Consider the following 57,671-nt stretch of genomic DNA (forward strand, 5'->3'; position numbering starts at 1 on the left):
ACTTCCACATTAGGAGAATTTTTTTTACTTGGGAAGACCAAATCCTGGAAAGTGCTTGAACTTTTTCGTTCCCTTTAATTCCTAACGTTTCATGTTAGATTTTACGCATGGCTAGTGACAGAGGAGACCTTATTTACCTCAAATCGGCGTGGATGAACGGGTTTAGAGCGAAATAGGGTCATGTGTGTCCGTTAGGCTGGGAAATACCCGGGAAATGGGCGGATAAGGTCGCTGGTGTCCGTTAGAGAAACGTCCACTGGGTAGACTACAGATTGGAAAGGGCCCCCTCAAACCGTTTTGAATTTGTTTCCCCCGGTTTACATTTTTTACATGTTATAATGCATTCAAAAGCCCGTTATCTCACATAAAGTGAGGGGAAAGATTGAAGGGGACCAACAGGATGGCCAAAATTCTTGTCGCGGACGACGACGCGCATATTCGCAAGCATCCAAATCCCCCTAAATGAAGAAACGTTCAAAGAAAGCGTGATGGACGGACAAGACGTCGAGTTGAAGTATGCGATCAACGCGCTGGAGAAATAAGCAGAAGCCCTCTGCTCATTTTATTCCTCGACGGCGATGCCGGCCGCTTTCCAATGCCCGTAGGCGACGATTCTGCTAAACTGGGATGAAACTTCACCCGCAGGAAGAGGCTGATCGTTTTTTAGCCACCAAATGACGATCCCCATGAAAGACGATACGAGGAATTCGAGCAGCAATTCCTTGGATATCGCTAAAGGCGAATTTCCCTCCGCGGGATTCCATCCCTCATTTAGTTTATCTTTAATGATCTTTTCCATTTTATCTCGAAACTGATAAATTCTATTCTCATCAACCAACATGGCATAGTAAAAAGAAGTGTTGCACGAAATATGTTCCAACACAGCTTGCATGACTGTCTCGAGTTTGGAAGTGCTGAAGGGACTCGCGCTGATTGGACAATGAACGGCTACATCTTTTAATTCGCTCAGGAGCTCATTCATACATGTATCCAATAAATCAGGTTTATTTTGATAGTGGAGATAAAAAGTGTTTCGATTGATCATAGCCCGATCGGCAATATCCTGGATCGTTATCGCTTCATACCCTTTTTCCTGAATAAGCTCATAAAACGCCTTTCGAATCGATTTGTTCGTGCGCAGTATTCTCAGATCGGTTTTTTTGTTCACTTTTTCGTTCCCCCAGCCTTAAATTTTAACCGTTAAGCGACAAAGGTTTAATGAATTGTCTGTTATCCTTCAAAATTAAAAATATTAAATATTGAGCGCTGTATTAACCTTCATTATAATGAGCAACAGATAAATAAACAACGTTGTGTTCATTATTTATCTAAATGACTATAGACTCAAGGAGGATATTCTAATGACATTCAACCATCAAAATGAGCTTGTCCGTAAGGCCATCGCTGTGCTGGAAAGTTTTGAGAGCGGCAATCCCGAGGCGATTACGGCTTACGTAAATCCCGATAAATATATTCAGCACAACCAGGCCTTGCCCGATGGCCGCGGGGCTATGCTTGGCGCGCTTGATCATTTGAAGGAAATAGGTACAAAGGTAACCGTTAAACGCGCTTTAGCCGACGGAGATTATGTGGTTCTTCATTCTGTATATGATTTTCACGGCCCTAAAATCGCCTTTGATATTTTCCGTTTTGAGAATGGACTAATCGTCGAGCATTGGGACAATTTGCAAGAGATGGAGGACAAGACGCCAAGCCATCATACGATGATTGACGGGCCGGTCGCGATAAGCGATATCGACAAGACCGATGCGAACAAAGGATTTGTCAAAAGCTATATCGAGAACATCTTGCTTGGGAAGAACCCCGGCCTGCTTGCCTCTTACTTTGCTGGCGATAACTACATTCAGCATAGTCCGCATATTGCGGACGGCCTTTCCGGTCTTCATGCTGCATTGCAGGCTCTTAAGGAGAGAAATATTGAATTTCAATATACTCATGTCCATCAGGTCATCGGACAAGGCAATTTTGTGCTTGGGGTGAGTGAAGGGCTCTTCGACGGACAGCCTACCGCTTTCTACGATTTGTTCCGCGTGGAGGATGGGAAGATTGCCGAACATTGGGACGTTATCGAGGCTATACTGCCGGCGGAAAAACGAAAAAATTCGAACAGTAGATTTTGAGGCTGGTGCAGCTGAATCGCAAGGAAAGACAGAGGAAAACGTATGGGCTTATTTAAAAATAGATTAATTGTGGCCTTACCCCTTATCGTCATTGCTGTCATCTTCATCTTTAGCCTTGCCATGATTCCCAGCATCAATCCTGCTCCCCATAACTTGCCCATTGCCATTGTGATTAAGGATCAAGGCTTGACGGCCTCAAACGTCAAGATGGGCGAGACGATTGTGTCTGAGATTCAGTCGGCAACCTTCGCGAATTCGGATGGAGAGCCGGCGATGAAATGGATCGAAGTTGATAGTGAAGAGGAAGTAAAAGCAGGGCTTGATAACCAAGAATACTATGCTGCATTGGTGATTCCCCAGGATTTTAGCGAGAAGCAGGCATCGCTGATGACGCCGGATCCGTCTGCACCCCGGGTGCGAATTTATGTTAACCAAGGCATGAATGCATCGGCATCGAGTATGGCTGGGGAAATGCTAAATCAAGCGATTAGTGGGGTAAATGAGGAGATGCGTACTGAGCTATTAACGGCTTTCGAGCGGCAAGGCGCTGGGATCTCAACGAAACAGGCCGCCGCATTGGCTTCGCCAATCGTTAGCGAAGTCACCCATGTGAATGCAATCGGCACGCATAGTGCGAACGGGAATTCACCGGTTTTGATGTTCCAGCCTTTGTGGATGGCTAGTCTGATCGGAAACGTGGTTTTCTTGCTAGTAAGAAACAAAACAAATTACGCGAACCGCAATGAACGGTTTCGGGCGAATATAGTCCAAGTCTTATGGGGAGCGGTCATGGCTTTGGCGAGCGGATTCAGCCTCGCCTGGTTCGCCGGGCGTTGGGGCTTGCACATTCCACATTTCACGGATACGGCTTTATTCTTGGCTATTGTTTATTTGGCTTTTTTTCTCATGATAGCTGCGGTCTTCTCGTGGATTGGTTTTAAAGGCATGATTATTTTTGTATTGTTCTTATTTATCGGTGCGCCGCTTCTTAGTTTTGCTCCCGAGTTATTATCTCCGTTTTATCGTGAATGGGTACTATCATGGCTACCGATGCGTTTCATGGTTGATGGGTTGCGCGAGTTGTTTTTCTTTGGGCAAGGCCTGCGCATGAATCATCCTACATTCGCCTTGATTTGGATCGGCGTCTGCGGCCTTTTGGTCTTGCTTGCATCTGCCTTTAAACGTTCCCGTAAACCAGAACGAAAAAAAGAGGTTGAACTTGCGCATAACCCCTAATAAAATCATCTCATTGGGCACCCTAACGGGTGCCTTTACTTATCTGGTATATTGAAAGTAAAGAACTAGGAGGGATTAACATTCACTATCAAGCTATTGATCTAAAAGAGAAGTTATCCAAGTTCAATGATCATTGGTCCCCTAAAGTTATTGGTGAAATGAATGACTATCAGTTTAAATTGGTCAAGATTGCAGGAGATTTTGTATGGCACAGTCATCAGGATACCGACGAGGAGTTTATCGTACTCGAAGGAGAGATGTTTATCGATTTCCGAGATGGTCAGGTGAAAATCTCCCGGGGCGAGATGTTTATTGTGCCAAAAGGGCTCGAACACAAACCTTTCGCCAACAAGGAGTGCTGTATCATGTTGGTGGAACCTAGTGGGGTAGTAAACACAGGCGAAGCTGAGTCGGAATTAACAGCAGCTAATGATGTTTGGATCTAGTAGCCAAAGGGGGGTCCAGGGTGGCGAAATGGGATAATATGCTGTCCATACTTTGGATGCTGCGATCCGGAAGGAAGCTCACCGCCGCGCAGATCGCGGACAGTTTGGAGATCAGCGTCCGCACCGTATACCGGTATCGGGAGGCGCGGTTTCTGCTCGACGTCCCGACGATGGACATGTACCTTCCGAAGTATCTGATCACGTTCGGCACGGCCATTCGCGTTCGGGAGCCGCTGGAGCTGAAGCGCCGGATCCGGGAAATGGCCTACGGAATCGCCAAACATTACGAAGGCGATCCCGATTGAACTTCGCTGACAGCAGTTGTCAGCGAACCCGGTATACGATAGAGACAAGGCTGTGGCAGCCAAACAACGACGAATAAAGGAAAGGTGAATCCATCCATGTCTATGCGTGAGCACTCGCATCATTTGTACGAATATCATGTTTGGGCGAACGAGCGGCTGTTCGCCCACCTGGAGCAGCTTCCGAAGGAAGTGTTCCATGCGGAAGTGACCAGCGTGTTCCCGTCCGTAGCGCAAACTCTTGGACACATGTACTTGTTTGAACAGCTTTATATGTCCGTACTCGCAGAAATTCCGAACGGGGAGATTTTTCCGAAGATGCCGGGCTGGACGGAGGAAGCGCAGGGCAAAACCGTGGACGAGATGCGGCGGCTGTTCGCCGGCGCTGCTGAACAGTTCCGCGATTTGCTGCGGCGTACGCCTGACCCGGACAAAGCGATGACGATCGAGCATCCAAAGTACGGCCGTCTCGATACGCATTTCGCCGAAATCCTCCAGCATGTGGTCAACCATGGGACGTATCACCGGGGCAATGTGACCGCGATGCTGAGGCAGCAAGGGTATGCCGGGGTTCCGACGGATTATATGTTTTATTTGTTGGAACGGGCAGACGAAGAATAGAAGCCGCTCGGAGAGAAAGGTTTTTTTAACTTCGAACCAAATCAAATGGCACCCCAAATGGTGCCATTTGATTTAGCTTCATGCTGGTTACGGTGAACCGTGTTACAAGCAACGGCATAAGGTGTGGTTATTCAATAAACTTTTTCGATGCTTGATACAATTTTTCTGCGTATACGTCTATTTCGTCTCAGGGCACGCGCAAGCGGGCGACAGAAGAACCATACCCGATCTTCCTTTTTACCCTCCGCCAAATCGTTGGAGACTCCATCCGTGAAGGCATTTAGCACAAATAAATCTGCAGCCCGGGGGGACTTGCGGTGTCCGGGTTGCGTTTATTCTAAAATGTTGTACCTAAGCCGCCGATCGCGCTAAAATGGCTTTAAATGAAACGCTTCAAAAAACGGAGGTTTCGCCGTGACGATTAAATGGATCGACTTGTCCAGGAATGCGATAGACTTATACGAGCAGAAGCATACGGGCGGCCATCTCGTGTCCGAGCACTATCATCAGACGTACCAACTGCTGTTTGTGCTGGAGGGCGAAGGCACGATCCGGCTGGACGGGGAAGTACGGAATCTGGCGGTCGACGATACGGCGCTGGTCGTGCCGTATTCCGTCCACTCGGTCATGTCCGACTCCAGGCTGACCTTGCTAGTGTTGGCGTTTGACGAGGAAGTGCTCGATCCGGATATGAGGGCGCAGCTGCTCCACGCCTACTTTCCGGCCTCCTGCCTGATGAAGCCGGGATTGTTTGCCGCGAGCGAACTGCGTCAGCTGCTGAGGAAAATGCTGTTCGAGCAGTCCAGGGAGCTGTCGCCGCTCGTCCGGCTTTCGCTCAAGGTCCAGCTGTCTCAGCTGCTGCTCTTGCTGGTTCGATCGGCCGGAACGGAGGGAGCCGGAGCGGGCTCCAGCTCCAACAGGCTGCGCGCCGAGAAAATTCGCAGCTACATCGATTCGAAGTATTTCGATCCGCTGACCGCGGGGAACATCGCCTCCAAGCTGGGCATCAGCACGCGGCACGTAAACAACATCTTCAAGGAACGGTACGACATGACGCCGATGCAATATTTGACCGAGGTACGCATCCGCGTTGCTCAGAAGCTGCTGGCGGAAACGGGCAAGGACATTATTTCGATCTGCTTCGAGGTCGGTTACGACTCCGTATCCACGTTTTACCGGTCGTTCAAAGCCGTCGCCAAGCTGTCGCCGAAAACGTACCGGGAGCTGAACACGCCCGTGCAAGCCGAATAGGCAGGGAGTCTTGCGTCAAACGGACAAGCGAGCGCACAAACGTACGATCAAACGAACAAGAATGTGATCAACGGCCGACCGGCCGACTAATTGAAACGCGATTCCCCCTTCATCCCCCATCGGCTGAGCGCCGGCGGGGGATATTGCTTCGCTCGGACAATTCGCTTCCGAAATTGAGAATCGTGTTCCCGGAATTGTAAGAAAAGCGGTTTCGCATCGACTACAATACGGATATACGAAGCGAAGGGAGCAATGAACGATGGCAGTTCGCAAAATCGGCATTATTATGAACGGCGTTACCGGACGAATGGGGACCAACCAGCATTTGGTCCGTTCGATTCTTGCGATTCGCAAGCAGGGGGGCGTCGCGCTTCCGGGCGGAGACGTCGTAATGCCCGACCCGATTCTGGTCGGCCGGCAGGAGAACAAGCTGCAGGCGCTGGCCGCCGCCCACGGCGTCGAACGTTGGAGTACCGATCTTGAAGTTTGCCTCGCCGATCCGTACAATGAAATTTATTTCGACAGCCAGACGACGGTACGCCGCGCCGAAAGCATCAAGCAGGCGATCGCCGCGGGCAAGCATATTTATTGCGAGAAGCCGACGGCCGTCGATCTGGAAGGGTCGCTCGAACTGGCGCGCGTCGCCGCCAAGGCCGGGGTGAGAAACGGCGTCGTGCAAGACAAATTGTTTTTGCCCGGATTGCTCAAGCTGAAGCGCTTGATCGACTCCGGCTTCTTCGGGCGCATCCTGTCCGTGCGGATGGAGTTCGGCTATTGGGTGTTCGAGGGCGACTGGCAGCCGGGTCAGCGGCCATCGTGGAACTACCGCAAGGAAGACGGCGGCGGTATTATCGTCGACATGTTTGCACACTGGCGCTATGTTCTCGAGAATTTGTTCGGGGAAGTGAAGGCTGTTTCCTGTCTTGCCGCTACACATATTCCGAAACGTCTGGATGAGCAGGGCGTTCCGTACGAATGCACGGCGGACGATGCGGCGTACGCCATATTTGAGCTGGAAGGCGGCATTATCGTGCAGGCCAATTCGTCTTGGGCGGTGCGCGTAGACCGCGACGATCTGCTCACGGTTACGGTCGACGGCACCGAAGGCAGCGCCGTGGCGGGTTTGCGGGACTGCAAGACGCAGCATCGGGTCAATACGCCGAAGCCGGTATGGAATCCGGACATTCCGAACCCATTCCGGTTCCGTGACCAATGGGTGGAGGTGCCGGACAACGCGTCATATGACAACGCGTTCAAGGTGCAATGGGAACTCTTCTTGAAGCATGTCGTCATCGGCACGCCGTTTCCGTGGGATTTGCTCGAAGGCGCGAAGGGCACCCAGCTTGCCGATCTCAGCTTGCAGTCGTGGCAGGAACGCCGCTGGATCGAAGTGCCGAAGCTGAGCCTGTAAAAATAAATACTAAAAAAATCGGCTTTTCAGCACCGAGAAGGTTGGATGAAGCTAGGGACTGAGCAACGCAGCGTAGGTGAGCCTACGTGAGTAGCGGAAGGCCCGGCTGAATTCAAGATTCGACGTCGAGTAAGCTTCATAGCTATACTTCGTGATCAAAAGCCGATTTTTTAATTACCTCTTAAGGAGGGGAATACAGATGGCCAAATCGTTGCTCCTCCCCCGCGCAGGGGGAGCGTTGTATGAATATACTCCGGGCAAAGCAGGCTCGTTCTCCGTGCCGGCCAAGCCGTTTACGGGCCGCATCGCCTTCTCGGCCGCCCATGTCGTCTGCGATCCGTTTGCGGACGCAGATCCGCTGCATCATTCGCAGATTGACTGGAACTCGACGCTCGCCTACCGGCACCATTTGTGGTCGCTCGGTCTGGCCGTAGCGGAAGCGATGGATACCGCGCAGCGCGGCATGGGCCTCGACTGGAACCGCTCGAAGGAGCTTATCCGCGCTTCGATCACGGAAGCGCGCTCAGTCGGCGGCAAAATCGCCTGCGGCGCGGGAACCGACCATCTGTTTCCGGGACCGTCGGTCACGATCGCCGACGTGGAAGCCGCCTATGAAGAGCAAGTCGGCTTCATCGAAGGTGAGGGCGGTCAAGTCATTCTGATGGCGAGCCGTGCGCTTGCCGCTTGCGCGAAAGGGCCCGAGGATTACGAGCGGGTGTATGGGCGCATTTTGGGACAGGTGAAACAGCCGGTCATTCTGCATTGGCTTGGCGATATGTTCGATCCCGCTCTGGCCGGCTATTGGGGATGCAAGGACGATCTGGACGAGGCGATGGACGTTTGTTTGCGCGTCATTCGGGCAAACGCGGACAAGGTCGACGGAATTAAAATCTCGCTGCTCGATGCCGGTAAAGAAATCAAGATGCGCCGGCTGCTGCCGGAAGGCGTCAAGATGTACACCGGGGACGACTTCAACTACCCGGAACTGATCAAAGGTGATGAGCAGGGCTACAGCCATGCGCTGCTCGGCATATTCGACGCGATCGCGCCGGCCGCCGCCCAGGCGCTTCATGCGCTAAATGCAGGCGATCTGGTCAGTTATGAGGCGATTATGGAGCCTACCGTTGCCTTGTCGCGCCATATTTTCCAGAAGCCGACATACGCCTACAAGACGGGAATTGTGTTCATGGCCTACTTGAACGGCCACCAACCGCATTTCCGCATGATCGGGGGAGCGGAGGGATCGCGCTCGATCGTCCATTTGGCCGAGCTGTTCGTGCTTGCCGACAGGGCCGGGCTATTGGCCGATCCGGAGCTTGCCGCCGAACGGATGAAGCCTGTCTTGGCGCTGGCGGGTATTCGGCCGTAATCATTGATAGAGATGTTTGAAATCAAGGAGGGATCAGTATGGAACCGCTTCGTTCCATAGACAGACTCAGCTTGAACCAGATTACGACCGATCGGCTGAATATGCGTGAGGCCGTGGAAGCATGCGTTCGCGCCGAAGTGCCTTGGATCGCGCTGTGGCGGCATAAAGTGGCCGAGACCGGCCTGGCCGAGAGCAAGCGGCTTGTGCGGGACGCGGGCCTGCGTGTCTCCAGCCTGTGCCGTGGGGGTTATTTTCCGGCGGCCACCGCGCCTGCGCGCAAAGAGCGGTTGGACGACAATCGCCGCGCTGTCGAGGAAGCGGCCGAGCTCGGCACCGATGTGCTTGTGCTCGTTTGCGGACCGGCGCCAGACCGGGATATCGATTTCGCCCGCAAGACGGTCGAAGAAGCGATCGCGGAACTTGTGCCGTTCGCCCGCTCGCACGGAGTCAAGCTCGGCATCGAGCCTTTGCACCCGATGTACGCCGCTGAACGCTCCGTCATCAACACGCTGGCGCAAGCCAACACGCTTGCGGAGCAGCATGACCCGCAAGACGTCGGCGTCGTCGTCGATGCGTTCCACGTCTGGTGGGACCCCGAGCTGTACGCGCAAATTGAGCGGGCCAGGGGGCGTATACTCGGCTTCCACGTCTCCGATTGGATCGTGCCGGTACCCGACCTGCTGATGGGCAGAGGGATGATGGGGGACGGCTTTATCGAGTTGCGCCGGATGCGTCATGCCGTTGAAGCGGCCGGTTACGCGGGGGCGATCGAGGTAGAAATCTTCAACCGTCAGGTATGGGATATGCCGGGAGACGAGGCGCTCAGGCTCATCAAGGAACGTTATTTGCAGCATGTATGAATTATAAATTTGCAGCTTTGGCGGGCCGGGAGAATCGCCGGCTCGTCAAGGCATAGCTTTGGAGGGAAGGAATGTGAAGATTTGTCGCACCGCGCTGATCGGGATCGGGGGATTCGGCGCTGAACATGTGAAAGTCATGCAGAAGCTGGTCGAAGAGGGTAGCCTGCAGGTTGCTGCTTTTGCGGAGCCGAATGTCGGCGCTCATCAGGAGTCTTACGACAAGCTGACCGCGCTTGGGGCCGTCCATTATATGGATTACGTGCAGATGCTCACGCTGCATCCGGATATCGATTTCGTCGTCATCGTCACACCGATCTCCTCCCACAAGCCGATGTGCATCCAGGTGATGCGGATGGGCTTTCACGTGCTGGTGGAGAAGCCCCCGGCGGTAACGATTCAGGACTTGGATGAGATGATCGCGGTGCAGATGGAGACCGGGCGCTTGTGCCAGGTGAACTTCCAGAATACGTCGGGCCAGGCGTTCCGAACGCTGCTGGAAAGGATCGGCTCCGGTGTGCTTGGGCAGGTGGAGCATGTGGTCGGCATTGGCATGTGGAAACGGCTTCGCTCTTACTACGATCGAACCCGCTGGGCCGGCAGACTGATCAGCGACGGCCAGTATGTGCTGGACGGGACGTTCAACAATCCGTTCGCCCACTTGCTGCACCATAGCTTGCTGGCGGCCGGAGGAGGCGCCGCAGGCTTGTACCCGGAATCGGTGCAGGCCGAGCTTTACCACGTCAATGACATCGAGGGGGACGATGTCTCCTGTATTCGCGCCGTTATGGCTAACGGTGTGAGCGTTCATTTTTACGCCATGCTTTGTCACGAAGTCAGCGAAGTGCCTTCGATTGCCGTGTACGGAACGCGAGGGGAAGCGCATTGGAATTACCAGAACAAGCTGACCATTCGCGCACGGGACGCCAAAGAGGATTTGGCGTTTGGTCCGACCGATTTGATGTGCAGCATGTATCTGAACCTGATGGAAGCGATTGAAACCCCAGGGAAACCACTCTTCTCGCCGCTCAAGGCAAGCCGAAGCTTCGTGCTGGTATCCAACGGCGCCTATGAGTCGGCTCGCGCCGTTCGTGCCATTCCCGGCCAATTCGTGACCGAGCGGGAGGATGGAGATTCCACGGTGCGCTTGCTGCCCAGCTTGTCCGAGAAGATGAGAGACGCGGCAGCGAAGCGGCAACTGTACAGTGAATATCCGCTTCCTTGGGCGACGCCGACCCGGCTGTTCAGGATGGAGGGCTACAGCCGATTCGAGCTGCCTGCCACTATGCGCACAAATAACGGTAGACCGACCAATTAGAGGCGTTCCTTCAGGGCTCTTCTTTTTACAATGTCGAGGTTTAACCTAATGTATTTTGGAAGGCATGCTACCTACTTTGAATGAACCAGGACCATATGGTCTCTGGTTCTTTATATTGTTTACCTGACTAATTTCCTCACTCTACAGTTTACATACAACTACCTTTTTAAGTTATTACCAAATTGATTTAAGGGAGTACATTTTTTTATTTGATCCTGAAGGTAAAATGATAAACATGAGAGCTCCTTATTACAGGCGGAGGGATGGGAAAAATGAAAGCGGTTTTAGACAGCTCCCGAAAGTATGGCGCAACAAAAAGGAAAAATAACGTTCTGTACTACATCAAAAGAGACGGTCTGTTATATTTTCTCTTGCTGCTGCCTATGGCGTATATCCTGATTTTCAAGTATGCACCCATCTATGGCCTTGTGATGGCATTCCAAGATTACAACATTTTTGAAGGAATTAGAGGGAGCGAATGGGTAGGACTGGATGTGTTCCGGTTTATTTTTGAGCAGGACAGCTTCTACCGTGCATTGAAGAATACGCTGGTCCTGAATGTTCTGGACTTGATCGCGGGTTTTCCAGCGCCCATTCTTCTGGCGATTTTGCTCAATGAAGTAAGACAAGCAAAATTCAAGAAAATGACCCAGACCGTGTTGTATCTGCCCCACTTTTTGTCCTGGGTTATTATTGGCGGTATGGTCTATCTGATGTTTTCCAACGGCGGCATGATCAACAATTTTCTGTCGAGCTTGGGTTTGGAAAGAATCGAGTTTCTGTCGCGGAAAACACCTTGGCTGATTACTTATATTGCTGTTGGCGTATGGCAAAATATCGGATGGGGCACCATCATTTATTTGGCGGCCATTACCGGAATCAATAGGGAGTTGTATGAAGCCTCCGATATTGATGGCTGCAGCAGGCTGCGCAAAATGTGGCATATTACACTGCCTGGCATTAAATCAACCATCAATATTTTGCTGATTCTCCAAATCGGCAGAATGGTTTCTATAGGATTTGACCGTCCCTTTGTGATGGGGAATTCACTGGTTAGCGATTATTCTGATGTTATCAGTACTTTCGTGTATAGAGTTGGTATTAGTTCGGGTGATTTCTCCCAGGCAACGGCGGTAGGATTGTTCCAATCCGTGGTCGGCCTGATCCTGCTGTTATCTGCAAACTTTGTTGCGAAAAAACTAGGCGAGGATGGGATATGGTGAGGGTGGCGAGCAATAGGGGCAAGATGAAAAAAATGACTGTAGCGGATATGGCCATCATTGTATTTATCGTGGCATTGTCCTTCACATGTATCGTACCGTTCCTGTACATGATTGCGCTTTCTTTCAGTTCCAACGAAGCGATTATTTCTCAAAAGGTAGGACTGTGGCCAGTAGACTTCACAGCAGAAACGTACAAAACCATATTGAGCGATATGGATATGCTGTATACGCTTGGATACAGTATTGTGCTTACGATATTCTACACTTTGGTATGCATGTTCCTGACCATATGTGCAGCGTATCCGTTAACGAAGAAGCGGCTGAAGGGAAGAAACTTTATTTTGACGGCGTTGGTCTTCACCATGTATTTCAGCGGCGGTTTAATTCCCTCCTATATTCTGGTTAAAAACCTGGGCATGATGAATTCGGTTTGGAGCCTGGTTTTGCCGGGTGCCATGAGCGTGTTTAATATGATCATCCTGAAAACCTTCTTCAGCAACCTTCCGGAGAGCTTGGAGGAATCGGCAGCCATTGACGGGTGTTCGGATCTGGGCATTCTCATAAAGATTGTGCTTCCCCTTTCGTTGCCATCGATCGCCACATTAAGCCTTTTCTATGCGGTGGACAGATGGAATGGATTCCAGGATGCGCTGTTCTACATTACGAAAAAAGAGCTGTACCCTATGCAGATGAAGCTATACCAGATCATTTCGGCCAATCAGCAGTTGGATAGCCAACAAGGAGGGGAAGGAAGTGTCGGCTCCTATATTGTCCCTGAGTCATTGAAAGCGGCAAGTGTCATGTTTACAACGATTCCGATTTTGCTGATCTATCCTAAACTGCAGAAGTATTTCGTGGATGGTGTGATGACTGGGGCTATCAAGGGGTGATGGGGAAACAGATTATGATGAAGGGAGGATCCCGGCCTTGCGGATGATTTAAGAGAATCAATTACCAGAACGAAAGGGTGGTTAAAGTGTATAAGGGCATAAAGAAGAAAGCAACAATTCTATTTAGCACAGTGCTTCTAGCCGTAGGAGTGGCAGGCTGTGGTGGTGCAGGCAATAACAATGGGGAGACGGTATCAAAAGGGTCCAACGCATCGGAAACGGGCTCCGGTTCCCCAGTAACCTTGACAGTGGAAGTGTTTGACAGAGGTATTCAGGGACAACCGGACTTGAACAACAACACGTGGACCAAATATGTCAATGAAAAATTCGGGAAGCCTAATAACGCCATTGTAAAATTTGTTCCTGTCCCCCGTTCCCAAGAAGTCGACAAGCTGAATGTTTTGATGGCTGCCAACGAGGCTCCTGATATTTCCTTCACCTACGACGGGAATACCGTAACCCGTTTCGCAAAAAGCGGTGGCCTCTATACACTGGATGAATTGTTGGAGAAGCATGGCCAGCAATTAAAGTCTTATCTGGGCGAGAAAGTTCTTTCCTACGGGAAATATGAGGGCAAACAAATCTCGATCCCAGGCAAACGGACTTTGATTGCTTGGAACGGCATGTTTATCCGCAAGGATTGGCTGGATAAGCTGGGAATGCCTGTTCCTACGAATCGGGATGAATTATATAATACCCTCGTTGCTTTCCGTGACAAGAACCCGGGTAATGTGGATGGTGTCATTCCGTGGGCAACTGCGGCTTCCGGCATGAACTACACCTTTGGCAACCTGATTCCTTCGTTCTGGGGTCCGATGTCGGAGGAGGAATTCGTTACCACCACCAATTGGCTGAAGCCCGGCACCAAGGATGCGTATAAATGGCTGAACAAACTGTACAATGAAAAGCTGATCAGCCCCGACTTTGCGCTGGATAAAACAACCAAACAAGCGGATGCCGATGTGACCAATGGGAAGGTAGGCTTCTACGCTGCCAACTGGGATTATCCACTTTCACAAAAAATTCGTGAACCACTGAAGCAAAATGCACCTGATGCCAACTATGTTGCTGTAGATACCTTCAAAAACGATGAGGGGAAATACCTGAAAGAGATGTACAACGAAAACGGGATTTTCTCCTTCATCCCGAAAAGCAGCAAGAATGCGGAGCTGGCCATAAAGTATCTGAACTGGATGGCTGATCCGGAGGTGATGTTCTTCCTTCAGTTTGGTGAAGAAGGCGTCAACCATAAGCTTGTAAACGGGATCCCGCAAGGGATTGCGCAAACCGGCGAAAATATGCAAACGAGCAATCTGAATATGGATTATACTCTAATTGTAAACGGTGCAGAGCTGGGCGATACCGAAAAGAATGTCCGAACGTACGCAGCAGCCTTAGCAGCCGGAGATCAGAGCTATGAAAAACTGGCTGTCGATTCATACAAGATCAATACGACGGATGGTTATACAGGCTTCTATTACGGCGTCTCGAACGAAGCTAGTATCAAGTACGGCAAAACGTTGGGTGACATGAACAAACAGATGAGTGACAGGCTGGTCGTTGCCAAGCCGGCAGAGTTCGACGCCTTGTACGACAAGCTGGTGAAAGAATATATGGACGCCGGCGGTCAGGCTGTTCAGGATGAGAATATAAAGAATTATAGAGATATCAAAGCACAGAGCAAGTAATCCATGGCATAAGGATAAACCAGTCTGTGGTTTATCCTTATTTCGTTGCTGTTCCCGAATAATTTTGCAATTATTCGGGGGAATCCATATGTTCAGGAGGATACCCATGTACAAGGTCATGATTGTAGATGATGAGCCGTGGGCAATTAAAGGAATCCGCAACGCCTTCGATTGGGATAAATATGGATTTGAAATTATCGGACAATTTAAAAGCGCTTACACCGCATGGGATGCCATAAAAGCGAATGAACCCGATTTGGTATTTACGGATATCCGTATGCCCGAGATATCCGGACTGGATCTGATGAAGAGGGCCAAAGTAGAAGGGCTGGACATTGAGTTTGTCATCGTAAGCGGATATGCGGAATTTGAATATGCCCAGGAAGCGCTGCGCTATGGCGCGCTGGATTATTTCCTGAAACCCCTGGATATCGATAAGGCTGACCCCTTCATTGCGAAGCTGGCCATGCACTTCTCCCGAAGAAGCACAGTACGCAACCAACTTCTTCTGGATGCACTGACCTCGGTGAATGAGGACGCGATCAAGAGCTTCCTACCGCTTCCCGATGATGCAGCTGTGTACTATTATCAGGTGTTGACCATCTATTTCGAGGGAGAAAATAAAAATATTAGGAACCTGCTTTCTTTGGAGGGAAAGCCTGTTCATGTTGTGGAAGTTGAAGCCGGAGCCCGAAAAATGCTAGTTGTCCTGATGACGGAGTATAGGGCTTGTCTGGAAGGACTGTCGGATAAGTGGGTTCTGAATAAGACGGGCATCCATGTTATGGGCGTCAGCAGCATCTCTAATCAACTAAAGCACATGAGCAAGCTCATTAAAGAAGCTGACCTGTCCGCTTCCCAGGTTTTTCTTGAAGAAGCTGGGGGCGTCGTTCACTACGAGCCGAAGCTTCATCTGGTGAAGCCATGTATCGATGAAATCCACCACATCCTTCAGGGAAATCAATTTGACGATGTGGAAGCGTATATTAAAGGGCTGCAGGCATATTTCAGGGATCATCGTCTTGGCATGTCTGAGGTTGTCTACCTGTGGAATCAAGCCGTCGGGATCCTTATCAAAGCATATTCTGAGGAATTGAAGGATATGGAACTGGAATTCCTGAATTATTCCGAGATCAAGGAACGATTTGAACACTTTGAGTCGTTATGCAGCTTTTTACATGAGGTTCTCGACTCAATCAGGATAGGAAACAGCCGCTCTATGCAGGAAGGGGACATCCAGTCCTGCTTCAACAGGATGATCCATTATATCAACCATCATTTTGAGCAGAAATTGTATTTGAAGGATTTATCAGCCCAATTCTTTATTAACCAGGTGTATTGCTGTCAATTATTCAGAAAAAATCTGGGCAAAACCTTCTCTGAATATGTGTCGGAGCTGAGAATCAAGAAAGCCCGTGAGCTCCTGAAGCGGACGGATCTATCCATTGAAGAAGTGGCCATTCAGGCCGGGTATGTCGATTATTATTATTTCAATAAAGTGTTCAAGAAGCATTGCGGGATGACCCCCGCCAAATTCAGAAAAAGTTGATATGAACGGAGCGGCGGGCCATGAAGATCAGTAAACTGAAATTGAAGCATCAGATATGGCTTATCTTTTTTTTCTCCATCATCATTTTTACTGTCATGGAATTTTATTATTATTATAGTTTCTCTAATTTGACCCAGAAGAGAGCCGCCCATTACAGTAACCAGATGATAGAACAAACACGCCGCAAAATTGATTCTGCATTTAGTGATATCAGGGTCAGCACCAGCATTGCGGTCAATAGCAGACGGGTTCAGGAATTTTCTGTAGTGGATGATGATTACAAAAGGGCGTTTAACAGCGGTCCAAATGCATTGGATCTCATGGAATATATGAGATCCTTTAATTCGTATGTAGACGGAATCGTAATTAATGATATTCGGGGAAGACGGCTTTACAGTTCGGCATCAGCAAGCGGAGATATTTTTTTTCTTAATCGTTACGATACCTTTATCCAGAAGTATAAGGAAGATCCTTCGCTGCGGGACAAGGGGATGTTCACCTCGATTCTAAAAGACGACAGAACAGGAACGGAACAATTCTTTTTTATAGCGCCGATTGTGGAGGCCATCGGGGGAATCTACTTCTCCCAAATTACGGGTTACTGTACCGTTTTGGTCAATATGGGCAAAATGCAGGGGCTTGTGGAAAATACGGAATTAACGCCCAACTCAACCTTGTACATTGTGAATAGCCGGGATGAGGTGATTGCTTCCACCAATTCCAATGCCCGAGGTGCGTTATTCAGGGAAGTTCTGTCTATGGATAAGGGCATCCTGCTTAACGGGGTCAAAACAACGATCGATGGGGAAGATATTCTTGTCCAGGTTAAGGATTTGGAGCAGGCAGACGGGTGGCGGGTTGTGAGTATGATTCCAGTGCAAGAGCTTACTGCAGACATGAACCCTATACGGAAAGTCAGCATTATCGTCGGGATTGGGATGATTCTAGGCATGCTTATCATGGGCAGTTTCTTTATGAACAATCTGATGCGTCCGGTGATGGGACTTGTTCTGGATATGAAGAGAGTGGGGAGCCGGGACATGGGCTTCCGCATTAAAGTCCGGTCTACCAATGAAGTAGGCATGCTGGCCTGCGACATTAACCGGGTCATCAATGAAAGGGAAGAGATGGCAAGAGATATGATCAATACCCAGGCCAGATTATACGAATCTGAGCTGAGTCAAAAACAGGCGGAGTTTGCTGCCCTGCAAAGTCAGATCAACCCCCATTTTCTCTATAATACGCTCAATTGCATCAGCAGCATCGGATTGGAATACGGAAGCAGGGAGATCGCGCAAATCGCGTCTTGCATGTCCAAAATATTCCGGTACAGTATAAAAAAAGATAATCTTGTACGGGTAGAGGATGAACTGGACTGTATTCAGGCTTATATGAACATTATCGCCATCCGGTACGAGAATAAATTTATCATCGAGATCGATGTGGACGAGGGACTCCTGGAGATGCAAACCCCCAAGATGATTCTCCAACCCATTGTGGAGAATGCGGTCTATCATGGGCTGGAGCGGATGGATCTAGGGGGCCGGCTTCAAGTTACCGGGAGCATAGATGCGCATGGGGACTTGTGCTTCCAAATCACGGATACCGGGAAGGGAATGGAGCCGGAGCAATTGGCTTCCATTCAGGCTAAGCTGGGCATGGCATCCCCTGAACCTGCACCAGATGGCCAACCTGCTACAAGCATCGGACTTTCCAATATCCATAACAGGCTCCGGCTATTGTTCGGAGAGGGTTACGGGATCGCCATAGAAAGCCAGTTCGGCCATGGGACGACCGTGACCGTGAGGATTCCAAAGCTGTTAAACAACCGCAAATCTTCGGAAGAGTAAGGTTATGTCGACTAGCCGGACACACTCCCAACAATGTATTGTTTTTATTCAGGACACATCCCTTCCATTGGGGATTGTGTCCTTTTTTCCTTCGAATTCCCGGCGATAATAATCAGACGTTGAGAGGGTTAAGTATAATCCGAAGGTCAAGACACTTTTTCTAAAACGGTTACCAAAACCATTTAAGATAGTACATTTTTTAAATTTTCTCTGAAAGTAGAATGAAGACATGGCTAAAAAAATCAATGACAGGGGGATGGATGAGGTTGAAAGCGGTTTTATGGGATCGGAAAAGATTCAGGTATTTGCTGTTTTGTCTCGCCGTGCTGCTGACACTGCCGCAATGGAACGGAGCGGCTATGGCGGCAGAGCAAACGCCAGATAGGGCGAATTTAGCATCCCGGCAGGAGGGGAAGGATGTGTCTGATTTCTACAATGTTATCATGCAAACAGGGGCCGACCCTTGGGTTTACAAGCATACGGACGGCTACTACTACAATGTCTTTGTCAATGCCAGCGGAATCATGATCCGCAGAACGAAGACCATTACCGGCATTGAGGCGGGCGAGAGAAGCCTTGCCTGGACACCGGTTAAGGGTACCATGTACAGTTCCAATGTTTGGGCGCCTGAAATGCACTATCTCAAAGATAACGACGGCCAATTCAAATGGTATATTTACTTCGCAGCCGACAACGGAACCAACGCAAACCACCGTATGTACGTGCTGGAGAAAACCAGTGATAATCCGATGACGGGAACCTGGGAGTTCAAAGGAAAAATTACCGATTCCACCGATCGTTGGGCAATTGACGGCACAGTGCTGACTGTAAATGAGGATCACTATTTTATTTGGTCCGGCTGGGAGGAAACCGACGGAAGCTTTCAAAATTTATATATCGCAAAGATGAGCGATCCACGGACCATCAGTTCGGAACGGGTCCTGATTTCAACGCCTGAATATGACTGGGAAACTTCCCCGGGGAGGATCAATGAAGGCCCCGAGGTCACTGTAAAGGGCGACACCATCAATCTGATCTATTCGGCCAACGGGAGCTGGACAGACAGTTACTCCCTCGGGTTGATCACGGCCAAGATTAGCGACGATTTAATGAACCCCGGCTCCTGGGTAAAGCGGGATACGCCGATCTTTTCTAGCGCCAATGGTGTTTACGGCCCTGGCCACCATAGTATCGTCTCATCTCCTGACGGCACAGAGGACTGGATCATTTACCATGCTGCCCGCTGGCCGGGGTCAGGGTGGACCCGCAATGTCCACGCACAGAAATTCACCTGGAACGCGGACGGAACGCCAAACCTGGGAGAGCCCGTCGATCCGAACAAACCGATTGCCGCGCCTTCAGGGGAACCGGCACGTCAGCGCTACGAGGCGGAAGCAGCCCTGTTGGTGAAAGATCTCAGCGGCGGAACCGGTCCCGGTGTCTGGCGGGAAAGTACCGCTTCCGACGGGAAGAAGATCGCCAATATCAAGAACGCCAATGATTATGTCCAGTTTACGGTCAACGTGCCAGAGGCGGGATTTTATGTGCTGTCCGTGCGCAATGCCAACGGCTCATCGAATGGGGCGGATGCTTCCCATATCTTGTCGGCCAACGGCGGTTCCGGCGCCAATTTAAACATCGTCTATTCCGGCTGGAATCGTTGGGGAGCCTCCACGGCGAAAGTCTATCTTAAGCAAGGCAACAATACCATCCGTTTCTCGACGGGTGTCAACCTTGCCGAAATTGACAGCATGGATATATTCAAGCTTGATGTTGCGTCGGAAATTCTATTCGATTCTCCGGGGTACACGCTGGGGTTGGGTGAAAGTCGCAGTTTGCCCGTGTATACGGTAACAGGCACTACCTATTCCCCTGTTGACAGCGGGGTTTCCTTCAGTTCTTCCAACAAAGAGGTCGCTGATATTGATGGGATTGGGGTCAAGGGACTCAAGGCAGGCAGTGCCACGATCACCGCGACATATAACGGGAAAACGGCCACGGCCACGGTTACCGTCGCCGCTGAACCTAAGTCTGTGCAGTCCATTGCCCTCAGCGGAATGAACAACATCCTGACAAGCGGGCAGACAGGGCAACTGCAGTTAACAGCACGCTACAACACCTATGAAGTTCAGGATGTGACGGCTGACGCCACGTACTTCAGCAGCAACCCCGACGTGGCCAAGGTTACTGTCACCGGTCAGGTATATGACGCTGGGCCGGGGGATACGGTGATTAAAGCCGCATACGGCGGCAAGGAAGCAATGTTCAACTTGACGGTAATTCCTGATCCGTCTCAGGTTCCTCAGATTCTTTCTCAAGTTAGGACTCCCTCCGGTGTGACACCGAGGCTGCCCGGCGTTGTCGACGTAAACTACAAGGGGGAGAGAAGCACTGCCGAGGTCAGCTGGAAGCTGGAAGGAATATACTTTAACTCACTTGGCACTGTTCAGGTTCCTGTCATATTGACACTGAATGGCGAGAAGATCCCTGCTGCCGTTTCCGTAGAAGTTATCCCGGGATGGGGACTTGATGAGATTGTAGATATCATGCGCAGCAGGATCGTCGGTTTCTCATATCCTTTGGGCGAAGGCTTGGGAACCTTTAGCCAAGATGCGTATAATGCTCTCTTGGCTGAGCTGGATCATGCGGAAGAGTTATCTGTAGACCCTGATCTGCGTGAAGAGCAGTTTGAAGAGGCGCTGGATCGCCTTGCCGAAGCGGAAGCAGCTCTGTTAGGCTCACTCAACCTTACCGAGAATGGCGTGACCTATAACGCCTACCGGGATTTCTCCGGCGATGAGACGGGTAAGTACCCTTACGGCATTACCACCGAAGATCTGACCAATGGCGCTACTGCCACTGTGCAAGAAGAGGACGGGAATAAATTCCTTCGGCTGACCACAACCGCTGCTTCGGGCAAGGCAAACCTGTTCCTGCCGTATGCAGGCAAGGTCAAGGCTGAGGCGGATCAGCGCATCGTCATCGAATATCGCGCCAGATTAAACAGCAGCTTCCAGTACGCCAATGGCGCCATGGTGAGAAATGACAGCGGCACCGGCAATTATTCTATGGTCACGGCTTTTGATACGGGTAAAATGATCGTGCAGAATGGAGGGTCCAAGAAGCCGGTCAAGGACGTTTCCTACAATACATGGTACAAAATTAAAATAGTGGCAAACTGGGACGCCAAGACTTATACCGTTTATATCAACGATGATCCTGTTCCGGCGGCCACTGACTTCCTTTTCCGCCATACAGGCGGCGGTAAGCTGACCGGCCAGCGGTTCGGCATCGACGGCTACGCCAACGCCTCAATCGACTTCGACGATTTCAAAGTCCTGGTTACGGGAGGAACATGAAAGGGAAGCGCCAAAAAAGACGCGAGCGAATTCGCGTCCTTTTTCTGTACGCGAAAAACAAAAAATCTTTAGAAAAACCTAGAGATTTTTAAGGTTTGCACCGGAGGGACTGCGGTACAGTATAAACATCATCGAAAAGTAATCAACCAAGAAAGAAGGTTAGAACATGCCAACAACACCTGTGACCGCCGGAACGGACAGCGTGCCGAAGGCCAAACAAGTCTTTTATGAGAACAAGAGGTTTCGGCAGAATATTCCGCTGTTCCTCATGCTCGTACCGGGGATCCTGTATTACGTGATATTCCGGTATTTTCCTATGGGTGGGCTTGTGATCGCTTTCAAGGATTACAACTTCCACGATGGCATTTTGTCCAGCCCTTGGGTGGGACTCAAGTATTTCAAGATTTTATTTCAGTCCGACGCTACACTGCAGATCATCTGGAATACCCTCTCCTTAAGTATTCTGAATCTGATCTTCGGATTTCCCGCGCCGATCATTATCGCCATCGCGCTGAATGAGGTTCGAAAAAGATGGCTGAAGCGCTGGATTCAAACGATTATTTATCTGCCCCATTTTCTGTCCTGGGTTATCATAGCGGGGCTGATTCTCACCTTGTTTTCGATCGACGGCGGCACCGTCAACAAGCTGCTGGAGCAAGGGGGAATGGAGCCGGTGCCGTTTCTGTACCGCATCGAATCCTGGGTCACGATCTTTATCGGCTCCGGAATGTGGAAAGAAATGGGGTTCGGCGCCATTATCTATCTCGCCGCCCTTTCGTCCATAGATCCCAGCTTGTATGAATCCGCCGCCCTGGACGGCGCGGGCAAGCTGAGACAGATCTGGCATATTACGCTGCCGGGCCTCCGTCCTACGATTATCCTTCTGTTGATCCTGGGCATGGGCCGCCTGATGGAGGTAGGGTTCGACCAGGTTTTCAACTTGCAGAATCCCACAGTCCTGGAAAAAGCCGAAGTCATCAGCACCTATGTGTACAAAGTGGGGCTGCAGAAGGCCCAATTCAGTCTGACCACCGCCATGGGTCTATTCGAGTCCTTTGTCGGCTTGGTGCTGCTGTTGTCGGCTAACGCACTGGCCAGGAAATTCGACCAGGGATTATTCTAGGCCTATGCTTTCGAAGCGAGTTTTGTTCGAAGCTTATTCAGGAAGTAAAGCTCACAAAACTTTTAGGAGGGGAAACGCACTTGAGAGAGACGGCTAGCGGAAAGATTTTTTCGGTCTTCGTTCACACGGTTTTGATTATCATCACACTCACCTGCATTCTGCCTTTCCTGCATTTGATCGCTTTGTCCGTAAGCGAAGGGCATGCGGTGGATCTGGGACAAGTGTGGTTCTGGCCGGTGGGCCTTGATTTCACCGCTTATGAATATTTTTTTCAGAACACGCCGGCCTTGCGGGCGTTTAGCAACAGCGTCATTATCACATTGGGCGGAACGGCGCTTAGCATGCTGACCACGGTTCTGACGGCGTATCCTTTATCCCGCCGCTATCTGTATGCCCGCAAGCCGCTCACAACGGCTGCACTCTTCACCATGTTATTCAGCGGCGGCATGATTCCCACTTATCTGGTAATGAACAGTCTGCATTTGACGAACACGTATTGGTCCTTATGGTTCGTCGGGCTGATCAGTACCTATAATATGTTAATCATGAAAAGCTTCTTTGAAAACATTCCGGGTGAAGTGACGGAATCGGCTCAGATTGACGGCTGCGGGGAGATGCAACTGCTTTTGCGCATTATTTTGCCTTTATCCCTGCCCATGTTGGCCACGTTGACGTTATTTTACGGCGTAGGTTACTGGAACATGTTCATGAACGTCATTCTTTACATCAATCGGACGGAACTGCAGAATCTTACGGTAATCGTCCAGAGCATGCTGCAGATTCAGAGCATGGACAACATGATGGCGATGGATATCATGCAGCAGCAGGAGCTGATCTCCGAGAAGCTGAAGGCGGTCGGCGTTATGGTGATGGTGGTGCCGATGCTGGTGGTATATCCGTTTTTGCAAAAGTATTTCGTTCAAGGAATCATGCTCGGTTCCATTAAAGGTTAGCGGCAAACACATCCATTCATTATAGATCGTAGATCGAGAGGAGCTTGCAAATGTTTGAGCAAACATCCAAGTGGAACAAAAGGGTCTGGCCATTCGCAGTACTGGCTATCATGTTGACGGCGGGGGTTGCCGGCTGCAGCCAGCCAAAAGAGGGGGGGGAAAGTGGAGGTAAACCCGTCATTACCGTGTCAAACTATGACAGAGGCAATATCCCGGCGGCGGAGGGAACCGTGGAGGAGAACCGCTGGACCAAATGGATCAACGAACATTCTCCGGTCGAGGCCAAGTTTGTGCCTGTGCTTCGGTCGGAGGCGGTCCAGAAGTTGAATGTGATGTTCGCTTCAGGCAGTGCACCAGATATGGTCAATGATTATGATACGGGCTTCCGGGATTCCCTGTACCAGCAGAAGCAGCTGCTGCCTCTGGACGATTACTTGCAGTATGCCCCCGAATACGAAAAATTGCTGGAGAAGTATCCTGGGCTGCGCGAGGTGGGCACCAAGCCGGACGGCAAGCTTTACGAAATCGGCAAAATTAACGAGCCCCATCTGCAAAGCGTGGCGTTTATCCGGGTGGATTGGTTGAAAAAGCTGAACCTGGAGGTGCCGCAGACGACCGAAGAGCTGATTACAGTCTTGAAGGCTTTTGTAGAGCAAGATCCTGACGGCAACGGCAAGAAGGATACGTACGGAACGAATATCAGCTATACCTCCGGAGGCATGGTGGATTCCATGTTCGGCGCGGGCGGCTGGGCCATCTCGTCGGCTGACGACAAAATCATCCGCAGCTGGGATAATACGCTGGAGGCGACGAAATTCAAGAAGAGACTGTTCGAGGAAGGACTGATCGACCCGGATTACCTGGCGGACACGAACGGCTCCAAAGCAAAGCAGGATTATTTGAACGGCAAGGTGGGCGTTTTCCTTCCCCCGCAAATCAATAACTGGTTTGAGAGTACGGTCACCGATATCAAGACCATCAGAAAGGTGGTCCCGGATGCGGAAATTGCGCCGATGATGCAGCCCGAGTCTCCTATGGGGCTATTTACCCATCACGTGACCAACCCGATTCAGATGACGACCGTGGTTAACGCCGCAGCCAAAGATCCCAAGGCTGTGATGGAATATATCAACTTTATGCTCCAGCCGGATACGGCGCTGACGCTGAGAAAGGGGCTGGAGGGAGAACATTGGAACAGGGGAGCGGACGGTGCGCCCATCGTGATTGATCCCGACAAGAATACGAAGGAAGTGGATTGGGCTGCGGACTACACCATGTTCTATTCCCTCCCGCAGAACGAATTTTTGACCTCCGCATCGGCATTTAATGTGGAGGATCCGGATCAGAAGGCGGGGCTGGAGATGATGAAGCAAGCGGACCAGTTCTTGCTCAATCCGGCCGCCAAATATCCCGCTCTAAGTCACTATGAGCATATGCCGGTTCTGCCAAGCGACCTGGTCGTTATCAATACCAACGTGGACAAAGAAGTGAAAGACATCATTGTCAAAGGAATCATCGGCGGGTCCAAATATACGGCCGAGCAAGCTATTGCGGATGCCAAAGCAGCCTGGGAGAAAGGCGGCGGCAAGCAGATCGAGGAATACATGAATACGTGGTATCAAGAAAATAAAGACACGGCCTTCCTGGGCGATGATGTACTGGAAATGGTTCGCTCCCAACTAGAGAGGTAGTTCAAAAAGTCATCTTTCCATGACGAAGCCGTTCAAGAAGCGGATTCGACGTCGAATCTTGAATTCAGCCGGGCCTGTAAAGTTCGGACGGAGCACCGGGAATAAAGTGAATAAGGACTTGGTCCGGTAGCAGCCGGCCCAAGTTTTGTTTTAAAATTACGATGAAAGGGGTTACAATCGGATTGCATCATCGTTTCGGGGAGGGAGCCAGGCTGAATCCGATAAGCTGGCCGGGGAGAATTTCCGGAAAAATGAAGGGCAGCTTCAAGTTGAAGCTGATTGTACTGCTCTCGTGTATGGTCACACTAGCCTTTACATTAGCGGGGTGGCTGGTCTACCGCTTAAATGTCCAATTGATGGAGGACGAGATCAGCAAGCAGTTCTCCATTGCCAATGAACAGGCTTTGGCCAGATTGGAACTTACCTTCCAGGAGGTAAGCCGGGTATCCCAATCCATTATACTGAACCCTTCTATGGAATTGTTTGTCACAGAGAGCCTCGATCCCGGAGGGGATCTCTATACTCAATTCAAGAACCGTAAGTACGTGGAGGAGCAACTGATCACGCTGCAATTGGATACGCCGTCGATCCGATCCATCTTTCTGTTCAATGAAAACGGAGATTTGGCTATTCTCTCCCAAAATGGGGCGTCAGGAGAACCCGGACCTGAAGAAATGGCCATGGTGATGGGCAAGCTGGAGTCGCATCGGGGGAACTTGGTCTGGGGGCGGGCCAGTCTGCCCAGTGCCGTCGATCCCGGCGGACGCCGGACGGTGCTGATCGCCGCCAGACGGATGCTCAATGATAAGCTGATCCCGTACGGAACCATGGTGGTGGTAATGGAGGAAAGCCTGGTATCCAAAGTGCTGCGGGATCTTACGGCGAACGGCAACGGCAAGGTGCTGCTGCTGGAGCCTCTGGAGGGACTGCTCTACTCCAATACGAATCGGGAGGAGACGGAGCAACTCATGCGCTTGATCGAAGCCGGCAATCCCCAATATGTCAAGATGAATGGGGTCATCTATTTATTTGTCCGCCATCGTCTGGAACCGGCAGGCTTTACGTTATACGGAGGGGTTTCTCTGGAGGAGATTCAACGCAAAAACAAAGACATCATCCATATCTTTGTTGTTGCCGGAATTGGCGTCGTGCTTCTCAGCGCGCTGCTGATTACGATTTCCACCAGAACCCTGCTGAAGCCGCTGGCCGATCTGATGCGGGGGCTGCGCAAATTGCGTTCGGGGGATTTCTCGGCCCGGATCAGCGTCCGTTCCGGCGATGAGCTCGGGTTTATCGGCGAGAGCTTCAACAGCATGGCGGAGCAAGTAAGCACTCTGATCAACAAAGTGTACCTGGCTCAGATCAGCCAGCGGGAATCGGAATTAAAAGCCATTCAGGCGCAGTTGAACCCTCATTATCTGCATAACCTGTTTAATGAACTGTATTGGAAGCTGTATAACGACGACCAGGCGGAGGCGGCTCTATTAATCAATGCCATCGCGGAGATGCTGAAGTATTCGCTTAAATCCGTCAAGACCGATACGACACTGGGAGAAGAACTGCAGCAGGTACGGAATTACACTAAGATTCAGACTGAATTGTTTACCGGCGAGATTGAAACGATCATTCAGGCCGAAGAATCGTTGCTGGGTCTGCGGATGATGAGATGCCTGCTGCTGCCGGTGGTGGAAAATGTATTTGTGCATGCCTTCCGGAATATGGATGAAGACAGAGTGCTCAGAGTGAAGGCGGCTTTACGGAATGGAGCGCTGCATATTGAGGTGGCTGACAACGGCTGCGGCATGGATGACAGCACTTTATATGCTTTGAAGGAAGTTAAGGATGCGCTGCCGGAGAACAACAAAACGGGAATTGGCTTTAAAAGCGTGCTGCGGCGCATTGAACTGGTGTACGGGGCTCCTTACGGAGTAGAGATTTCCAGCGTCAAGGGAAAAGGAACGACTGTTCACATCAGGCTTCCCATTCAGACGATGCCGCAACAGTACTAAGCCCATGCTTCCGAAGTAGTTTTGTACGAAGCGGGATCGAGGAAGCAATGCTCACAAAACTAGGCCATTGCTTTTAGAAGCGAGTTTTGGCTCGAAGCTTATCAGGAGGTAACGCTCACAAAGCTTTTGGGAGGGAAACGGATGAAAGCCAAGCTGTTTATCGCCGAGGATCAGCCGAATTTTCGCAAAGGATTGCTCAAGTTGGCCGGAAAACGGTCCGCCGAGTGGGTGGTGGCGGGAGAAGCGGCAAATGGCCAGGCCGCTCTGTCTTCGATGGAGCAATGCGTCCCGGATTTGCTGTTAACCGATATCCGCATGCCCCATATGGATGGGCTCGAACTGGCCGAGGAAATCAAGGCTCGCGGCTGGGGGACTAAGATTGTGATCATCACGGGATTTAAGGATTTTGCTTACGCCCAGTCCGCCCTCAAGTTTGGAGTGCTGGACTTTATCACGAAACCTTGCGTAGAAGCGGATATATTAAACATGCTGGACCAGACCTATGTACGGCTGGTCGAAGAAAATCAGTCCGGGCGGCTGGTGGAGGATTGGAAGCGCCAGCATGAGGACAGCCAGCTTCGCTCAGCGATTATGGGCATGTCCTGCAACAACGGAGAGGTGGAGGCTTTGCTCGGACGGATGAAGGAATGCGAGCTTTACTTTCTTAGCATCCCTACCTATATTTCCGCGGAAAAACATTATTCCGCCCAGGATATGCCGCTATTGCAATTTGCTCTCGGCAACATTGTCAGGGAGCATTTGCATAAATGGTATGGCGGTGGCTTTCGGTTTTTTTCCTTGAGTTCATCGGAATGGGCTTTATTGGCGGACCGGCCGGAATCCCGGCCGGAAATGCCTTCTTCCTGGTTGCAGACCCTCACCGATTCGATTCAGCATTATATGAAACTGGTGCTTGCCTGCTGCGGGCAAGGACGATGCCGCACGGCGGAGGACCTGCGCCAGGCTTACGAGCGGTATTGCAGCGGGCCGGGCCGGGAGGCGGCCTCTGAACGCAGTACTGCCTATGAAACTTTACTTAACCAGACGGTGCTTTACGAAAAGGAGAAGGAAATCGTATCCTGGCTTATGTCGGGAGACAACGGCCGGTTGAACAAGGAGCTTCTAGATCAAGTGGTGCGGATCAGCAGTATGCCCCCGCAAACCGCCAAAATCGAAGCCCTGCTCCTGGCCGCGGCCCTTCTCCGCCTGGTGCAAGTGCAGTTTCCCTTATGGCGGATGGCCGCACGTTCCATCGAGTGGGGTTCCGTCTATAATTGCGAGACGCCCGAAGAGATTGCGGATTGGCTGCAGGTATACATCCATGAATTCCTGCGTTCCCATAACAACTGGCTTGCCGGCAAAAAAGACAATCCGGTCAAGCAAGCCATCCGGTTTATCGAAGAGAAATATACGGACGAATGCGGATTGGCCGAGGTGGCGGCCCATGTTCATCTCAATCCCAGCTACTTCAGCAACCTGTTCAAGAAAGAAACCGGTCAAAGCGTCACCGGCTATATACAAAACCTGCGCGTGCAGAAAGCGAAGATCCTGCTCAAAAGCACCGACATGAAAATTTTCGAAATCGCCCAAGCCATCGGCTTCAACGATTCCAATTACTTCACGCATATGTTCAACAAAATAGCAGGGCTCTCGCCAAAGGAATACCGCAAGCGGACAGCAGAGCCGCCGCAGGGAGTCGCGGATGGATTTTGACTTTTCTCTATATAATACGGTGAACCCTACCACAAATAGGGCGTAGTTCGCACTCTCTAGAGAATACGATCAAACATTCTATCCGACACCCAGATTATTTTTGTATTGTTCTTATTTATCGGTGCACCGCTTCTTAGTTTCGCTCCCGAGATATTATCTCCGTTTTATCGTGAATGGGTGCTATCATGATTGCCGATGCGTTTCATGGTTGATGGACTGCGCGAGTTTTTTTCCTTGGGCAGAGCTTACGCATGAATCACCCTACATTCGCCTTAATTTGGATCGGCGCCTGCGGCCTTCTGGTCTTGCTTGCATCTGCCTTTAAACGTTCCCGTATACCAGAACGGAAAAAAGAGATTGAACTTGCGCATAGCCCTAATAAAATCATCTCATTGGGCACCCTAACGGGTGCCTTTAAATGCAAGAATCCTCCGAGTCTGGAGGCTAAGGGACTCCAGAGCCGTTATCTGCGGAAAAACGGAGGTATGCAAAATGTAACGGACACAGTTGACGTTATTTACCTCAAATCAGCCCGGATGAACTGGTTTTGAGCCAAATAGAGTCATGTGTGTCCGTTAGGCCGGGAAATGCCCGGGAAATGGGCGGATAAGGTCGCTGGTGTCCGTTAGAGAAGTGTCCACAGATTGGAAAGAGCTTATCTGCTTCATAAATAACATCAAAAACGCGGTCAAGGCGCCGGGGGAGGGGGTTAACAAGACGCTGAAGGCCCTGTTTTTGTACTTTGCGCCAGCTTGGTAATCAACGCAATGTCTTGATCGGTTAATCGATCAAGGAAATGTTTGCGTATTGCCCTTGCGACTATGGGCCGGGCATCATCCAGCGCTGATTGTCCGGCGGAAGTGATAGTGACTTGAACACCGCGATCCGTGTCTATTGGTTTTCTCATCACAAGTCCACGTTTTTCCATCCGCGTCAGATGGTGTGACAATCGGCTCTTATCCCAGTCCATCGAGTCGGCCAATTCCTGTTGGCGAAGGCTGCCGTTCCCTAAAAGGGCTAACCGGTCCAATACCCCGTAATCACCCTCTGATAGTCCTGTGTGCTCGGACATCTCTTTGATAACGCGGCCGAAGATGGTCTGAAAGGTGCCTTTCCACATATGCCATATTCGCATTTCCTCTTCGTTCAGCTCGTTTTTATCCATAGGAACATAATATCATGGTTGACACGTCAACCACAACATGATAAGGTAAATCTTAGTTGACACGTCAACCAAGAGCTGTATTGCAAAGTACGCTTGACCGCTTCCTCCAGAAACGGTTTAGCCAATCTCTCGTACAAGAAAGGAACTCTTACTATGGATATTAAAGTTAGTGCACCCACTCCAGTCATCTCGGTGAAACCGGTAGTGTTATCGGCTCCGGGCCGCGGTGAGGATCTGCAAGTGCGAGTATCCGCGCCTGCGATTGGAAGCGAATTGCCTATTATTGTTTTCTCGCACGGTTTTGGCTGGTCGTTGGACGGCTACAGCCCGTTGGTCGACTTCTGGGCTGCTCACGGCTTCGTGGCCATTCAGCCCACCCATCTCGACTCGAGGACGCTGAACCTTGCTCCTGACGATCCCCGTACACCGTTGATCTGGCGTTTCCGGGTTGAGGACATGAAACGTGTCCTCGACCAGCTTGATCTCATTGAAGCTTCCGTTCCCGGTCTCAGCGGGCGCCTTGACCGAAGCCGCATCGCTGTTGCCGGACACTCCTGGGGCGGCCAAACGGCAAGCATACTGCTCGGCGCACGGGTCCTCGACGCCCGCGGTGAACCGGGAGAGGATATGTCCGACTCACGGATCAAGGCAGGCGTATTGCTTGCCACGACCGGCAAGGGGGGAGCTGACTTGACTCCGTTCGCGGCCGAGCACTTTCCCTTCATGAACCCGAGCTTCGCGGACATGAACACGCCGGCCCTCGTGGTCGCAGGGGACCATGACCAGTCCCATCTGTCCACTCGGGGGCCGGACTGGTTCACCGACCCGTATTTCCTGAGCCCGGGCAGCAAGAGCTTGCTCACCCTCTTCGGGGCCGAGCACTCGCTTGGCGGAATTCCCGGATACAACGTTGCGGAAACAACGGATGAGAACCCTGAACGAGTCGCCCTGGTCCAAAGGATCACGTGGGCTTACCTTCGCCATGCGCTCGATCTCGACGATTCCAGCTGGCCGGCAGCTCGCGCGGTTCTGGAAGAGAGCGCCCAGCCGCTGGGCCGCGTTGAGTCCAAGTAAGGGACTGAGGGCGCACCGAACTGACAATCGCGGGCAGTGCCCGCTCACCACACTTCACAATAAACATGTCGAGGCTGCCGGCAACCGGCGGCCTTTTTCTGCGTTTGGGCAGGAATGGTATCAGATTATAATTGACATCATCGTTTTGCTGATATAACATTAATTCTAATATTTAAAATACGTTGAGAAGGAATAGTACGGTTTTCCGAGCGAACAGAGAGCTGTTGGACGGTGTGAAACAGCCGTGGGGGAAATCGGAACTCGCCTTGGAGTTGCCCGCTGAACCCCAAAGACGGTTTTTTGCACAACCTCTTTAAGTAGGTGGAGCCGGAGCCTGACCGTTATCATCAGGAGGATGCCAGGTTTGTCCGTTTTGGCAAACCCGTATCCGTAGAGGGCATGCCCAAGGGTGGCGTGAATTCGGAGTGGTACCGCGTAAGATGTCAAAGTCTTTCGTCTCTGTTAATGGAGATGAAAGGCTTTTTTCGCATCCGATCTTTGTTGGATAAGCACGAAAATTGATGAAGGGAAGGATCGCCATGAAAAATGTTGAAAAATACGCCAGAGGATATTTTATGCCGCCGGAGCCGAGCTTGAATTGGACCAAGAAGGAATACATTACAGAGGCGCCGATTTGGTGCAGCGTCGACCTTCGCGACGGGAATCAGGCCTTAATCGTTCCGATGAATTTGGAGGAAAAGCTGGAGTACTTCAAAATGCTTGTGGAGATCGGGTTCAAGGAGATCGAGGTCGGATTTCCCGCGGCGTCGGAAACGGAGTTTACCTTTTTGCGTACATTGATCGAGCAGAATTTGATCCCGGATGACGTTACGATCCAAGTGCTGACCCAGTCGAGAGAGCACATCATCCGCAAAACGTTCGAATCGCTAAAAGGCGCGAAAAAAGCCGTCGTCCATCTGTACAACTCGACCTCCGTGGCGCAGCGGGAACAGGTATTCCGCAAATCCAAGCAAGAAATTATCGACATTGCTTTGAATGGCGCCAAGCTGCTCCGGCAGTGTGCGGAGGAAACAGAAGGGAACTTCCAGTTTCAGTATTCGCCGGAGAGCTTCACCGGTACAGAGATCGAGTTTGCGCTGGATATTTGCAACAGCGTGCTTGACATATGGCAGCCGACGGCGGAGAGCCCGGTCATCATCAACCTGCCGGCAACGGTGTCCATGTCGATGCCTCACGTTTACGCCAGCCAGATCGAGTATATGAGCGAGCACTTGAATTTCCGGGAGCATGTGATTTTGTCGCTCCATCCGCATAACGACAGGGGAACGGGTGTGGCGGACGCGGAGCTGGGGATGCTGGCCGGCGCTCAGCGCGTCGAAGGCACTTTGTTTGGCAACGGGGAAAGAACGGGGAACGTAGACATTGTGACGCTGGCGCTAAACATGTACTCGCACGGGGTAGACCCGAAGCTGAATTTTGAGAACATCCCTACGATCGCCTCCGTTTATGAGCGGCTGACCAAAATGAGAGTGAGCGAAAGACATCCTTACGGAGGCGAACTGGTATTCACCGCTTTCTCCGGCTCACATCAGGATGCGATTGCTAAAGGGATGAAATGGCGCGAGGAAAAAGAACTCCGGCATTGGTCGGTCCCTTATCTGCTGATTGATCCCAAGGACATCGGCAGGGAGTACGAAGGCGATATTATCCGCATTAACAGCCAGTCCGGCAAAGGCGGGATCGGATACGTGCTGCAGCTGAAGTACGGACTCGATCTCCCGGCGAAAATGCGCGAAAACTTCGGATACTCCGTTAAAAACGTATCGGATCAGCAGCAAAAAGAACTGATGCCCGAGGAAATATACGATATTTTCTTGAAGGAATATGTGAACATTAAAACGCCTGTCGAGTTTATCAAATACCGCATTACGGACAATGAAGATTTTCAAACCATCGTCACGATCCGGACCGGCCATGAAGTCAAGGAAATTGCAGGCACCGGAAACGGAAGACTCGATGCGATCAGCAATGCTCTGCAAACTGAGCTTGGGCTGAACTATACCGATTTGATCTATACCGAGCACGCTCTGGAAACAGGCTCTAAATCACAAGCGGTCTCTTATATCGGCATCACGGCTGCCGACGGCAGCGTATATTGGGGTTGCGGCATTGACGTTGATATTATGACCTCCTCCGTAAAAGCCCTGTTTAGCGCCGTGAACCGATTTAGCCGCAATACCGCGAACTGAATTACCCAAGCAGGATCCGGGGAATATATGATTCAATAACTAAGGAGCTGCTTGGCAGCTCCTTTCATGTTTTGTTTTTGGGGAGGGGAAAAAATGCTTCATATTGTGAACGGTGATCATGTAGGCAATAAGCTAAGGAACGGAAACGTTCAGGGAGATATTTTGGTTTGGAGAGAAGTGTATCCTGTTGGCCCGGCATTTACGAACATGGACGGAAAAAACGAGAGGTTTTTTAGGGCAGCTTATTTGGAAAAAACTCTGGGCATCCCTGCATCGGAATTCATTGCAAGTTGCGAATCCCAGGAATCCTGCCTCCAAAATTTCCGCAAATACGATGAGGTCGTGATGTGGTTCGAGCATGATTTATTCGATCAGACGATGCTGGCCTTTCTATTACATTGGTTCTCAAAGCAGCCGTTAGGCAATACAAAACTAAATCTGCTGTGCATCGGGGACTATCCCGGGATTGATTTGTTTCGGGGAATGGGGCAGCTTACTACGGAGCAATTGGAAACCTTGTCAGGCACGTGGAGGCGAATTGGTGAGGAGGAGCTTAAACTGGGCGCCGAAATTTGGGAGGCGTACGCTTCCCGGGACATCGAGAAGCATATTGGAATTTTGCGGTTGGAGACATCGATTCTTCCTTTCGTGCATTCGGCATTTACAATGCATTTGAACCGGCTTCCGTCGTCGGACAATGGGTTGGGAATCGTTGAGCAAACCACGTTAGAGCTTGTAAATAACGGAGTGCAAAAACCTGCTGAATTGTTTAAGGAAGTGGGAGAAAGGCTGCACGAATTGGGAATGGGGGACGTGGAGTTTCGGTACCGGCTAAAAACGATGGCGGAGCTGCCGAAGCCACTTCTGGAGGCCGAGGGGCCGGATTATTTTATTGGCGGGCTTCCTTCCGCGAAAGACGGTACTGTCGCATTAACCAATTTCGGACAGGAAGTTCTATCGGGTGAAAAGGACTGGTTACAGGAAAAGGGAGTGGATGAGTGGTATGGTGGCTTGTCATTAACGAAGGATATGGGATGGCGCTGGGATCGAAGCGAGAAACGGTTAGTTCGCATTGAAAATTAATGTTAAAAGCAGGAGGAAGTAACGATGTTATTCTCATCGTAAAAAAATGAACTGTATCGGGGGGATATTTCGTATAACATCTCGTATACCCATTGCTGTACAAGTCAATATTATCTACGTGCAGCATTGTCGGTTGACAAAACTTGCTTTGCAAAGGGGAGATGGAGTAAATGTGGTTGGAGTATGCCTGGGCACTACTCATTCTTATCGGTTTGGAAGGATTGTTGTCGGCCGACAATGCGCTCGTTCTTGCGGTCATCGCGAAACATTTGCCGGACGAACAGAAGAAACGAGCGATTAACTATGGAATCATGATGGCCTTTGTCTTTCGTTTTGCCGCGTTATTTGCGATTTCCTTTATTGCTAACGTCTGGCAGGTGCAGGCGATTGGCGCGGCTTATCTCCTATACTTGGGGTTAAAGCACATCATCCAAGCGCGATTCGGCAAGAAGAATGAGGATGTGCACAAGGACACGAAACAAGAGGCGGCAGGGAAAAGTTTTTGGCCTACAGTAGGAAAAATTGCGCTGGCAGACCTTGCCTTTGCGATCGATTCCATCCTGGCTGCGGTGGCGCTTGCGCTAGGGCTGCCTGACTCGCCGCTTGGCGATTTCGGGGGGATGGACGCGGGGCAATTTATCGTTGTATTGCTCGGCGGAATTGCAGGCCTGATCTTAATTAAATTTGCAGCTACTTGGTTTGTAAAACTGCTAGCCCAACGTCCGGCGCTTGAGACGACGGCTTATGCGATCGTTGCCTGGGTTGGAGTAAAGCTCGCCGTCATCACCCTTGCCCATGAGGATATTGGGGTTTTGGATCCTCATTTCCCCCATAGCACGGTCTGGACGATTGTCTTCTACGCTGTCTTGGTGGCGATCGCCCTAATTGGGTGGTTTGCACCCAGCAACAAACCGTCTAAGGCAGGTAATGCCTAACGGGCATTCGCCGATGGGAAGTATCTCGTTGACAAAATATATCACTGCGAGTAATATTGAAAAATATTTAAATGGGTTGTTACAATGAAAAAATTAAATAGTTAGCAAGCTATGATTGCTATGGATCGTACTATAGCAGGAGCAGCTTCTGGAGAGACCGCGGGAATTCCGCGGCGCCGAAGGGTTCACAATCTCAGGCAAAAGGACAGAAGAGTACTAAATATCTATTTGTTATTCGAAAATAGTTGATAACAAAACTTATTTATTATTCTTATGACCAGGAGATTGGAGCGCATCCAGTCTCTTTTTTTATTGGCGTTAATCATTGTTCAACTTTTCACGTTTAAGGGGGAGTTTGGTTTGGCACAACAAGAATTAAAGAGGGATTTAGAAAATCGGCATGTTCAACTCATTGCTATTGGCGGTACCATTGGTACGGGATTGTTTCTGGGATCGGGCAAAGCCATTCAACTGGCAGGTCCGTCCATTATTTTTGCTTATTTCATCGTGGGGATCGCCATATTTTTTGTGATGAGGGCGCTAGGAGAACTCCTGCTGTCCAAAGCAGGTTATCAATCTTTTACGGATATTGCCGAAGACTATCTTGGGCCGCGGGCCGCTTTTGTAACGGGATGGACCTATTGGTTTTGCTGGATCATGACAGCTATGGCCGATGTGATCGCGGTTGGGGTGTATGTTCAATATTGGTTTGATATTCCGCAATGGGTGCCTGAAATCATCTGCTTAATTATTTTATTGGGGCTCAATCTGTTAACTGTAAAAAATTTTGGCGAATTGGAGTTTTGGTTTGCTTTAATTAAGGTAGTGACGATTCTCGCATTAATTGCCATTGGGGTGATCTTACTGGTCATAGGATTCAAGACAGATGCAGGAATGGTTACGGTCAAAAACATTTGGGGACATGGGGGCATATTTCCAAACGGAGTTCCGGGTTTCTTGCTTTCCTTCCAAATGGTTGTGTTTGCCTTTGTTGGCGTGGAGTTGGTGGGGGTATCGGCCGCGGAAACATCCAATCCGGAAAAAAACATCCCCTCGGCGATTAATAAAATTCCGCTTAGAATTTTATTTTTCTACGTTGGCGCGATTATTGCCCTATTGTGCATTAACCCCTGGACGGAACTAAGTCCGGCAGAAAGCCCTTTTGTTAAAACGTTTAGTTTGGTCGGGATTCCGATTGCTGCGGGAATTATTAACTTTGTTGTATTAACTTCAGCCGCTTCCGCTTGCAACAGCGGGATGTTTTCAACAAGCCGAATTTTATATAATTTAAGCAAGAATAACCAGGCTTCGTCCCATTTTGCCAAGCTGAATAAAAATCATGTGCCCAGAAATGGGCTATTGATCTCCACACTCGTCTTGTCCGGGGGAGCTCTATTGAGCAAGCTTATTCCGGAGCAGGCGTTTGGCGTCGTGACCACTATTAGCGCCATTTGTTTTATTTGGGTTTGGGGTGTGGTTCTCGTTTGTCACATCAAGTATAAAAAGACGCAGCCAGAGTTGCAGGCAAAATCGAAATTTAAAGCACCATTTACCCCCTTTGTTAATTATGCAGTTCTGACGTTGTTTGCTATAATTCTTATAATTATGCTGGTTGCCAAAGAAACACGCATGGCCTTATTATTGACACCCTTATGGTTTATTCTGCTGTTTGCATTGCATTATTCGAATCGAAGAAAAGCGGGTAAATAATCATAAACAGTGTCATTCCAGAATCATTAATAATTGGGGAGAACAAGATGAAGACGATCACGGTGCAAAGTCTTGCGGAAACGTTTCATATGGAAGTGCTAGCCGGGGCCGGCCGTATGGACCGTGTGATTACCCGTCCACGGGCGCATAGACCTGGGTTGGAGTTTGTGGGGTATTTTGATTTTTTTCCGATGGAGCGGGTGCAAGTGCTTGGCCGTAAGGAAGTTAACTATTTATTGACCTTAACCGTAGAAGAACGCAAGCTGCATATCGGCAACATTGTCAAATATCATCCGCCATGCTTTATTGTGACGTCGGGGCAGCAGGAGATCCCCTATCTGACCTTGTTCTGCGATCAGGAGGGGATTCCGCTGCTAAGGACCGAGGAGACGACAACGGAGTTTATCGCCAAGCTGGACAGCTATCTGGTCAAAGCGCTTGCGCCGGAGATCTCGATCCATGGGGTATGTGTGAATGTATCGGGCATAGGCGTCCTGCTCCGCGGCAAATCCGGGATCGGCAAAAGCGAAACCGCCCATACGCTCATTAGAAGGGGCCACCGGTTCGTTGCGGACGATATTGTGGTGTTGAAGAAACTGGGCCCGGCCACTTTGCTTGGAACGCATAATGAAACCACACGCGAATTCCTCGCGCTGCGCAGCATCGGCCTGATTAATGTCGTACGCCAATACGGGCGCAGGGCTTTTCAGGACGAGACGCGCATTGTACTCGACATTGAATTAGCGCCATGGAGGGAAGACTCTCTGAATAATGAGCTGGAACTGGAGCCTCAGTTCACGGAATATCTTGGCGTCAAGATTCCGCATATCGAAGTCCAGCTCCAGCCGGGACGGGATGTGGCCGGTCTGATCGAGGCGGCGGCCAACAATTGGTATCTCAAGCAGTTTGGCTACAGTGCCGCCGAAGAGTTCATGCAGCGGATCGAAAACAAAATGCAGTAAGCGCGGTTGGATTACAAATAGAAAAGACGTAGAGCGTTTCCTCATTAACCGGGTGAGCATAAAGGTAGAAGAATAAGAAAAAGTCTCTTAATTGCTGTCTCTGTGCATCATTCAGTCTGGTAGCGCCAGTCAACTGAGCAAACTGAAAGAATAATTCTTCATAAAATCATTCATTACGCTGTACGAAATATTTTGGCCAATAGATGTCGTCCTGTTGATGGTAAACAACAGATAATATAATATCAGTTTTTCATATACGTCCAAATGTTCAAAAAAGGCGTTTCAAAAACTCTTAATAATCCGGATTTGATATGAAAACGGTTTTATAATTTTCCTCCAATAGTTAAAAAAGTGTTTACAAATAGAAATGCCAATGATAAACTCTAGTTGTAAAAACGTTATTACAAATGCGCATTTTATGATTTGCCCAACCGGGCAAATGAGTTTCGACAGGAACGAGAGGGACGAATATGTACAAGCCGCTTACGATTAAAGATGTAGCGAAAAAAGCGAAAGTCTCCGTATCCACCGTTTCCCGGGTTATCAATGGACTTGATCGCGTAAAGCCGGAAACTCACCGGAGAGTTATGGAGGCAATCGAAGAATTGAATTTCGTGCCCGACAAGACAGCGGTATCCATGGTGAAGAAAGAGACGAAAACAATTGTATTGCTCGTGCCGGATACGATGAATCCCTTTTATACGGCGGTCATTCAAGGCGCGGAGAACGAAGCAAGAAAAGACGGGTACCTGCTGTTTGTGTGCTCCACTAACGATGATCCCCATACAGAAGAGTCCTACATCAATGAGTTAATCAGTAAAAATGTGGATGGTTTCATTATCATTCCTTGCCAAGAAAGCCATCTTGCTTATTCGCAGATCCAAAAGCCGATTGTTTTTGTTGATCGCAACTACTTAATCAATATTAACCACAGCGTAACGATCGATAACTTCGGAGGCTCGTATCAGGCGGCGCAGCATTTAATTGATTACGGTCATGAGAGAATAGCCATTATCTATGGAGAACCTCTATACCTCAATCAGAAGGAACGCTTTTGGGGATTCGAACGGGCGCTCCGCGATAACGGACTCCCTGTGAGCGCTTCCTATGTGAAAGAAGGCGATTGGCTGGAGGAGCATGGATATAAATCAACGGTGGAGCTGCTGTCTCTCGACAATCCGCCAACCGCTATATTCTCAGCCAACAACTTGATTTGCAAAGGCTCGATTAAAGCGATCAGAGATTTGCAGCTTAAGCTTGCCGAGGACATTTCATTAGTTGGATTTGACGATCATGAGCTGGCGAGCTTTATGATGCCGCCTGTTACCGTGATTGATCGGCCCAATTTGGAAATGGGAAAAGCCGCGGCGGAAATATTGCTGAGAAGCCTGAAGAATAAAAACTCCGAGCAGGTAGGTCAGAAAGTTGTTTTGGGAACGTCGTTGATCGAGCGGAGCTCGGTAAAGAAAATTAAAAAGTAATTACAAAGTTTTCTAACTATTTGCGTTTGTGATAACGTTTTTACAAATGTTTAATATTAATGATTTGTAATAACGTTTTTACAAAATAAATTATGAGTAAAGTACTAAAAGGAGATGAAGAATATTGAAACCGTTTATACCTCTTGAAGAATTCCAGGACAGGGTTATTCGAATTCAAACAGGCATGAAAGAGCAAGGGTTGGATTTGCTTCTCGCCTTCGGGAACGAGGCGGAGCCCCAATTTGTCCGGTATCTGTCCGATTATTGGCCTTCTTTTGAATCCGCGGGCGTCTTGATTCCGGCTGAAGGCACACCTGTTCTATTGATTGGTCCGGAAACCTTGACTTATGCGAAAGATCGTTCCAAGATTCCGGATATTCGCCGACTGCTTGTATTCAGGGAGTCCTCAGACCCGGAATATCCAGGAAGTAAACTGGACACGTTTAAGTCGGTTATATCGGAATTGATGGATCACGCGCCGAAGAAGGTGGGAATTGCCGGATGGGCCATTATTCCGCAAACCATATTTAACGAATTTTCGAAAGCGGTTACAGAAATGGGCGGGGAGTCTCCTGTTAAGGCGGATCAAGTCATGATAGCCGTCAGAGCGATTAAAAGCGAGAATGAATTAAATTGTATGCGTGAGGCATACCGGATTACAACAATCGGACTTGAAGCGGTGCTGGATCAATTGCGCCCAGGCATGACTGAATTGCAAGCAAGGGGAATTGCTTTGGCTGCAATGTCCGAAGCCGGGATGGAATCGGAGGCTTATCCGTTCTGGTGCTTATGCGGAGACGGAACGAATCAGGCGATAAGCCGTTCGCGTCACAAGCCGCTGGAGAAGGGGCAAATTATTCAGCTTCAAGTAGGGGCAAGATATAACGGATATGCCTCCAGCATTGGGCGGCCGCTGGTTTTTGGCAAGGCTGCAGATGATACAAGAACTTTAATAGAAGCGGGCATTTCCGGACAAGCCGCCATTCTAAACACGCTCAAAGCAGGGATACCTGCCAAAGAAGTTAGCAAAGCATATGAGGCGGCCATTGCCAAAGCTGGGTATTCCGATTGGCTGCTGTACGGACCATGCCATGCTACTGGTCTAATGGAAGGAGAGCCGCCATGGATCGAATCGAATTCCACCTGGATCCTCCAGAAGAATATGACGTTCTGTGTAGATGTTTTTTTAGGAAGCAAGGAGAAGGGAATTGGCTTACGTTTTGAAGACGGTGTGATAGTAACCGGATCAGGCGTTGAGGAGTTCTCGAATTTGCGGAGGGAGGTTATTGAATTGTGAACACCCTGACTGCGCAAAGCCCCATTTTATTGGAGACACAAAACATTCAGAAGTCGTTTATGGGACATGTTGCGTTAGGAGACGTCAGTTTTTCGTTAAGGGGTGGAGAATGTCTTGCGCTTGTAGGTGAGAATGGCGCAGGCAAAAGCACACTGATGAAAATATTGTCGGGGGTCTACAAGAGGGATCATGGTTTGATCAAGATCAAGGGTCAGGAGGTGCAGATAGGAGATCCCAAGGCGGCTCAAAGGCTCGGAATCAGCATTATCCATCAGGAGCTTCAGCTTATCCCGGATTTAACAGTATACGAGAATATTTTTCTCGGCAGGGAGCCTGGCAGAGCGGGGATCATTAACGATGCGAAGATGATTCACGAGACACGCAAGCTGTTGGAGTCAATAGAGGTGGCTATTGATCCAAAGTCGCTCGTGAGACAGCTGACAATTGCCGAGCAGCAGGTTGTGGAAATCTCCAAAGCTTTATCTCAGAACGCCGACATCATCATTATGGATGAGCCGACTGCTTCGTTAAGTTTGACCGAGGTACAGCAATTGTTCGGCATCATTCATCAGCTGAAGCGCGAAGGGAAAGGGATTATCTATATTTCGCACCGGCTGGAAGAGTTAAGAGTTATTGCAGAGCGGATCTGCGTGCTGCGAGACGGGACGCTCGTAAAGGAACTGCCTTGCGATGCGGAAGTTGACGAGATTATTGAACATATGGTGGGCAGGAAAATAACAAATCTGTATCCGGAACTGAATTCGGAAATTGGAAACTGCCTGCTTGAAGTGGATAATCTGTCGGATAGTCAGATGTTGTCCGATGTCTCCATGCAAATTCGGGAAGGGGAAGTAGTCGGGGTCTCGGGGTTAATGGGTTCTGGTCAAATCCAGCTTGCCCGGGCTTTATACGGACTTACCAAAAGAATCAAAGGAGAGATCAGACTCGAGGGGCAAAGCTACAAGAATCCCTCGCCTCAAAGATCGATTCGTTTGGGGCTGGGGCTTGTCAGCGAGGATCGCAAGGATGAGGGGCTTGTATTGGGGATGTCAATTGCCTCCAATACAACGCTCTCCAACTTGGAGTCTGCCTTGAACAAGTTTGGAATGATTGATAGCCGCAAGGAAAATCGAATTGCCGAGCAATACAGAGGGAAGCTGAAGATCAAATCCGTGAATTGCTCGCAGGAGGTGATCCTGCTGAGCGGAGGCAATCAACAGAAGGTCGTACTGGCCAAAGTGATGTTGACAAATCCCAAGGTCATTATAATGTGCGAGCCGACCCGCGGAGTGGATGTGAACGCCAAAGTAGAAATTTACAACCTGATCGACCATTTTGTACGGGAGAAGAAGGCGGTCCTTCTCATTTCCTCCGAATTGCCGGAAATATTGGGGTTAAGTCATCGCGTGCTTGTTATGGACAAGGGGAAGATCGTAGCCGAATTTTCCCATCAGGAGGCTACCCAGGAAAAGATTATGTATTATGCAACCGGCGGGAATTTGATTGAAGGGGGAGCGGCAAATGACAAATAACGCTCAATTCTGGATGTTTGCAAGAAAGTATGGAATGCTCATCGTGTTATTGCTGTTCATTACGGTGCTTGCATTCATAAGCCCGCAATTTTTTACGACAAGCAATTTTCTCAACATTGGCAGGCAGGTTTCACTGAATGCCATTCTTGCAGCAGGAATGACGATTATTATTATCTCCGGCGGTATTGATCTGTCTATAGGCGGACTGGTGGCTTTGACCAGTTGTCTGTGCGCGGCAATGCTGGCGGATGGACACAGCATCTTTATAGCTATCGGACTGGCCGTTCTTCTCGGAGCTATCGGAGGATTCGCCAACGGGTTAGTCATCGCCAAAACGAATATTGCCCCCTTTATTATAACGCTCGCCGCTCTATCGATTTTCAAAGGGGCTACGCTGCTGTTCACGAATGCCCGCCCCATCCCAATCGATAATGATACTTTCGGGCAGCTCGGACAAGGTTATTTAGGCAAGATTCCGTATCCGATTCTCATAATGCTTGTAATCTTTTTTATCGTCTACCTTGTACTGAAGAAAACGAAGCTTGGCAGATATGTATATGCCATTGGCGGCAATGAGAAATCTGCCGTTCTTGCGGGTATCAATGTTCCGCGTATTAAGATGATCGTCTATTCCTTATCCGGTATAGCCGCCGCTCTGACCGGCGTTTTATACGCATCAAGATTGCTTTCGGGAGTACCCAACCTGGGAACAGGCTTCGAGTTGACCGCCATCACGGCTGTTGTGCTCGGAGGAACAAGCTTCACAGGAGGACAAGGAGGGGTGTGGGGGACGCTAATAGGCGTCATTATATTAGGAGTCATGGGCAATGCGCTGAATCTGCTTGGCATATCCGCTTTCTATCAGGATATTGTAACTGGATTTGTTGTTTTGTTGGCTGTTTTGTTTGACCGTTTTATCTATACTCGGCTTGCAACCAACTAAAATGAATCAGGGGTGGTCTAATTGAGTAAGAACAAAAAAACGAAATGGCTCGTGCCAGTGATTATGATCATGGTTCTTCTCGCTTCCGCATGCGGTAATAATTCGAAAAATTCAGCAAATGGCCCTGATCCTGGAGAATCCAATTCCGCAGGTAGCCCGTCAGGCAATGCGTCTACGATTGGATTTACTGTCCCGACATTAAATAATCCATTTTTTGTTGATATGCAGAAGGGGGCCGAGCAAGCAGCGGCAGAACGGGGTCTTAAGCTGATTATGGTAGGCGGAGACAACGATATTACGAAGCAGGTTAAGCAGGTAGAGGATTTTATTCAGAATAAAGTGGATGTCATTGTCATTCAAACTGTAGATACGACCGGGATTGTTCCGGCCATCAAACAAGCAAATCAAAGCGATATTCCCGTGCTTACAACGGCCGAAACGCCTTCGGGCGGCGAGATCGTAACGAGCATCGGGTTCGACAGCTATGAGTCGGGGCGGAACGGAGGCGAATTTATCGCCAAAGAACTGAATGGCAAAGGAAACGTCGTTGAATTGATCGGTGTGCTCGGACAAGAGACCAGCCGATTGAAATCGGACGGATTCAAGTATGCGTTAAGCAAGTATCCGGATATTAAGCTTCTGGACTCTCAACCGGCCCAATATGACAGATCGACGGCGATGACTGTAATGGAAAACTATCTGCAGAAATATCAGCAAATAGACGCAGTATACGCCGCGAACGATGAGATGGCGCTAGGTGCCGTTCAAGCGATTAAAGCGGCGGGCAAGCTTGACCAAATTAAGGTTATGGGGAACGACGGTACAGATGATGCGCTTAAAGCGGTCAAGGAAGGAGAAATGATTGCAACCAATGCGACTCCTGCATTCATTCAAGGTTATATTGCAATCGATATGGCTGATCGCACGTTGAAGGGCGAGAAGCTGCCGGATACCATCAAAGAGAAAAACTTTATCATTACTAAGGATGAAGTTGATGATGCGGATAACATTCTTAAAGGCGTGGAAGAGGATAAACGTTATTGGCTAGAGCAGTTGAAATAAAAGTTGTATGGGAGTGACGAAGGTGGATGTCAGACATAAAATAATCACCTATATTGACAAGCATAGGGAAGAGGCCATCCAATTTTTGAGAGAAATGGTGCGATTCGATAGTACGATAATCGATCAGGGTGTCGACGGAAAGGAAAAAGAAATTCAGGAATGGCTGGCGGAGCGGCTTGAAAGCTGGGGCTATAAGGTTAGACTGTTCGAGCCGGACAACGACAGGTTGAGCGAATATGCCGATTACAATCCCGGTCACATCTATCATAACAGACCGAATCTGGTTGCCGTGAAGCAAGGGACGGGCGAAGGACGGTCGATCTTACTGAACGGTCATGTGGACACGGTTGCTGTCGGAGATTTGAACAAGTGGAGCCATTCGCCCTGGAGCGCCGATGTCAGCGAAGGCAGAATATATGGTCGCGGTACGACCGATATGAAGGGAGGAGTAGCCGCCATGATCTTGGCGGCGCGCTTCCTGGAGCAGGCGGGAGTAGAACTGAAAGGCGATCTTATGATTCAAAGCGTTGTAGACGAAGAGGGCGGCGGGAACGGCACATTGGCTTGCGTAGCTGAAGGCTACAGGGCGGATGCGGCGGTTGTGACAGAGCCTACCCGCTTCCACATTCAACCGATCGGCAGAGGCGTTCTGCTGCTGGAAGTAGAAGTGTATGGAAAAGCCAATCATGCCTGTTATAAATGGGAGGGTGTCAATGCGATCGAAAAGGCCATGAAGATCGCAGAAGGCTTGAAAGAACTGGAGCATGAATGGATCGCCCGGCGAAGCAATCCGCAGCTCCCAGGCCCGTCGATCAGCCTGGGATACATGAACGGCGGAATAGCGGCTCCTATCGTGCCGGATGCCTGTACACTAAAGTTCGATATCAAATATTTGCCTGTTGTAGTTGGCCCTGACGGGAAGGAAACGGAAATGAGCGGCGATCAAATCAAGTTTGAGGTTGAGGAGCGGATTAGACGCATCTGCAGCTCCGATAGCTGGCTTGAGCAGTATCCCCCTCGATTAAACTGGTTTCTGCACGTGATGCCGCATCGACTGGAACCTTCTCATGAGCTTGTTGCAACGGCCGCTGGTGTATCTGAGGAACTGTTCGGTTGGAGTAAAATATCCGGATTGCCAAGCGGCTCCGATGCCCGGCATTTGTTAAACAGCGGCGGTATTCCGTCCATCGTGTTTGGCCCGGGTGATATGAGAATGGCGCATACGATTGATGAATCGATTGGCGTCGAGGAATATATATCCGCCATCAAGGCATTGGCTCTCATCATTCTCGACTGGACAAACAAAAGCTCTGTAGAGGTAAGTTCGATCGGACGACAATCATGATTGTTTATTTTATATAGTGGAAGGAGCCCGTTTTAGACGGGTTTCTTTCCTTTCAACAACTAAAGGATGGTGGAAATGAAACGTAACGGTATTTTAAACCGCGGATTAAATGAAGTGTTGGCTGCAATGGGGCATGGGCAAATTCTGATCGTATGCGATGCTGGTTTTCCTATACCGGCTCATGTAAGATGTATCGATCTTTCCATTACAAAAGACATTCCTGATTTGGAGACGGTGCTAAAAGCCATTACATCGGAGTTTATAACGGAAAAGGTTATTTATGGTCAACAAATTCAAGATTATAACGCTCCTCTTTATAAAGAATTGCAGCGTTTATTCAGTGACTGTGAGCATGAGATTATTCCTCATGAGGAAATTATAGAAGAAATAGCCCATCGGGCCGTTGCGGTCGTTAGAACGGGCGCCTATAATCCTTGGGGCAATATTGCACTGGTATCGGGGACGGACCCGTTCGCTTGGTATACGAATAAAGAGGTTCAAATACCGGAGGCTTATCAGCAAAGAAAAGAAGCGATAATCGCCGCTAACCAACGGGACAAGTATTATTCAGAATGAGGTGGCGTATCTATGAACAAAAAATATGCGATCGGGATGGACTTTGGTACAGAGTCAGGCCGTGCGGTACTGGTTAATTTAACCGATGGCACTGAAATCGCGGAGCATGTCACACCTTATCCGTATGGGGTAATTACGGATCACTTGCCGAATTCGGGTGAAAAGCTGGGGCAGGAATGGGCGCTGCAGCATCCGGGTGATTACCTGGAGGTGCTGTGGCGTTCGATTCCGGCGATCATGAAAGCATCAGGCATCGAGGCGAATCATATTATTGGCATTGGTGTTGATTTTACGTCATGTACGATGCTTCCTGTCGATACGGAGGGAATTCCGTTATGCTTCAAGCCGGAGTGGCAAGGAAATCCCCATTCCTGGGTGAAATTGTGGAAGCATCATGCCGCCCAGCACGAAGCGAATGAAATCAATCGGCTCGCTTCTGAACGGGGAGAGGCTTTCTTATCCCGCTATGGAGGGAAAATATCATCGGAATGGATGATTGCGAAGATACTGCAAATCTTAAGGGAGGCTCCTGAAGTTTATGAGGAGACGGACTGTTTCGTCGAGGCAGCCGACTGGATTGTGGGCCAGTTGACGGGGTTAATTGTCCGCAACAGTTGTGGCGCCGGGTATAAAGCCATGTGGAATAAACAGGAAGGTTATCCGGAAGAATCCTTCTTTCAGGCACTCGATCCCCGAATGGGCAATTTGATTGATACGAAGCTGCGAGGCGAAATTATTCCTCTGGGAGCCAAGGTTGGAGAACTGACCGAAGAGGTGGCATCCCGGTTAGGATTGAAGGCAGGAATTGCTGTTGCGGCAGGCTGTATAGACGCACATGCGGCAGTTCCTGCGATGGGGGTAGTGACTCCGGGCGAGCTTGTGATGACCATGGGCACTTCGACCTGTCACTTGCTGCTCGGCGCGGAAGACAAGCCGGTCAAGGGAATATGCGGCGTTGTAGAAGACGGTATTATTCCCGGACTTTTCGCTTATGAGGCAGGACAGCCTGCGGTTGGAGACCTTTTCGCCTGGTATGTCAACCAAGCCGTTCCTGAGTATGTCAAGCATGCGGCCGAGCAGGAGGGAATTAGCGTTCATGGCTGGCTGGAGCAAAGAGCCGCAAACTATTGTCCGGGGCAGACAGGACTGCTAGCGCTGGACTGGTTGAACGGCAACCGTTCGGTTTTGGGAGATGCAAATTTATCAGGTCTTATATTGGGACTGACCCTGCAGACAAAGCCTGAGGAAATCTATCGTGCTTTGTTGGAAGCAACAGCCTTCGGCACACGAAAAATTGTCGAGGAATTTCAAACAAGCGGCGTAGAGATTGTAAAACTGTATGCATGCGGCGGATTGCCGCAAAAAAATGCATTGCTTATGCAAATTTATGCGGATGTAACGAATCTGGAAATTATCGTTGCCGATTCGAAGCAAACGTCGGCTTTGGGCGCGGCGATATTTGCCGCTGTCGCTGCCGGGTCGGCTCAGGGAGGCTACGACAGCATTGTAGACGCGGCTCAAGCAATGGCTCGGGTGAAAGAAGAAACGTACAAGCCGATTCCTTCAAACGTAATCGTATATGACAAGCTGTATAAGGAGTATAATCAGCTTTATGATTATTTTGGCTCGGGAACAAATGATGTTATGAAGCGCCTTAAATCTTTAGCTGCCTATTAATTAGTTACCCCTGAAAAAATCAGGACTGGAGCAAAAATAAAAAAGGAATTCAATCACTTAAAACGGAAATTGTTATTGTCCAGATAACAATGCGTTTTGAGGTGAATTGAATTCCCTTTGTTCATGTTGTTTCGGAGTAAAGGGAGCGGGTGTGAACCAATCAAAGTCGATGGATTCGCGATGCCCAAGCAATAAAGCTAATGCGGTTCCCCCTGCCAGATAGCTGTTGGGCACTGGATCGGATTTGAGATCAAAATAAAGTTGCCAGTATCGCGCTGTTTTACGCGACAAGTTGCGGCTGCTGAACAGCCTGGAGTATGTCATTCATGGTATATGTCGAAAAGAGCCACTGTAAGGTACGATGGTCCCCTTCATTAAGAAGCCTTTCAATAATAAACCTTTCAATAATAAACCGGCTATGAACGGCAGGTTCTAACTAGCCGATATATACATCCCAGAAAAACGGAGTGAAGTCTTCGGGAATTTGCTGATTGGAGTCTGGCATACACTCACCTTTACTTATACACCCTTATTACGTATTATTGTACAATTTAAGGAGGGTCAAACCAAGTATCTTTCGCGCTAAGGCACAAAATTTGAGAGGGAAATAAAATTGGATAGTGTTCCAATAAAGGAGTCAAAAAAGAGGAGGTTTATCGATGCCAAACACCGAAGTCGATTTGATTGTAGGTGATGATCATACGCTCACCGTTGAACCAATAAAGAAAAAGCCAACATTGGAAGAATTGTTAGCTCAATGCAAACCGGAAAATAGCCACGACAAAATGGATTTCGGTATAGAGGGGAAGGAATTGTTATAAATGAGTGCAGACCGAGGATTTAGTAGAATGATCCGGAAATAATATGACTTATCTTTGGACAGAGGCCATGGATCCACTTTGTTCTATAATTAGTCTTGTGCTCAGTATCGTCCTCATAAAATAGAGGAACTTTAGGGTCCTATTTTCCGAATTTGAGCCTATTCATCACCATAGGGGAACTTTAGGGTCTTATTTTTCGATGAACAGGTCGAAAGGCGGTCTTTCGCCACTAAATCGTGAGAATAGCGCCATAAAATTCCTCTATTTCACGCAACATGGGGATATCGGCTGAAATAACGCCTTTTTTTCCTTTATGTTGTCACCCGAGATCTTCAATAGACTATTTTGCCGTTTTCTCAAGTCTTCACTTGCCATCATGCTAACGTCATTTCCAGAATCCCCCACCTAGTATGGACTAACTTCAATCCCCAAGCAGGGTCACAATCGGACTCTCACTCCTTTACGGCTGCCTCTATTCATTACCATGATACCGCCCTTTGGGTACCACCAACGGAGAGCCCGAAATGGGGTCTTTGATCACCATGCAATCGAGCCCGAAAATGTCTTTTACCAATGTGGTTGTAATCACCTGTGATGGCTCACCCTCAGCCACAAGTTTTCCTTGATGAAGCGCAAAAATATGGTCTGCATAACGTGCGGACAAGTTGATATCATGAAGAACCATGACAATCGTAGTTCCGTGTTTTCGGTTAAGGTCTGTGAGCAGGTCAAGAATTTCGACTTGATAGGTGATATCTAAAAAGGTTGTCGGTTCATCGAGAAATAAAATATCGGTTTGTTGCGCCAGAGCCATGGCAATCCAGACGCGCTGCCGTTGACCGCCTGAAAGCTCGTCAATATTGTGATTCGCAAACTCCGTTATATCCATAATTCGCATCGCTTCAGCAACGGCCTCATAATCTTTTTTAGTCCATCCACCGAACAATGATTGGTGCGGGAACCTTCCCCGTCCAACCAAATCCGCAACAGAAATGCCTTCCGGAACAATAGGGGATTGCGGCAGCAACCCGATCACGCGCGCCAGCTGTTTTGGCGGCATTTTGCCGATGGGTTTTCCGTCAATGGTAATTTTACCGGACATAGGCTTTATCAGCCTTGCCAGGGTTTTCAGCAGCGTAGACTTTCCGCAGCCATTGGCTCCGATAATAACGCTTATTTTATGACTGGGGATAACAAGGTCTACTCCTTGGATAATCGTTTTATGATCATAGCCGGCTACGAGCTGTTCAGCTTGAAAAAGATGTGTCGGTTTCATTATAGTTCTCCCTTTCGATTCATTCGGATGAGCAGGAAGATCAGATACGGCGCTCCGAGTATTCCGGTCATGATGCCCACAGGAAATCTGTACTCGAAAGCAAATTGTCCGATCAAATCTGCCGCCAAAACCAAATTAACGCCGACAAGACCCGCCGGAATGACGTTCGAAAAGCTGGCTCCGGCCAGTCTTTTCGCGATCGGTCCCGAAAGGAAGGAGACAAAAGCGATTGGACCCGTGGTAGCGGTAGCAAGAGCAATCATGCAGACAGAACTCAAAATAAGCGCCATTCTCGTCTTGTCCGTGTTCACTCCAAGCGAAGTAGCCGATTGTTCTCCAAGTTCCAATAGACTTAGATGTTTTCCCAGCACGATAACGATAGGAGTAAAAATCAATACCGTTAGGACAAGAGGCGGAAGTTCGTGCATTTGCGAACCATTCAGGCTGCCGCTAAGCCATCTGAGCGCTGCGGGAATATCCTGTTGTGCACCAGCCAGCAGCAGGTAGGATATCAGGGCGTCAAGCATGGCCTGTATGCCGATTCCGACGAGGATTAACCGCCCGACCGCAAATGACTTCCCCCTGGATAATATATAAATGATGATGACTGTAGCAAGGCCGGCAATCACCGAAGCAACGGAAACCACGGCTCTGTTTGAATGAAGTATGGTGATGAAAAAAACAGCCGCCGCGCTCGAGCCGGAGGTAATACCGATGACATTCGGGTTCGCAAGGGGGTTGCGCAGCATAGTCTGGAAGACGTATCCGGCAACACCAAAAGCAAATCCGGCGAAAAGACCTGCCAGCATTCTCGGTAGACGTATCGTATTCACCGCAAAAGACACGCCTTTAAGCTGCTCGCCCGAAAGCGCCCGGATAACATCTTGAACCGGATAAATGGTGTTTCCCAGTAACAGCACAGCGCAGCAAAGCACGCATGCAAGTACCGCAAGGAAGCCGGTGATCAGTATCCACCGGCGGCGTCTTTGCCGTCGGCCCGCCATAATAAACTCAATAGATTCATTTTTCATAGTGAACGCACTTTCGATCTCATCGCTAATATGATTAGGATTGGAGCTCCTATAAACGCTGTAACCACACCGACTTCAAGCTCTCCCGGGCTGCCGATAAGCCTGCCGCATACATCTGCTAACGTCAAAATGATGGCTCCTGCAATAGCCGACATAGGGATAACCAAACGCAGGTCAGGCCCAAGCATGAGACGTATGACGTGCGTGGCCAAAAGCCCGATAAAACCAATCGGGCCTGCAAGGGCCGTAGTCGCCCCGCATAGAACAACGCCTGCAAAAGCCGCAACAAACCGCAGGAATCCTGTTCGAACGCCCAGTCCGGTCGCCGCATCGTCTCCCAGTGCCAGCGCATTTAGTGCCGGTGCAGTCATAACAGCGATCAGTAAGCCAACGATCAGTAACGGAGTGAACGTAGCGATAGCGCTCCAGGTTGCCGAGCCGACGCTTCCCACTTGCCAAAACCGGAATTGATCCATGACATAGGAGCGTGGAATCATGATGGCGGTGACCAGAGAAGAAAGCGCGGCGCTTGTGGCGGCTCCGGCCAAAACAAGCTTAATGGGCGTGGCGCCGCCACGCCCCATCGAGCCGATTCCAAATACGAACACTGCAGTAATTGCAGCTCCAACTAAGGCTAACCATATATATTGATTTGCGGTGCTGATATTCAAAAATGCAATACCGCAAACCACAAACAAGGACGCGCCTGTGTTCACTCCCAGTATACTCGGGTCTGCAATCGGGTTGCGAGTCACTGATTGCATAAGCGCTCCGGAAACGCCAAGCGCCGCACCGCAAAATAAACTGAACACGGTTCGGGAAATTCTTTTGCGAACCACGTTAGCCCCAAAGGATTGTACGTCTTGATGAAATAAACCTTCTATCAGTTCATGAAACCTTACCATCCGAGAGCCTAAGACCAGAGATGCAACTACGCACACGCCGAGCAAGACTACACAAATCATCAGAACCGTCGTAAAGTGCTTCGGCATATGCAAGCTTGTTTGTTTGTCTTTTGACACCGAAGAACTATTCATTGATCTTATCAATAGCTCCTCCTATTAATGCTAGATACTCATCAATGGTATAAGCGATCGAAAGCGGGTTGGGAGTTCCGGCAGCCACTAAAGGTGTATCGCTATCAATAAATGCAACAGAACCTCTTTGGATCGCAGGGATTTTACCAAGTAGTGAATCGGCTTGGAGCGTCTTCAGCAATTCGTCATTCCCGTATCCAACAATGAGATCGGCCTCGTAAAGGGCCTCGACATTCTCAGCGCTTAAATTCAAAGAGTAGCTATTAGGGTCCGCAATCTGTTCCGTAACACTTTCAGGATAAACCATTCCCAACTCATACAAAAAAGCGACACGCGAGTCCACAGGCGTATAAATATGCAATTGCGACAAATCTTCAGCCGAGAAGTTAACCCAAACTACTTTTTTGCCTTTAATCTGCGGATATTGGCTTAGCTTTTCGTTAACCATATTCTCGGTGTCTTTAATGAGCTGCTCCCCTTCCGCTTTCATGCCCATGCCTTCGGCATTCAACAGGACTTGCTCACGCCATGTGGTCGACCAAGGAGCGGTCGGATAGGCCACAACCGGAGCGATTTGACTAAGAAGATCGTAGTCTTCCTGTGTTATACCGGAGTAAGCGGCGAGAATGACATCCGGGTCCGCATCGGAAATCGCCTCAAAATCAAGGCCGTCCGTATCCTGAAAAACATTAGGATCGCTTACGCCAAGCTCCTTGAGTTTTTCCGCTGTCCAAGGCAAAAGTCCGCTGCCATCCTGAACGCCGAAATTCGCCGCCGAGAAGCCTACAGGAACAACTCCGAGAGCGAGAACAACATCATGATTCGCCCATTGAATGGTAACTACTCGTTCAGGTTTGCTTTCAATGACACTTTCGCCAAAAGCATGCTTGATCACGATTGGATATTGTTCAGAATTCGCATCTTGCGAAGCGGGTGCTTCTGTTTTAGGCGTTTCGGCCGAAGTTGATCCAGATGTTGAACTGGATTGCTGGCCTGAACAACCAACCAGCGCGATTATAAGCACAACCCAAATAAGTAATGTTCCTAATGAGGCTTTTCGTTTTGCATGCATTGGCATACCCCTTCTTAATCGCGAGCTGTATTTTTAAATAGTGCCGATAATTGATAATGATTATCAACGTCAATATACAGTCCTGTTGCCGGGTTGTCAATGAAAAATTTGTAAGTGCTTATCTTTCAATTGCTTCGTTATTTTTTGCTTGCACCTTACGTAACGTCATCTTTTATACTTAAGCTACCGGTAAACAGTTAGCGCTAACGAAGGAGTTTCTATGAAACAACATTGGAAGGTGGGGGATCTTGCCAAACTAGCGGGACTCACCGTGCGAACTTTGCGATATTACGATCAAATCGGCTTGTTCTCGCCATCCGGGCAAACGGAGTCCGGTCACAGGCTGTACAATGAATCCGACCTGTCACGCCTGCAGCAGATTCTATCGCTTAAGGAATTGGGCTTGTCTCTGGAGGAGGTCAAGTCCGTCCTAAACGACGAACAGATCAGCCCGCTTGAAATCGTCAACCTGCAAATAGCGCGAATCAAGGAACAAATCAAACAGCAGCAAACGCTCCTTGACCAGCTTTATCATGTATCCAAATCAATGCAGGGGAAAGCGCCCTTAGCGGTTGAAGACTTCACGGAACTCTTGCAAGCGATGAAAAAGAGCCATGAGAAGCTGGTCGTTGAGCGCCGGATGAGTTGGGAGCACCGTCTGGATTTACTGGGCGATTTTCTTGCCGAGGAAGAGGAAAAACCGAAATCTAAGGAGGACTAACCGTGACCAAAAGATTTGTTAAACACGCCACCTTCGTCGTAGAGCGTACTTATGCCGCATCGCCTGCGAAGGTCTACCAGGCTTGGGCCGATCCGGCCGCCAAAGCAAAGTGGTTCTCAAAAGCCGATACTTTCGAATTCCGTGTCGGAGGACGCGAATACAGCAGCGGAGGTCCGCCAGAGGGGCCCGTCTTTATCTTTGATGCTTGCTACCAAGAGATTGTACCGGAGCAGCGCATCGTCTATAGCTACACTTTGGATTCGGACGACGTACGTATCTCCGTTTCGCTCACTACAGTCGAGCTTACCCCGGTCGAGGGCGGTACGAAGCTGGTTTTCACCGAGCAAGGGGCCTTTTTCGACGGGCACGATACGCCGGAAATACGCGAGCATGGCACAAATGAGATGCTTGATGCCCTTGGCAAAACACTTGAATAGGGGGGATAATCCATGACGGCTGTCATTGGTGAAAATGAAATTATATCCTCGCGTGAATTGGATTTTCCGCGTAAGCGGGTTTTTGAAGCCTGGACCAACCCTGATCAATTGGCACGCTGGTGGGGACCAAACGGTTTCACCAATACGTTCCACGAATTCGATTTACGTCCGGGCGGCGCGTGGCGTTATATCATGCACGGGCCGGATGGCGTGGACTATCCCAACCATTGCGTTTTTGAGGACATCGTGCCTTTAGAGCGGATCGTATTCAGGCATTTGTCCGGCCATGAATTTCTGGTGACGGCTACCTTCGAGGAGCTGGGCGGGCGAACAAAAGTCGTTTTTCGCCAGCTATTTATGAAAACGGTGGAGTTCGAAGAAGCTAAGAAATACTGCGTCAAGGGCAATGAACAAAACTTGAATCGGCTGGAAGCTCTGCTTGCAGATGAATGGCATAGCTAAACAAAAGATAAACCGACCCGATTTAAGGGTTGGTTTTTTCATGGGGAGTCCTAGCAATTTGATCACAAAATAGACTCAGCCTAGAAATCGGTGCTTGATACGGCTACTGCAGCGAACTATGCGTCGGCTTTCAAAATAGCGGAACTTTATGTGCTTATGATCTGGAGCCAGGTATGTTCATACTCAATAGGGGGATTTTTTGTACTTATTTTCCTGTGAATGGTCTAGAACGCGGGCAATTCCTTGCGATTCAAGAAAATAGCGACATAAATTTCCCCTATTTCCCCTAAATGGATGGATACCGCCGGATTAACGACGTTTTTAGCCCTTATGTGCTGCGCTGGAGTTTCTGCCGCGGTTAACAGGCAATAAAAGCAAGTTTTGTATGGGATGGGCATAATGGAGTCATTGAGTGCGAAGGAAAGGAAGAAAGGAGCAGCATGACACGGAAATGGATTATCCCTTTGTCATTCTGCCTGAAGAACAAACGCCCGAAGATATTCAGCATTGTGAACGCTGCGAACTGTCCAAGCAACGGAATCGCGTCATCTGGGGGGAGGGAAATCCGCAAGCTCCGCTGATGATGATCCTGGATAATCAGTTCTTCGTAGAGGACTTAAAAGCTTTGAAGAAAAAGTGGAAGGAAAGATCAACCTCGGCATAAAACAGGAAAAACGAGAGGGAAGTCATATATCTTAAATACCTTCCCTCTCGCCTGTGTGAGGCAACATTCTATTACTTTTCCAGTTCGACAGGTTCCCCGGTTTACTCTGGAGTTCCTTGCGTTACCCCATGGACATAAGTTTGCCAAGGGGTATCCAGCGCTCCTTGCCCGGGGTTATAGGTAAAGAAGTACTCGACGGTATCCCCCTGTTTCAGGTTATTGACCGCGTAGGTATAGTTGCCGTTCCCCGCCCCGGTCATGGCTACGTTCAGCTGTACGCTGTTGTTGACCTTATAGTGCAAATCGGCAAAGGTTGCGCCGTTTACATAGAACAGTAAGTCATCGCCTGTTTTCTTCAGGCCCTTCACCTCGTCGCCGATGACGATCGTGGAGGGGGGCGTCGGTTCTTCAGGATTCTGGCCGCTACCATTATCTTTGTAAACACGCACATAATCTACTTGCAACGTTGCCGGGATATCGCCGGGATTCGGCGTAATACCGCCGTCAAAGTTCCCGCCGATCGCCAGATTCATAATAAGGTAGAAAGGCTGATCGAAAGGCGCGTTCGGATTGTTTGGCGCAGCTGTGGAATACCATTGATCCCGGGTAGCTTTAAAGAAGAACTTGCCATCCACATACCATTTAATGTTGTCCTCTTCCCAGACTACGGAATATACATGAAAATCATTGGCAATGGTCTGCCCTTCCGGGAAGTGATATTCGCCGGAGACATGGGTGTTCGCCGGCCATTGTCCGCCAAAGTGTATAGCGCCGCTAGATGTGCCGGGCAAACGTCCTCTCGCTTCCATAACATCAATTTCACCGGATGCGGCCCACGAGCCGTAGACGTTATCTTGCGGAAGCATCCAGAATGCCGGCCAAATGCCATTACCTGTAGGCAGCTTGGCACGAAAATCCACTCTGCCGTATTTGAGCGAAAAATGATCTTTGGTGTTAATCTTACCGGAGGAATATTGTGCATACCGGCTTGGATCCTGCGGGAAGGATTTTGGCTCGTTTAAGGCCTTGATATTTAACTTTCCGTCCTGGACAAAAACATTTTGCGCACTATTTGTGTAGTGCTGCAGTTCCGCATTGCCCCAACCCCAGGTACCGGGATCATCACTGAGATAATAACCCAGTTCATAGTTCCATTTGCTCGTATTCAGCCCAGTTTCGTTAAATTCATCCTGCCAGATGAGATCCATGCCTTCAATGGCCGGGTTGCTTGGCGTTCCGACAGGAATATCCTCACCATCAGGTACATCCGGACGGGGAGCGTTCGGGTTTCCAATAAAGGTGTAGTAGACGAAGTTATCCCCGATATTTCCGCCTGACTGCCCATTTAATGGATAGCCGATACGGATCTGCATATCTTCCTGAATGGGCTGGAACCACAGCCCGTAGATGTGGTCGACCCAATACCCCCACTGATTGGCGTCGGACATGTTGTTGTAACCATTAGCGGAGTACATAAATCCGCTTTGTCCGGAATCGCCCAAATTTACCCACTGCCCCTTGATGTTAATCTGGTACACGAAATTTCCAAGCTCATCGGCTATTGGCGCGTTTCCGTCAATCTTAGGCAGCGGCAAACCGATCGCACCGCCTTCATTGGCCGTAAAGGTCGTTCCATCATAAGGAGTAATGACATATGAATTTCTTACGGGTTCATTAAAGATAATGGTATAAACGACGTTAACCAAAGAGGTTTTCGATTCTAATTTGACGTTGATCGACTCCGTGACATTAAACCAGTAGCCGCCGCCTCCATCAGTGAAATGGCCGAAGTTTTTATCATAAATCCAGCCGCTGGCTGCATTGTTATCAATATCGATCCACTCGCTGCTGTTTACAGGTTTTACATACACTTTCAAATCATCAGCCACGGCAGTAAAAGGGATCGCCGGATCATTGTTAAAAACCGGATAGGTAAAGCCGGCGCCGCCCGTAACTCCCGCTGTGATCTCCGGCCCTTGTGTAGGTGTCATCGCCGTTATGGTTGTTTTGTTGATGTTTTGAAAGACCAGTGTGTAATCAAGCGTAACTCCATTCGCTTTGGAGTACAGTTGGATCTCCGTCGTTGCGGAAAGGGTGA

At 49.5% G+C, this 57,671-nt stretch carries 47 protein-coding genes, 3 pseudogenes, 1 riboswitch and 1 other annotated feature (1 of these 52 running past the window's edge); of the genes and pseudogenes, 42 read left to right on the forward strand and 8 right to left on the reverse strand.

Translation table 11 applies throughout. The features are described from left to right. The first annotated feature begins 413 nt into the window (after nt 1-413). Nucleotides 414-542: a hypothetical protein gene (locus ACLD72_RS28245; protein ID WP_411002341.1), complete on the forward strand. Its 129-nt coding sequence runs from the start codon at nt 414-416 to the stop codon at nt 540-542. 20 nt (nt 543-562) lie between these two features. Here the strand turns inward: ACLD72_RS28245 and ACLD72_RS28250 are convergent, their stop codons facing one another. Further along, on the reverse strand, nt 563-1,168 hold the full coding sequence (locus ACLD72_RS28250) for a TetR/AcrR family transcriptional regulator (RefSeq protein ID WP_411002342.1): 606 nt from the start codon (nt 1,166-1,168) through the stop codon (nt 563-565). A gap of 193 nt (nt 1,169-1,361) precedes the next feature. Between ACLD72_RS28250 and ACLD72_RS28255 the strand changes: the two genes are divergently transcribed. From ACLD72_RS28255 to ACLD72_RS28360, 22 genes and pseudogenes are all read left to right on the forward strand, one after another. Then, complete coding sequence (locus tag ACLD72_RS28255; RefSeq protein ID WP_411002343.1) at nt 1,362-2,141, forward strand: nuclear transport factor 2 family protein; 780 nt, start codon at nt 1,362-1,364, stop codon at nt 2,139-2,141. Nucleotides 2,142-2,183: 42 nt separating this feature from the next. After that, nucleotides 2,184-3,377: a YhgE/Pip domain-containing protein gene (locus tag ACLD72_RS28260; RefSeq protein ID WP_411002344.1), complete on the forward strand. Its 1,194-nt coding sequence runs from the start codon at nt 2,184-2,186 to the stop codon at nt 3,375-3,377. 80 nt (nt 3,378-3,457) lie between these two features. Next, a complete protein-coding gene (locus ACLD72_RS28265) occupies nt 3,458-3,823 on the forward strand; it encodes a cupin domain-containing protein (protein WP_411002431.1) in 366 nt (121 codons plus the stop codon). A 38-nt stretch (nt 3,824-3,861) separates the two neighbouring features. After that, a pseudogene (locus ACLD72_RS28270) lies at nt 3,862-3,990 on the forward strand (HTH domain-containing protein); the annotation flags it as partial. A gap of 234 nt (nt 3,991-4,224) precedes the next feature. After that, on the forward strand, nt 4,225-4,746 hold the full coding sequence (locus tag ACLD72_RS28275; protein WP_411002345.1) for a DinB family protein: 522 nt from the start codon (nt 4,225-4,227) through the stop codon (nt 4,744-4,746). A gap of 414 nt (nt 4,747-5,160) precedes the next feature. Beyond that, entirely contained in the window at nt 5,161-5,997 is an 837-nt protein-coding gene (locus ACLD72_RS28280; protein WP_411002346.1) for an AraC family transcriptional regulator, read from the forward strand. Between the two features lie 259 nt (nt 5,998-6,256). Continuing rightward, nucleotides 6,257-7,408, forward strand: a complete 1,152-nt coding sequence (locus ACLD72_RS28285) for a Gfo/Idh/MocA family protein (protein WP_411002347.1) — start codon at nt 6,257-6,259, stop codon at nt 7,406-7,408. A 199-nt stretch (nt 7,409-7,607) separates the two neighbouring features. Next, nucleotides 7,608-8,777, forward strand: coding sequence for a dihydrodipicolinate synthase family protein (locus ACLD72_RS28290; RefSeq protein WP_411002348.1), 1,170 nt, complete (start codon nt 7,608-7,610; stop codon nt 8,775-8,777). Between the two features lie 38 nt (nt 8,778-8,815). Continuing rightward, on the forward strand, nt 8,816-9,637 hold the full coding sequence (locus ACLD72_RS28295) for a sugar phosphate isomerase/epimerase family protein (protein ID WP_411002349.1): 822 nt from the start codon (nt 8,816-8,818) through the stop codon (nt 9,635-9,637). A 73-nt stretch (nt 9,638-9,710) separates the two neighbouring features. Beyond that, complete coding sequence (locus ACLD72_RS28300) at nt 9,711-10,952, forward strand: Gfo/Idh/MocA family protein (protein WP_411002350.1); 1,242 nt, start codon at nt 9,711-9,713, stop codon at nt 10,950-10,952. A gap of 272 nt (nt 10,953-11,224) precedes the next feature. Continuing rightward, a complete protein-coding gene (locus tag ACLD72_RS28305) occupies nt 11,225-12,175 on the forward strand; it encodes an ABC transporter permease (protein ID WP_411002351.1) in 951 nt (316 codons plus the stop codon). Next, a complete protein-coding gene (locus ACLD72_RS28310) occupies nt 12,169-13,065 on the forward strand; it encodes a carbohydrate ABC transporter permease (protein ID WP_411002352.1) in 897 nt (298 codons plus the stop codon). The genes ACLD72_RS28305 and ACLD72_RS28310 overlap by 7 nt, the downstream gene beginning before the upstream one ends. Before the next feature lie 248 nt (nt 13,066-13,313). After that, nucleotides 13,314-14,753 (forward strand): extracellular solute-binding protein, encoded by a 1,440-nt coding sequence (locus ACLD72_RS28315; protein WP_458476334.1) that lies wholly within the window; start codon nt 13,314-13,316, stop codon nt 14,751-14,753. A 106-nt stretch (nt 14,754-14,859) separates the two neighbouring features. After that, nucleotides 14,860-16,302 carry a response regulator gene (locus tag ACLD72_RS28320; RefSeq protein ID WP_411002354.1) on the forward strand — a complete coding sequence of 481 codons (1,443 nt, stop codon included), beginning with the start codon at nt 14,860-14,862 and terminating at the stop codon, nt 16,300-16,302. Nucleotides 16,303-16,622: 320 nt separating this feature from the next. Then, nucleotides 16,623-18,152 carry a sensor histidine kinase gene (locus ACLD72_RS28325; protein WP_458476337.1) on the forward strand — a complete coding sequence of 510 codons (1,530 nt, stop codon included), beginning with the start codon at nt 16,623-16,625 and terminating at the stop codon, nt 18,150-18,152. Nucleotides 18,153-18,381: 229 nt separating this feature from the next. Further along, nucleotides 18,382-18,537 (forward strand): hypothetical protein, encoded by a 156-nt coding sequence (locus ACLD72_RS28330; protein ID WP_411002356.1) that lies wholly within the window; start codon nt 18,382-18,384, stop codon nt 18,535-18,537. 34 nt (nt 18,538-18,571) lie between these two features. Further along, nucleotides 18,572-21,511: a family 43 glycosylhydrolase gene (locus ACLD72_RS28335; RefSeq protein ID WP_411002357.1), complete on the forward strand. Its 2,940-nt coding sequence runs from the start codon at nt 18,572-18,574 to the stop codon at nt 21,509-21,511. 166 nt (nt 21,512-21,677) lie between these two features. Further along, the gene (locus ACLD72_RS28340) at nt 21,678-22,634 is read left to right on the forward strand and encodes an ABC transporter permease (RefSeq protein WP_411002358.1); all 957 of its coding nucleotides are present in this window, start codon (nt 21,678-21,680) and stop codon (nt 22,632-22,634) included. Between the two features lie 80 nt (nt 22,635-22,714). Then, a complete protein-coding gene (locus ACLD72_RS28345; protein ID WP_411002359.1) occupies nt 22,715-23,587 on the forward strand; it encodes a carbohydrate ABC transporter permease in 873 nt (290 codons plus the stop codon). 50 nt (nt 23,588-23,637) lie between these two features. Continuing rightward, entirely contained in the window at nt 23,638-25,278 is a 1,641-nt protein-coding gene (locus tag ACLD72_RS28350) for an extracellular solute-binding protein (protein WP_458476340.1), read from the forward strand. Between the two features lie 161 nt (nt 25,279-25,439). After that, nucleotides 25,440-27,287, forward strand: coding sequence for a sensor histidine kinase (locus tag ACLD72_RS28355; protein ID WP_458476342.1), 1,848 nt, complete (start codon nt 25,440-25,442; stop codon nt 27,285-27,287). Nucleotides 27,288-27,428: 141 nt separating this feature from the next. Beyond that, entirely contained in the window at nt 27,429-29,000 is a 1,572-nt protein-coding gene (locus tag ACLD72_RS28360; RefSeq protein WP_411002361.1) for a response regulator, read from the forward strand. A 709-nt stretch (nt 29,001-29,709) separates the two neighbouring features. Here ACLD72_RS28360 and ACLD72_RS28365 read toward each other — a convergent pair. Further along, nucleotides 29,710-30,165, reverse strand: a complete 456-nt coding sequence (locus ACLD72_RS28365) for a MarR family winged helix-turn-helix transcriptional regulator (protein ID WP_411002362.1) — start codon at nt 30,163-30,165, stop codon at nt 29,710-29,712. 153 nt (nt 30,166-30,318) lie between these two features. Between ACLD72_RS28365 and ACLD72_RS28370 the strand changes: the two genes are divergently transcribed. From ACLD72_RS28370 to ACLD72_RS28435, 14 genes are all read left to right on the forward strand, one after another. After that, nucleotides 30,319-31,239: an alpha/beta hydrolase family protein gene (locus ACLD72_RS28370; protein ID WP_411002363.1), complete on the forward strand. Its 921-nt coding sequence runs from the start codon at nt 30,319-30,321 to the stop codon at nt 31,237-31,239. A gap of 173 nt (nt 31,240-31,412) precedes the next feature. After that, nucleotides 31,413-31,703: a binding site (T-box leader), on the forward strand. A 75-nt stretch (nt 31,704-31,778) separates the two neighbouring features. Further along, on the forward strand, nt 31,779-33,449 hold the full coding sequence (gene leuA, locus ACLD72_RS28375) for a 2-isopropylmalate synthase (RefSeq protein WP_411002364.1): 1,671 nt from the start codon (nt 31,779-31,781) through the stop codon (nt 33,447-33,449). A 93-nt stretch (nt 33,450-33,542) separates the two neighbouring features. After that, entirely contained in the window at nt 33,543-34,532 is a 990-nt protein-coding gene (locus ACLD72_RS28380; RefSeq protein WP_411002365.1) for a DUF1835 domain-containing protein, read from the forward strand. 170 nt (nt 34,533-34,702) lie between these two features. Next, complete coding sequence (locus tag ACLD72_RS28385; RefSeq protein ID WP_411002366.1) at nt 34,703-35,467, forward strand: TerC family protein; 765 nt, start codon at nt 34,703-34,705, stop codon at nt 35,465-35,467. A gap of 138 nt (nt 35,468-35,605) precedes the next feature. Then, nucleotides 35,606-35,686, forward strand: a riboswitch (glycine riboswitch). A 141-nt stretch (nt 35,687-35,827) separates the two neighbouring features. After that, nucleotides 35,828-37,177 (forward strand): amino acid permease, encoded by a 1,350-nt coding sequence (locus ACLD72_RS28390; protein ID WP_411002367.1) that lies wholly within the window; start codon nt 35,828-35,830, stop codon nt 37,175-37,177. Nucleotides 37,178-37,224: 47 nt separating this feature from the next. Further along, a complete protein-coding gene (gene hprK / locus ACLD72_RS28395) occupies nt 37,225-38,139 on the forward strand; it encodes an HPr(Ser) kinase/phosphatase (protein ID WP_251594243.1) in 915 nt (304 codons plus the stop codon). A gap of 470 nt (nt 38,140-38,609) precedes the next feature. Continuing rightward, on the forward strand, nt 38,610-39,620 hold the full coding sequence (locus tag ACLD72_RS28400) for a LacI family DNA-binding transcriptional regulator (protein WP_411002368.1): 1,011 nt from the start codon (nt 38,610-38,612) through the stop codon (nt 39,618-39,620). 124 nt (nt 39,621-39,744) lie between these two features. Further along, entirely contained in the window at nt 39,745-40,917 is a 1,173-nt protein-coding gene (locus ACLD72_RS28405) for a M24 family metallopeptidase (RefSeq protein ID WP_411002369.1), read from the forward strand. Then, a complete protein-coding gene (locus ACLD72_RS28410) occupies nt 40,914-42,449 on the forward strand; it encodes a sugar ABC transporter ATP-binding protein (RefSeq protein ID WP_411002370.1) in 1,536 nt (511 codons plus the stop codon). The genes ACLD72_RS28405 and ACLD72_RS28410 overlap by 4 nt, the downstream gene beginning before the upstream one ends. Next, a complete protein-coding gene (locus ACLD72_RS28415; RefSeq protein WP_411002371.1) occupies nt 42,439-43,392 on the forward strand; it encodes an ABC transporter permease in 954 nt (317 codons plus the stop codon). The genes ACLD72_RS28410 and ACLD72_RS28415 overlap by 11 nt, the downstream gene beginning before the upstream one ends. A gap of 21 nt (nt 43,393-43,413) precedes the next feature. Then, nucleotides 43,414-44,454, forward strand: coding sequence for a sugar ABC transporter substrate-binding protein (locus ACLD72_RS28420; RefSeq protein WP_411002372.1), 1,041 nt, complete (start codon nt 43,414-43,416; stop codon nt 44,452-44,454). Nucleotides 44,455-44,476: 22 nt separating this feature from the next. Next, the gene (locus ACLD72_RS28425; protein WP_411002373.1) at nt 44,477-45,799 is read left to right on the forward strand and encodes a M20 family metallopeptidase; all 1,323 of its coding nucleotides are present in this window, start codon (nt 44,477-44,479) and stop codon (nt 45,797-45,799) included. A 75-nt stretch (nt 45,800-45,874) separates the two neighbouring features. Beyond that, entirely contained in the window at nt 45,875-46,375 is a 501-nt protein-coding gene (gene rbsD, locus ACLD72_RS28430) for a D-ribose pyranase (protein WP_411002374.1), read from the forward strand. A gap of 12 nt (nt 46,376-46,387) precedes the next feature. Continuing rightward, nucleotides 46,388-48,052, forward strand: a complete 1,665-nt coding sequence (locus ACLD72_RS28435; protein ID WP_411002375.1) for a ribulokinase — start codon at nt 46,388-46,390, stop codon at nt 48,050-48,052. Nucleotides 48,053-48,332: 280 nt separating this feature from the next. Here the strand turns inward: ACLD72_RS28435 and ACLD72_RS28440 are convergent, their stop codons facing one another. After that, a complete protein-coding gene (locus ACLD72_RS28440; protein WP_411002433.1) occupies nt 48,333-48,461 on the reverse strand; it encodes a DUF6922 domain-containing protein in 129 nt (42 codons plus the stop codon). 307 nt (nt 48,462-48,768) lie between these two features. Between ACLD72_RS28440 and ACLD72_RS28445 the strand changes: the two are divergent. Next, nucleotides 48,769-48,873: pseudogene (locus ACLD72_RS28445) on the forward strand (AbrB/MazE/SpoVT family DNA-binding domain-containing protein); the annotation flags it as partial. 472 nt (nt 48,874-49,345) lie between these two features. Here ACLD72_RS28445 and ACLD72_RS28450 read toward each other — a convergent pair. The 4 genes from ACLD72_RS28450 to ACLD72_RS28465 are packed head-to-tail and all read right to left on the reverse strand — an operon-like array spanning nt 49,346 to nt 53,289. Continuing rightward, entirely contained in the window at nt 49,346-50,149 is an 804-nt protein-coding gene (locus ACLD72_RS28450; RefSeq protein ID WP_411002377.1) for an ABC transporter ATP-binding protein, read from the reverse strand. Beyond that, complete coding sequence (locus ACLD72_RS28455; protein ID WP_411002378.1) at nt 50,149-51,180, reverse strand: FecCD family ABC transporter permease; 1,032 nt, start codon at nt 51,178-51,180, stop codon at nt 50,149-50,151. The genes ACLD72_RS28450 and ACLD72_RS28455 overlap by 1 nt, the downstream gene beginning before the upstream one ends. Next, on the reverse strand, nt 51,177-52,217 hold the full coding sequence (locus ACLD72_RS28460) for a FecCD family ABC transporter permease (RefSeq protein ID WP_411002379.1): 1,041 nt from the start codon (nt 52,215-52,217) through the stop codon (nt 51,177-51,179). The genes ACLD72_RS28455 and ACLD72_RS28460 overlap by 4 nt, the downstream gene beginning before the upstream one ends. Then, a complete protein-coding gene (locus ACLD72_RS28465) occupies nt 52,210-53,289 on the reverse strand; it encodes an iron-siderophore ABC transporter substrate-binding protein (protein WP_411002380.1) in 1,080 nt (359 codons plus the stop codon). The genes ACLD72_RS28460 and ACLD72_RS28465 overlap by 8 nt, the downstream gene beginning before the upstream one ends. Before the next feature lie 220 nt (nt 53,290-53,509). On the opposite strand from ACLD72_RS28465, the gene ACLD72_RS28470 reads away from it, so the two are divergent. The 4 genes and pseudogenes from ACLD72_RS28470 to ACLD72_RS28485 form a co-directional block, all read left to right on the forward strand. Then, the gene (locus ACLD72_RS28470; RefSeq protein ID WP_411002381.1) at nt 53,510-54,010 is read left to right on the forward strand and encodes a MerR family transcriptional regulator; all 501 of its coding nucleotides are present in this window, start codon (nt 53,510-53,512) and stop codon (nt 54,008-54,010) included. Between the two features lie 2 nt (nt 54,011-54,012). Further along, a complete protein-coding gene (locus ACLD72_RS28475) occupies nt 54,013-54,447 on the forward strand; it encodes an SRPBCC family protein (RefSeq protein WP_411002383.1) in 435 nt (144 codons plus the stop codon). A gap of 12 nt (nt 54,448-54,459) precedes the next feature. Beyond that, nucleotides 54,460-54,909, forward strand: a complete 450-nt coding sequence (locus ACLD72_RS28480) for an SRPBCC family protein (RefSeq protein ID WP_411002384.1) — start codon at nt 54,460-54,462, stop codon at nt 54,907-54,909. A gap of 451 nt (nt 54,910-55,360) precedes the next feature. After that, a pseudogene (locus ACLD72_RS28485) lies at nt 55,361-55,525 on the forward strand (uracil-DNA glycosylase); the annotation flags it as partial. A 149-nt stretch (nt 55,526-55,674) separates the two neighbouring features. Here ACLD72_RS28485 and ACLD72_RS28490 read toward each other — a convergent pair. Further along, nucleotides 55,675-57,671, reverse strand: the 3' portion of a protein-coding gene (locus ACLD72_RS28490; RefSeq protein ID WP_411002385.1) for a glycoside hydrolase family 16 protein. 355 nt of this gene lie beyond the right edge of the window; the window shows 1,997 of its 2,352 coding nt (coding positions 356-2,352); its start codon lies beyond the right edge, outside the window; its stop codon occupies nt 55,675-55,677.

This window comes from Paenibacillus lacisediminis (assembly GCF_046567315.2).

Bases quoted from the DNA above. Each gene is read 5' to 3' on its own strand.
- ACLD72_RS28255 (WP_411002343.1), top strand. From the start codon at position 1,362: ATGACATTCAACCATCAAAATGAGCTTGTCCGTAAGGCCATCGCTGTG.
- ACLD72_RS28260 (WP_411002344.1), top strand. From the start codon at position 2,184: ATGGGCTTATTTAAAAATAGATTAATTGTGGCCTTACCCCTTATCGTC.
- ACLD72_RS28275 (WP_411002345.1), top strand. From the start codon at position 4,225: ATGTCTATGCGTGAGCACTCGCATCATTTGTACGAATATCATGTTTGG.
- ACLD72_RS28285 (WP_411002347.1), top strand. From the start codon at position 6,257: ATGGCAGTTCGCAAAATCGGCATTATTATGAACGGCGTTACCGGACGA.
- ACLD72_RS28290 (WP_411002348.1), top strand. From the start codon at position 7,608: ATGGCCAAATCGTTGCTCCTCCCCCGCGCAGGGGGAGCGTTGTATGAA.
- ACLD72_RS28295 (WP_411002349.1), top strand. From the start codon at position 8,816: ATGGAACCGCTTCGTTCCATAGACAGACTCAGCTTGAACCAGATTACG.
- ACLD72_RS28305 (WP_411002351.1), top strand. From the start codon at position 11,225: ATGAAAGCGGTTTTAGACAGCTCCCGAAAGTATGGCGCAACAAAAAGG.
- ACLD72_RS28310 (WP_411002352.1), top strand. From the start codon at position 12,169: ATGGTGAGGGTGGCGAGCAATAGGGGCAAGATGAAAAAAATGACTGTA.
- ACLD72_RS28320 (WP_411002354.1), top strand. From the start codon at position 14,860: ATGTACAAGGTCATGATTGTAGATGATGAGCCGTGGGCAATTAAAGGA.
- ACLD72_RS28325 (WP_458476337.1), top strand. From the start codon at position 16,623: ATGGAATATATGAGATCCTTTAATTCGTATGTAGACGGAATCGTAATT.
- ACLD72_RS28330 (WP_411002356.1), top strand. From the start codon at position 18,382: ATGGCTAAAAAAATCAATGACAGGGGGATGGATGAGGTTGAAAGCGGT.
- ACLD72_RS28340 (WP_411002358.1), top strand. From the start codon at position 21,678: ATGCCAACAACACCTGTGACCGCCGGAACGGACAGCGTGCCGAAGGCC.
- ACLD72_RS28350 (WP_458476340.1), top strand. From the start codon at position 23,638: ATGTTTGAGCAAACATCCAAGTGGAACAAAAGGGTCTGGCCATTCGCA.
- ACLD72_RS28355 (WP_458476342.1), top strand. From the start codon at position 25,440: ATGAAAGGGGTTACAATCGGATTGCATCATCGTTTCGGGGAGGGAGCC.
- ACLD72_RS28360 (WP_411002361.1), top strand. From the start codon at position 27,429: ATGAAAGCCAAGCTGTTTATCGCCGAGGATCAGCCGAATTTTCGCAAA.
- ACLD72_RS28365 (WP_411002362.1), bottom strand. From the start codon at position 30,165: ATGGATAAAAACGAGCTGAACGAAGAGGAAATGCGAATATGGCATATG.
- ACLD72_RS28370 (WP_411002363.1), top strand. From the start codon at position 30,319: ATGGATATTAAAGTTAGTGCACCCACTCCAGTCATCTCGGTGAAACCG.
- leuA (WP_411002364.1), top strand. From the start codon at position 31,779: ATGAAAAATGTTGAAAAATACGCCAGAGGATATTTTATGCCGCCGGAG.
- ACLD72_RS28380 (WP_411002365.1), top strand. From the start codon at position 33,543: ATGCTTCATATTGTGAACGGTGATCATGTAGGCAATAAGCTAAGGAAC.
- ACLD72_RS28385 (WP_411002366.1), top strand. From the start codon at position 34,703: ATGTGGTTGGAGTATGCCTGGGCACTACTCATTCTTATCGGTTTGGAA.
- hprK (WP_251594243.1), top strand. From the start codon at position 37,225: ATGAAGACGATCACGGTGCAAAGTCTTGCGGAAACGTTTCATATGGAA.
- ACLD72_RS28400 (WP_411002368.1), top strand. From the start codon at position 38,610: ATGTACAAGCCGCTTACGATTAAAGATGTAGCGAAAAAAGCGAAAGTC.
- ACLD72_RS28415 (WP_411002371.1), top strand. From the start codon at position 42,439: ATGACAAATAACGCTCAATTCTGGATGTTTGCAAGAAAGTATGGAATG.
- rbsD (WP_411002374.1), top strand. From the start codon at position 45,875: ATGAAACGTAACGGTATTTTAAACCGCGGATTAAATGAAGTGTTGGCT.
- ACLD72_RS28435 (WP_411002375.1), top strand. From the start codon at position 46,388: ATGAACAAAAAATATGCGATCGGGATGGACTTTGGTACAGAGTCAGGC.
- ACLD72_RS28450 (WP_411002377.1), bottom strand. From the start codon at position 50,149: ATGAAACCGACACATCTTTTTCAAGCTGAACAGCTCGTAGCCGGCTAT.
- ACLD72_RS28455 (WP_411002378.1), bottom strand. From the start codon at position 51,180: ATGAAAAATGAATCTATTGAGTTTATTATGGCGGGCCGACGGCAAAGA.
- ACLD72_RS28460 (WP_411002379.1), bottom strand. From the start codon at position 52,217: ATGAATAGTTCTTCGGTGTCAAAAGACAAACAAACAAGCTTGCATATG.
- ACLD72_RS28465 (WP_411002380.1), bottom strand. From the start codon at position 53,289: ATGCATGCAAAACGAAAAGCCTCATTAGGAACATTACTTATTTGGGTT.
- ACLD72_RS28470 (WP_411002381.1), top strand. From the start codon at position 53,510: ATGAAACAACATTGGAAGGTGGGGGATCTTGCCAAACTAGCGGGACTC.
- ACLD72_RS28480 (WP_411002384.1), top strand. From the start codon at position 54,460: ATGACGGCTGTCATTGGTGAAAATGAAATTATATCCTCGCGTGAATTG.